Below are 52,561 nucleotides of genomic sequence, written 5' to 3' on the forward strand. Positions count from 1 at the left end.
AAGACAAGGCGACAATGGCAGAGTGGATGCCATTGATGATGCCTGGGCGCGACCCCGGCGAAACCCTTGCCGCCACCCGCGTGATCAATGGCACCGACGTCAACTTCGGCGCATTGACCAACCAGTTGCTCAAGCACCTGACCAGCGCACCCGATGCCCAGGTCAAATACTGCAAGCGCGTGACCGGCCTCAAGCGCAACAACGGTGGCTGGACCGTCAGCATCAAGGACGTCAACAGCGGCAACACCCGTGAAGTCGACGCCAAATTCGTCTTCCTCGGCGCTGGCGGCGCGGCACTGCCCCTGCTGCAAGCCTCGGGTATCGAAGAGAGCAAAGGCTTCGGCGGCTTCCCGATCAGCGGCCAGTGGCTGCGTTGCGATAACCCGGAAGTGGTCAAGCACCACCAGGCCAAGGTCTACAGCCAGGCTGCCGTGGGTTCGCCACCGATGTCGGTGCCGCACCTGGACACCCGCGTCGTCGACGGCAAGAAGTCCCTGCTGTTCGGACCTTATGCCGGTTTTACCACCAAGTTCCTCAAGCACGGCTCCTTCATGGACCTGCCGATGTCGGTTCGCGCCGGCAACATCGGCCCGATGCTGGCCGTGGCGAAAAACAACATGGACCTGACCAAGTACCTGGTCAGCGAAGTGATGCAGTCCATGGAACAGCGCCTGGAGTCCCTGCGTCGCTTCTACCCTGAAGCGAAAGCCGAAGACTGGCGCCTGGAAGTGGCCGGCCAACGGGTGCAGATCATCAAGAAAGACCCGAAAAAAGGCGGCATCCTGCAGTTCGGTACCGAACTGGTCGCGGCCAAGGACGGCTCCCTCGCCGCCCTGCTCGGCGCTTCGCCAGGTGCTTCGGTAACGGTTTCGATCATGCTGGAACTGATCGAAAAATGCTTCCCGAACCAGGCCAAAGGCGAATGGGCTGCCAAACTGGCGGAAATTTTCCCGGCCCGTGAAAAAGTCCTGGAAGCCGACGCTGCGCTGTATCGCAAGATCAACACGCAGAACAACGTTGCCCTGGAACTGGTTGAAGCCAGCAGCGAGACCGAAAGCTACGCTTGATTCGGCCCCATGAAAAACGCCCCGTCCTCTTTGAGAACGGGGCGTTTTTTTATGGGCGGTCAAACCTTCTTTGTGGCGAGGGAGCTTGCTCCCTCGCTACAGGGAAAAATTGATCAGCCGCGAGCCTTGTCGATCAGTTCAATGTACTCGGCCGCATTACGCTGATCCTTGATCAAGGCAATGAAGTCATTGCCGTGCTCGTCTTTGCCGTTGACGTCAAAACCGGCCTCGACGAAGAACGTCAGGAAGCGCTCGAAGTCATCAATGCGCAGGCCACGGTAGGCCTTGACCAGTTTGTGCAGGGACGGAGAAGTCGCGTCAACCGGTTCGAAATCGAGGAACAATTTGATCTGCTCATCGCCGATCTCGTCACCAATCACTTGTTTCTTATCTTTACGCATTGCCGACTCCAGCTCGCAGACATTTCACAGGGCAGGCAGTTTACCCCTGCGCGGGCGCCGGGCTCAACGCGGACGAACGGCGCCAGTGTGCAGATCGGCCCAAATGTGGCCATTGGCATAGCTCAAGAACTGGCAATACACCGTGTCATTGCGCAACAGATCGATCACCACCCGGTACTGCGCCAGCGGGTAATAGAGGGTCAGGGTCTTGGTTTTGTCGTCGTAGACCGGTTTCTTCAGGCTTTTGCTTTCGCCGTCGAAATTGACCAGCACCTGACTGATGGTTGCTCCCTTGTTCAAGGATTTGCCCTTGAGGCGAACCAACAGCGGCGAGGTTACCGGGATCGGCTGCTGATTGGACTGGCGCTGACTGCCGACCACCACCGAATATTCGGTGACTTGCAACAACTGCTGCTGCTCGGGCTCTGCGTCACGCAGAGTCAGGTCATCCGGAGGCAGGAACTGCCCGTGCATCGGTGCCGGGGCAGCGGCCAGGGGCAGACTGAGGGTCAGCAACAGAGCGGCGCAGCTGCGAAACAAAAGGCTCATGACAAGGCTCCGGAGGGCGGGGCCGAGCACTCTATCATGGCTTTAAAAGCAAAGATCGCAGCCTTCGGCAGCGACTACAGGGTGTACATCAGGCCCTTATGGGAGCTGCCGAAGGCTGCGATGTTTTGATCTGGCTTGGATCAATCGAACTGCGCACGCATCCAGGCGTGATATTCGGCAACACCAGGCTCGCCTTCGCGCGGCGCCCATACGGCAAGTTCACCTTCACCGACCGGGCGGTAAGGCCCTGCCTTGCATTCGAACATCAGGCTATCGTCTTCAAGCACCACCAGGCCGTGGAATACGCCTGTCGGCAGATCCACGCCAACACAGTCGCCACCGGCCTGAAGCACGGTCTTGCTGAGCACCGTACCGTTCTCGTCAAAGATCAACACACCCAGGCGTCCTTTGAGGACAAGCAGGGTTTCAGCCTTGTTGTCACCCAGATGCCGGTGAGGCGGAATGTACGTGGATGGCTGCAGCGCCACCGCCATGCGATGGCAAGCGTCTTCCATCTGATGGAAGTTGTAATGCTGGCGTCCACGAGGATTGGCCGCGGCTTTCCCGGCCAGTTCCGCGAACAACGTCTGATCGAGAAAGCGAGGCGTATCCATGTCTTACATTCCTTTAACGGCAAAAATCCCGTTGGCGTTGCGCCAGTAGCCCTTGTAGTCCATGCCGTAGCCGAAGATGTAACGGTCGATGCACGGCAGACCGACGAAATCGGCTTTCAGGTCCGGGCGAGCCTTGCGGTCGTGATCCTTGTCGATCAGCACGGCGGTGTGCACTTTGCGGGCACCGGCGTGTTTGCAGAAGTCGATGATCGCACCCAGGGTGTGACCTTCGTCGAGAATGTCGTCGATGATCAAAACGTCACGGTCGATGAACGACACTTCCGGCTTGGCCTTCCAGAACAGCTCGCCGCCGCTGGTTTCGTTGCGATAACGGGTGGCGTGCAGGTAGGACGCCTCCAGCGGGAATTGTAGATGGGTCAGCAGTTTGCCGGCAAAAATCAGCCCGCCGTTCATCACGCAGAACACCACCGGGTTGCTGTCCGCCAGTTCTTCATTGATGTGTGCACCCACGCGGGCGATGGCCGCCTCGACTTCAGCTTCGGTGTACAGGCAGTCAGCCTCTCGCATGATTTGACGGATATGCTCGAGATCAGCGGACATGGCGCTCTCCAGGGGATTGAGGGGGGTGGCGGTTCAGGAAAAGCGGGCAAAGGTACGCATCAAGCGAGGCCAGATCAAGCGTTTGTGGACTAACGTACTCTATGTCTATAGGACAACACCCTCGGATAGATTAATCTAGGCCGGTTTTTTTGCCCGCCGCCGGAGCCTTTCCCATGCCCATCCTCGAGATCCGCCACCCGCTGATCCGTCATAAACTTGGCCTGATGCGCCGCGCAGACATCAGCACCAAGAATTTCCGTGAGCTCGCTCAGGAAGTCGGTGCCCTGCTGACCTATGAAGCCACCAAAGACCTGCCGCTCGAAACCTACGATATCGAAGGTTGGTGCGGCACGGTGTCGGTCGAGAAAATCGCCGGCAAGAAAATTACTGTAGTACCGATTCTGCGTGCCGGTATCGGCATGCTCGAAGGTGTGTTGAGCCTGATCCCGGGCGCCAAAGTCAGCGCCGTGGGTGTGGCCCGCAATGAGGAAACCCTCGAAGCCCACACCTACCTGGAAAAACTGGTACCGGAAATCGACGAACGCCTGGCCATGATCATCGACCCGATGCTCGCCACCGGCGGCTCGATGGTCGCGACCATCGACTTGCTGAAAAAGGCCGGTTGCAGGGACATCCGCGCCATGGTGCTGGTTGCCGCGCCCGAAGGCATTGCGGTGGTCGAGAAAGCTCACCCGGACGTGACCATCTACACCGCGTCCATTGATCAAAAACTCAACGAACACGGTTACATCATCCCGGGCCTGGGCGATGCTGGCGACAAGATCTTCGGCACCAAGCAGAAGGACGCGTGAGCATGCAGCAAGAGTTCAACGATCCGCTCTGGCGCACGGTGCTGTCCGGCGCACAGATGCTGTTCGTGGCCTTCGGCGCCCTGGTGTTGATGCCGCTGATTACCGGCCTTGACCCGAACGTGGCGCTGTTTACCGCCGGCCTGGGAACCATCCTGTTTCAGGTGGTCACCGGACGTCAGGTGCCGGTGTTCCTGGCGTCGAGTTTTGCTTTCATCACCCCGATCATTCTCGCCAAGGGTCAATTCGGCCTCGCGGCGACCATGGGCGGTGTGATGGCGGCTGGCTTCGTCTACACCTTCCTCGGCCTGGCCGTGAAGATCAAAGGCACCGGTTTCATCGACCGCCTGTTGCCACCGGTGGTGATCGGCCCGGTCATCATCTCCATCGGCCTGGCCATGGCGCCGATTGCCGCCAACATGGCGATGGGCAAGGCGGGAGACGGCAGCGAGCTGATTCACTATCAGACCGCAATGCTGATCTCGATGCCGGCGCTGCTGACCACCCTGATCGTCGCCGTGTTCGGCAAAGGCATTTTCCGCCTGGTGCCGATCATTTCCGGCGTGCTGGTGGGTTTTGCCATGTCATTCTATTTCGGTGTGGTCGACACGGCGAAGATTGCCGCGGCGCCATGGTTCGCCATCCCGGCCTTCACCGCGCCGGAATTCAACTGGCAGGCGATCCTGTTCATCGTTCCGGTGGCCCTGGCCCCGGCTATCGAACACATCGGCGGTGTGATTGCCGTGGGTAGCGTGACCGGCCGCGATTACCTGAAGAAACCCGGTCTGCACCGCACGCTGCTCGGTGACGGCATTGCCACCACCGCGGCCGGCCTGTTCGGCGGCCCACCCAACACCACCTACGCCGAAGTCACCGGCGCGGTGATGCTGACCAAGAACTACAACCCGAAAATCATGACCTGGGCGGCGATATTCGCCATCAGCCTGGCATTCATCGGCAAATTCGGCGCACTGCTGCAAAGCATTCCGGTGCCGGTGATGGGCGGCATTCTGTGCCTGTTGTTCGGTTCGATTGCAGCGGTAGGCATGAACACGCTGATACGCCACAAGATCGATCTGGGCGAGGCGCGCAATCTGGTGATTGTGTCGGTGACCCTGGTGTTCGGGATCGGCGGTGTGCTGGTGGGTACCGGCACCGGCCCGGATGATTTCGGCCTCAAAGGCATTGCGCTGTGCGCGGTGGTGGCGATTGCGCTGAACCTGATCCTGCCGGGCAATGACAGCTGGAAGCACAAGAAGGCGAATGAGCCGCTGGTGTAACAGGCGATCCCTGTGGCGAGGGAGCTTGCTCCCGCTTGACCGGTCTGGCGTACCAGTGCGCAGCAGCCACAAAATCTTCATTTATTGCAAGATTTTGGGGCCGCTTCGCGACCCAGCGGGAGCAAGCTCCCTCGCCACAGGTTGGGTTCCTAGAGAGCCAAAGGCGCTCTTTCGCATAACTTGGTCAATGCCTGTGCCCAACGCGGGTCATCATTGAGACACGGCACCAACACCAATTCCTCGCCCCCCGCTTCGCGGAACTGCTCTTTACCGCGATCACCAATCTCCTCCAGCGTCTCGATGCAATCGGCAACGAACGCCGGGCACATGACCAATAGTTTCTTCACACCCGACTTGGCCAACTCATCAAGACGCGCTTCGGTGTAGGGCTCAATCCATTTGGCACGCCCCAGACGCGACTGGAACGACACCGACCATTTGCCGTCCGCAAGCCCCATGCGCTTGGCAAACTCCGCTGCGCTACGCAGGCATTGGGCGCGGTAACAGGTCGCCAGGGTCGCTGGCGAAGCGTTCTTGCAGCAGTCTTCATTCTTGAAGCAATGCTGGCCGGTCGGATCAAGCTTGGTCAGATGCCTCTCAGGCAAGCCGTGAAAGCTCAGCAACAGGTGGTCGTAATCCTGTTGCAGGTACGGTCCGGCCGTGGCCACCAGAGCATCAAGGTATTCCGGTTGATCGTAGAACGGCTGGAGTATCGACAGTTGCACATTGAGATTTTTCTCGCGCAATACACGCCGGACCTCTTCGATCACTGTTGTGGTGGTGCTGTCGGCAAATTGTGGATAGAGCGGCGCCACGGTTATCCGCTTATGCCCTTGGGCGATCAGTCGTGTAAGCGCCGACTCGATGGACGGTAGGCCATATCGCATGGCCAACTCAACCGGGCCGTGATGCCAGTGCGCAGTCATCGCCTGCTGCAAGCGACGACTGAGCACCACCAGCGGCGAGCCTTCGTCCCACCAGATCGAAGCATACGCGTGGGCCGACTGCTCGGGACGCTTGATCAGGATCAGTGACACCAGCAGACGCCGCACCGGCCAAGGCAGGTCGATCACGTAGGGGTCCATCAGAAACTGATTGAGGTAACGGCGCACGTCCGCCACCGAAGTGGAGGCCGGTGAGCCCAGGTTGACCAGAAGCAACGCGTGATCGGTCATGCAACGTCCTATTTCAGAGGCGGCTGGAAAGATCGTCCAGGGCCGCGCGCAAATCAGTGAACTGGAAGGTAAATCCTGCTTCGAGCAAACGCGCCGGCGTGGCCCGTTGACCACCCAGCAACAACAATGACATCTCGCCCAGGCCAACCTTCAACGCCAGCGCCGGCATCGGCATGAACGCCGGGCGATGCAACACGCTGCCCAGGGTTTTGGCAAACTCGCGATTACGCACCGGCTTCGGTGCGCAGGCATTATATGGACCGCTGGCTTCATTGCGATGCAGAAGAAAATCAATCAGGGCGATTTGATCGTTGATATGAATCCACGGCATCCACTGCCGACCGTTGCCGATCGGCCCGCCCAGCCCGAATTTGAACGGCAGCAGCAGGCGCGACAAAAAGCCGCCATCGGCAGACAACACCAGACCGGTGCGAATGAGGATCACCCGAATCCCCAAGGCCTCCGCACGCTGCGCGGTTTCTTCCCAGGCGATGCACAACTGGCTGGCGAAGTCGTCGATCACCGGCGGTGATTCTTCGGTCAACTCCCGCTCGCCGCCATCACCGTACCAACCCACGGCAGAGCCGGAGATCAGTACCCGGGGTTTCTGCTCGCGCTTTTCCAGCCAGGCCAGCAGGGTTTCGGTCAAGGTAATCCGGCTGCTCCATAACAGCGCTTTGCGTTTGGACGTCCATGGTCGATCGGCAATCGGCGCACCCGCCAGGTTGATAATGGCGTCAATCGGTTCTTGACCGAGGTCTTCCAACAGTGCGACACCACGCACTGCAGCGCCGCAAATTTTCGCAACTTTATCGGGCGTACGACTCAAGACCGTCAGGCGATGCCCCTGACTCAACCAGTGTCGACAAAGCTGACGTCCTATCAAACCAGTACCGCCGGTCAGCAATATGTGCATGACTTCTTCCTCGCGTGGCGTTTTACCTTGATCACTAGTCTATTTTTATAAGCAAGGGAACTTTGATATCGGGCAGGCTCTGTGTTTAACAATAGGCCAAGCTGTCAGAACGATAACGCTAAAAGTTATACCAAAAAACAATATTGTACAGGTTTCAACCCCGGCGTAGTCTGTACAGAAAGGTAAACGAGGCCCTTATGACTGTACCTATCGCAATCATCGGCACCGGCATCGCCGGACTCTCAGCCGCACAAGCCCTGACAGATGCAGGGCATGTCGTGCAACTTTTCGATAAAAGCCGCGGCAGTGGCGGACGCATGTCGAGCAAGCGCAGCGATGCGGGCGCTCTGGACATGGGTGCGCAATACTTTACTGCCCGCGACCGCCGCTTCGTCACTGAAGTGCAACGCTGGCAAGCCAACGGCTGGGTGGCCGAGTGGACGCCGCAGCTGTACACCTACCATGGCGGCCAGCTCAATCTGTCGCCGGATGAGCAGACCCGCTGGGTCGGCACGCCGCGCATGAGCGCCATCACGAGGGCGCTGCTCGGCGACCTCGAAGTGCATTTCGCCTGCCGGATCACCGAGGTCTATCGCGGCGAACAACACTGGCACCTGCAGGATGCCGAGGGTTTTACCCACGGCCCCTTCAGTCACGTAGTGATCGCTACGCCGGCACCGCAAGCGACGGCACTGCTGGCCTCTGCACCGAAGCTCGCGGGGGCTGCCGCCGGGGTCAAAATGGACCCCACCTGGGCCGTCGCCCTGGCTTTCGAAACGCCGCTGGAAACGCCGATGGAAGGCTGTTTCGTGCAAGACAGCCCGCTCGACTGGCTGGCCCGCAACCGCAGCAAGCCAGGGCGCGACAACACGCTCGACACGTGGGTGCTGCACGCCACCAGCACCTGGAGCCGCCAGCACATCGACTTGCCAAAGGAAGCAGTGATCGAACAATTGCACGGTGCGTTCGCCGAACTGCTACATGATTCGATGCCCGCGCCGAGCTTCAGCCTGGCCCACCGCTGGCTCTACGCTCGTCCAGCCAGCAGCCACGAATGGGGCACGCTGGCGGATGCCGATCTGGGTTTGTATGCCTGTGGCGACTGGTGCCTGTCCGGACGTGTCGAAGGTGCCTGGCTCAGCGGCCAGGAAGCTGCCCGTCGTCTGCATGAGCACTTGCAGTGAACCGCATCAATCCGAGCAAATTGCTGCTGTCGAAATGGACAGCAGCCCACCCGCAGAACCGCGAAAAACACTTTCTGGTCACCGAGCTGTTTCGTGACGACGAGGGAACGGTCCGGGAAATCGAACTGCAGGCCGTATTGACCCGACGCAGTGAACGCTGTGCATGGCAAACCTTGCAGGACAGCAGCACTTGGCGGTTGGGCTGGTCGTAAGAACCTCTGCAACAAGCGAGCATCGAGAAAAACTTATACAAAAAATTTGACTTGCACACCTTTGAATCTATGATGAACCCAAGTTGTACAGAATTTTTCATCTGTATAGGTTTTGATTCCGAGGTATTCCGATGCCCCTGCCCCCCAACAAACCGAAAATCGCCATCAGTGCCTGCCTGATGGGCGCCGAGGTGCGCTACAACGGCGGGCACAAGGAGTCGCGGCTGTGCAGCCGCACCCTCACCGATTACTTCGATTTCGTATCGGTGTGCCCGGAAGTTGCCATCGGCCTGGGCATTCCACGCGAGCCCATTCGGTTGGTGGGTGATCCGCTCCAGCCGCAGGCCGTTGGCACGGTCGATCGTGAGATCAACGTCACCCGGCCGCTGGCCGAGTACGGACGGAAAATGGCGGCGGAACTCGGCGACATTTGCGGCTACATTTTCATGCAAAAATCCCCGTCTTGCGGCCTGGAACGCGTAAAGGTCTATCACGCCAACGGTGCGCCGGTGGACGGCGGCGGCCAGGGGATTTATGCCCGGGCTTTTTGCGCGCAGCACCCGGACTTGCCAGTGGAAGAAGACGGGCGGCTCAACGACCCGGTATTGCGAGAGAATTTCCTTACCCGCGTATTTGCCTACAGCGCCTGGCAGCATTTACTCAAAGAAGGCCTGAGTCGCCGTGGCCTGACGGACTTTCATTCGCGCTACAAGTACCTGCTGATGGCTCACAACCCGGTGCAGTACAAAGCCTTGGGCAATCTGCTGGGCAACATGGGCAAGACCGATCCAGAAACACTCGGCCCGCAATATTTCAGCGAATTGATGGCTGCACTGAAAAAGTGTGCAACCCGCCGCACCCACACCAACGTGCTGCAACACCTCAGTGGCTACCTGAAAAAAACCCTCAGCGCCGACGACAAACAGGAAGTGCAACACGTGATCGGCCAATACCGCCACGGCATCGTGCCTCTGGTGGTGCCGCTGACATTGCTCAAGCATCACTTTCGGCAACACCCCGACCCGTACATCGCGCAGCAGGTCTACCTGCAACCGCACCCGGAAAATCTCAGCCTGCGAAACGCAATCTGATGAAAGACCTAGCTGACAGCAGCGCCAGCGAGGACTTGGGCGACGACTTCAAAAAGGCCCTGGATGAAGGCTGGTTGCCGATCCGCGAGGTAGCCCGGCAGACCGGCGTCAACGCCGTGACGCTACGCGCCTGGGAACGGCGCTACGGCCTGATCGTTCCGCAACGTACGCCCAAGGGGCATCGTCTGTTTTCCAGCGAACACATACAGCGCATCCACACGATCCTCACCTGGCTCAACCGTGGTGTTGCCGTCAGCCAGGTCAAACAACTGCTCGATACCCCACAGACTTTCAGCCAACCGGTGGAGAACGACTGGCAAAGGCTGCGTCATAGCTTGCTGGTGGCGGTCACGAAACTGACCGAACGCCCTCTGGACGACACCGTCAATCAGGCCATGGCGCTCTATCCACCGCGAACACTGTGTGAGCAATTGTTGTTGCCGCTGCTGGCGGAGCTGGAGCAACGCTGGCAAGGCCAGTTCGGCGCACAGATGGAACGGGTATTTTTTTATTCCTGGCTGCGCAGCAAATTCGGGGCGCGCATCTACCACAACAATCGTCAGTTGCACGCACCGCCATTGCTGTTGATCAACCACTCGGACCTGCCACTGGAACCTCACCTGTGGCTCACCGCCTGGCTGATCAGCAGCGCCGATTGCCCGGTGGAAGTGTTCGACTGGCCGCTGCCTGTTGGCGAACTGGCCGTCGCAGCGGATTATCTGCAAGCTCGCGGCGTACTGCTTTTTTCCAGCAAAGCCATAAACATTTCGCAATTGCCGAAACTTTTGAACAACGTCAGCTGCCCAAAATTGATCGTTGGACCAACGGTGTGCATTCACCACGCCGAGTTGTCCGCTAAAGCTTCAGAAATTGCCGATTTACACCTGGCCGAAGATCCATTGTTGGCACATCAGGTGCTGGTTCAGCGTGGGCTCATTTAGTAGCGTTTTTATAAGGTTTGGTACGGACATCACATGCAATTGATCTGGCTGCGCAGCGACTTGCGCTCACATGACAACACCGCCCTCTCGGCTGCCGCTGCGGTTGGCCCGTGCGTGGCGGTGTACCTGCTCAGCCCGGAGCAATGGCTGGAACACGACGATGCGCCGTGCAAAGTGGATTTCTGGTTACGCAATCTCGATCAGCTGAGCCAGGTGCTGAGCCAATTGAACATTCCGCTGCTGATTCGCGAGGCTGCGCGCTGGGATGACGCACCGAAGGTACTGCTCGATGTTTGCCGGCAACTGCGCATCGAAGCTGTACATGTAAACGAGGAATACGGCATTCACGAAACCCGCCGGGACGCTGCCGTTGCGAAAACACTGGCAGGCCAAGGCATCGAATTCCACAGTTACCTTGATCAATTGCTGTTCAAGCCGGGCAGTATCCTGACCAGAACCGGCACGTACTTTCAGGTTTTCAGTCAATTCCGCAAGGTCTGCTACGAACGCCTGCACCATGCGCTGCCGCGATTGGTCAGTACACCAATGGCCCAGGCGCCGCTTGGGATTCTCAGCGATCCGGTCCCCACCCGTGTCGAAGGATTCGAGACACCTGCCGCCAGCCTTCAAGCGCTGTGGCCCGCCGGAGAAACCGAAGCCCGCCAGCGGCTCGATACTTTCGCCGACATACAGATCGACTATTACCAGAGCGAGCGCGATTTCCCGGCCAAGCCCGGCACCAGCCAACTTTCGGCGTACCTCGCCGCCGGGGTGATTTCACCACGTCAATGCCTGCATGCCGCACTGCAAAGCAATCAGGGCGAGTTCGAAAGTGGCAAAGTCGGAGCAGTCACTTGGATCAATGAACTGCTATGGCGCGAGTTCTATAAGCACATTTTGGTGGGCTACCCGAGGGTTTCCCGTCATCGTGCCTTCCGCCCGGAAACCGAAGCCCTGGCCTGGCGCCACGCCCCCGAAGAGCTCGCAGCCTGGCAGGAGGGCCGTACTGGACTGCCGATCATTGATGCCGCCATGCGCCAGCTGCTGGAAACCGGTTGGATGCACAACCGTCTGCGCATGATCGTGGCGATGTTCCTGACCAAGAATCTGCTGATCGACTGGCGCGAGGGCGAGCGTTTTTTCATGCGCCACCTGATCGACGGCGACCTCGCCGCCAACAATGGCGGCTGGCAGTGGAGCTCGTCCACCGGCACTGATTCAGCGCCTTACTTTCGGATCTTCAATCCGTTGAGCCAGTCGGAAAAGTTCGACGCAGAAGGTGTATTCATCAAGCACTGGCTGCCGGAACTGTCGGGGCTGAACAAAAAAGAGCTGCACAACCCCGCTCACCTCGGTGGGTTGTTCGGCGTGGCCAACTATCCATCGCCGATTGTCGATCTGAGCGCATCGCGCGCGCGCGCCCTGGCTGCATTCAAAAACCTGCCGACACGGCAAAATGCCGGAGGCTTGCATGATTAGCTTCCTGCAACAGCACGACAACATCTTTTGCCACCAACATCACTTCGATGCCGGTGCTGCTCTCCAAAAACACAACCCCCTGTCGGGCCAGTTGATTACCAGGCTGAAAAGGAGAAAGGGATGATTCTGACACCGCCACGTCGATACTGGTTGACCGGTGCCAGCAACGGCATTGGTGCCGCGATGGCCGAAGAAATCCTCAAGACCGGTGCCCACGTGGCCGTCAGCTCACGCTCGCTGACGCAGCTCAAAGACATGTCCCAACGTTATCCGGGACAAGTTCTGGTGGTGGCAGGCAATCTGACCAACAGTCAGACCGTACGTGAAATCGGCGAACAGATCGCCGAGCAATGGGGTTCTCTGGATACGGTGATCCTCAATGCGGGCACCTGTGAATACGTGGATGCCAAGCAATTCGACACCTCGATCGTCGAGCATGTGGTGCGCACCAATCTGCTCGCCAGCAGCTATTGCATCGAAGCCGCCTTGCCGCTGCTGCGCAAAGGCATCGCCCCGCACCTGGTGGGGGTAGCCAGTTCGGTGACCTACCTGCCGCTGCCGCAGGCAGAAGCCCATGGCGCCTCGAAGGCCGGCTTGCGTTACTTGTTCGAATCCTCGCGTATCAACCTTGCCCCGCAAGGGATTGAAGTCACCGTGGTCAGTCCTGGTTTGGCCAATACACCGCTGACGGCGAAAAACGACTTTCCCATGCCCCAGAGCTGGCCTGCGGACAAAGCCGCACGGCACATCGTCAGCAAACTCAGGGATCGGCCGCTGGAGATAACGTTTCCAGGAATGTTCATGGCCGCCCTATGGCCAATGTCGAAAATGCCGGATCAGGTAAAACTGGAGATCGGTAAAAGAATGGTGCGCCGCAACCCGCCAATCAAGGACCAGCCCTGACACCGCGCCCGTCTGCACTTTCACACAGCACCGCGCCACTGCCTTACACTGCGTGCCATGAAAACCATCCCTCATACGCAAATCGCCATTCCCGCGGTGACCTGCTCGACTTGTGCCGCCTGCTGCTGCCAGCTCGAAGTCATGTTGATCACCGATACAGGCGTACCCGAACGCTATATCGATACCGATGACTGGGGTGGCGAGGTCATGTTGCGTCTGGATGACGGCTGGTGTGCCGCGCTGGATCGCAACACGATGATGTGCACCATCTACGAGAAACGCCCGTTGATCTGTCGTGAGTTCGAGATGGGTGCGCCGGAATGCATTGAGGAGCGCCAGGGGATTTCGACGGCGTATCGCTGATTACCCATGCAGCAGCGAGCCTGCTCGCTCCTGCATGGGATCTTGTATCAGCCTTACAAAGGCATCGTGTAATGCAACGCGTAGCTCTCTACCCCGTTATTGGGACTGCTGATCCCGGCATTGGAATAGTGAGTGGCCCGAACGCCGACTTCATGCCCGCCGGCAAAGCGCAGGCCAACGCCGAAACGGTCCTCGAACTGAAACGAGCTACCCAGATCGTTGTTTTCGATTTCAGTGTCGGAGAAAAGCGCCACGCCAACCCCAAGCTCGACGTAGGGTTTGACGTCCTGGCCGGCGAATTCGTAAACCAACACGGGCGAGAACGACAGACTGTTGTTACTCGAAGTCTTGTCACCTTCCCAATAGGTGTAAGCGCCGCTCCAGTAACCGGTCAGGCGACCGACGTCGGTTTGCCACCAGCTCTGGTCCCAATCGAACTGCATGCCCAGTCGATAAGTCATGGTTGACTCGCCGGTCTGGCCGACCGCAAATTCCACACCTGCGGCCTGTGCAGTGAAACTGTGCCCCATCAATGCAGCCGCAATCGCGGCCAAACAAAATAGACGCTTCATTAGAAACTTCCTTTTCCGAACGATTACGTTTGGTATTTTTGTTGCTCGACATTCACAGCTATAGAAGTCGGCGATTTATCAGAAGTTCACCCCGATTTTTTCAACGCCCCCCTAAGACTTGCCTACGCTTCAAAGCTTCGCACAACCCCAGCTTTATTCCACAAAACCGGCAATATATTTGCGAAATGGTCTGGATCGGCACTGCTCCAGAACTGTGCAGGACGCGCAGGTCCTTCAGCCAGCAATTGGCGATCAGCCAAAAGCCGCTGAAGTTGTCGGGCGACCGCCGCGCCGGTATCGATCAGGCTGATGTCGTCGGGGATCATCTGTCTGAGCAACGGTTTGAGAAAAGGGTAATGCGTGCACCCCAGGATGATGGTGTCAGCGCCTGCGCCAAGCAGCGGCCCGACGTAACCCTCGAGCATTTCACGCAAAGCCGTACTGTGCAGATCGCCGTTCTCGATCAGCTCCACCAACCCGGGGCAAGGCTGGGTGATCACCCGAACATCAGTGGCGAAACGGTCGAGCAGCGCGGCGAACTTGGCGCTCTGCAAGGTGCCGGTGGTGGCGAGTACTCCGACCACGCCACTGCGGGTGGCGGCGGCGGCCGGCTTGACGGCAGGTTCCATGCCGACGATGGGCCACTGCGGATAATCGCGACGCAAGTCAGCAACCCCTGCAACCGTCGCCGTATTGCAGGCCAGTACCAGGGCCTTGGCGCCCTGGTGCTCAAAGAACTCGGCCATGACGCTGCAGCGCTGGCGGATAAATTCCGGCGTCTTTTCGCCGTAAGGGATATTCCCGCAATCGGCGACGTACAAGAGTGATTCGTTGGGCAGCAAACGCTGGATTTCGGCCAGCACCGAAAGTCCACCGACGCCGGAGTCGAACACGCCGATCGGCGCTTCACGCATGCTTTGGCCCACAGACGCTGCAACCCGGATCGCGCTTGACCCGCAATTCACGGAAGCGCGAGCCCAAGGCATCGATCAACAACAGGCGCCCCACCAGTGGCTCGCCGAAAACGGCCAGCAACTTCAGCGCTTCGAGCGCCTGCAAGCTGCCCACCAAACCCACCAGCGGCCCCACCACTCCGGCCTCGCTGCAGGTCAATTCGGCTTCGCTGCCGTGCCCGTACAAACAGTGGTAGCACGGGCTTTCCGGGCGGCGTGGGTCGAACACCGACAATTGCCCCTCCAGACGAATCGCCGCGCCGCTGACCAGTGGCTTACCGGCAGCCACACACGCGGCATTCACCGCTTCACGGGTGGAAAAGTTGTCGCAACAGTCGAGCACCAGATCCACGCCGCCCACCGCCGCGGCCAGGGAGTCTTCATCCAATGCCGTGCGATGGGCAACCAGTTGAATCTCGGGGTTGATGGCCGTCAGGCGCTTGATCGCTGAATCGACCTTGCTCATGCCGACGCTGTCGGTGTCATGGATGATCTGGCGCTGCAGGTTGGTCAGGTCGACGGTGTCGAAGTCCGCCAGATGCATTTCACCCACCCCCGCCGCCGCCAGATACAGCGCCACCGGAGCACCCAGACCGCCGAGGCCGACGATCAGCACGCGACTGTCCTTCAAGCGCAATTGACCGTCGATGTCGATGTGCTGCAACAGGATCTGTCGGCTGTAGCGCAGCAATTCCTGATCATTCAGCATGGCAGGCGTCCCAGGCTGATGCGTTGATGCCCCCCCAGATCGGTGCGGCTATGGACCTGTTCAAAACCACGGGTCAAGAGCAAATCGCGCACCGCCTCGGCCTGATCGTAACCGTGTTCGAGCATCAGCCAGCCACCCGCTTCCAGATGATCCGGTGCCTGGGCGACGATCAAGCGCAAATCATCGAGCCCGTCGACACCCGCGACCAGGGCGCTGGCCGGTTCGAAGCGCACGTCGCCTTCCACCAGATGCGGATCGGCGGCGGCGATGTAAGGCGGATTACTGATGATCAACTCGAAACGTTGCCCTTGCAGCGCACTGAACCAGTGGCTGCACAGAACCGTGGCATTGTGCAGGTGCAGACGCTGGCGATTGCGCTCGGCCAGGGCAACGGCTTCCAGCACGCGGTCTACGGCCGTGACCTTCCAAGCAGGACGTTCGCTGGCCAGGGCCAGAGCGATTGCGCCACTGCCGGTGCCGAGGTCCAGTACTTTTGCCGGCGTGGCGGGCAGCAATTCAAGTGCGGCTTCGACCAGAAGTTCGGTATCCGGGCGCGGAATCAAAGTGTGTGGTGCCACTTCCAGATCAAGCTTCCAGAAACCTTGCTGGCCAAGAATGTAGGCCACCGGCTCACCGCCACGACGGCGTTGCAAAAACTCGGCGAAGGTCAGCGCCGCTTCGCTCGGCACGATACGTTCCGGCCAGGTGTGCAAAAAACTGCGGGACTTGCCCAACGCCGCCGCCAGCAACAGTTCGGCGTCCAGGCGCGCCGTGGGCGAGTCGGGCAAATCGGCGGCGCGCAACAAACTGGCAATGATCGTCATTTACTCACCTATCGCCGCGAGTTGATCAGCCTGGTATTCGGCCAGCAACGGCTCGATCACCGCATCGACGCCACCGGCGAGGATTTCATCGAGCGAATACAGCGTCAGGTTGACCCGATGGTCGGTGACCCGACCCTGGGCAAAGTTGTAGGTGCGAATGCGTTCGGAGCGGTCACCGGAACCGACCAGCAACTTGCGCTCGCTGGCAATGGCGTTGGCCGCGGCGCTGGTCTGCTGGTCGTTGAGTTTGGCCGACAACCAGGACATCGCACGGGCGCGGTTCTTGTGCTGCGAACGCTCCTCCTGGCATTCCACAACGATGCCGGATGGCAAGTGCGTGATACGAATGGCCGAATCGGTTTTGTTCACGTGCTGACCACCGGCCCCCGAGGAGCGGTAAGTGTCGATCCGCAAATCCGCCGGATTGATCTCGATGGCCTCTTGCTCGTCCGGCTCGGGCAACACCGCCACAGTACAGGCCGAAGTATGGATACGACCCTGGGACTCGGTAGCCGGTACCCGTTGCACGCGGTGCGCACCGGATTCGAACTTCAGCTTGCCGTAGACGTTGTCGCCTTCGACCCGGGCGATGACTTCTTTATAGCCGCCGTGCTCACCCTCGTTTTCCGAAAGGATCTCCACGCGCCAGCCGCGACGCTCGGCGTATCGCGAATACATGCGGAACAGGTCGCCGGAGAAAATCGCCGCCTCGTCGCCGCCGGTGCCGGCACGGATTTCGAGGAACACGTTGCGTCCGTCATTCGGGTCCTTGGGCAACAGCATGCGTTGCAGACTGGCTTCCAGTTCGACCAGGCGTTCCTTGGCTTCGCGGACTTCTTCCACGGCCATCTCGCGCATGTCCGGGTCGCTGTCCTTGAGCAGTGCCTGGGCACCTTCGAGGTCGCCTTGCACTTTGAGCAGCTGTTTATAGGTTTCGACGATCGGCTCGACTTCCGCGTATTCCTTGGAGTAGGTGCGGAATTTGTTCTGATCGGAAATGACCTCGCCATCGCCAAGCAAGGCGGTCAGTTCCTCGAAACGGTCCTGGAGGATGTCCAGCTTATTGAGCAGTGACGCTTTCATTGCGGTTTCTTATCCGAAAAGCTATCCGATGAGCCCTCATTGAGGGCAAAGAGTTCCTGGGCCATCGCCAGCGCATCGAGGCGACCTTCGGCAGAGAGCTTTTTCAACTGCACGCTGGGTGCGTGCAAGAGTTTGTTGGTCAGGCCCCGCGCCAGTTGCACCAGCACTTCTTCGGCGCTGCCGCCGTTGGCCAGCAGACGCTGGGCCTTTTGCAATTCTTCGTCGCGCAGACGTTCACTCTGTTGACGATAGGCCTTGAGCACGTCGACTGCCGCCAGTTCGCGCAAGCGGATCATGAAATCTTCGGCACCGACCGAGACCATCTCTTCCGCGGCCTGGGCGGCGCCCTGGCGGCTCTTGAGGTTCTCGGCGACAACTTCGTGGAGATCGTCGACGCTGTAGAGATAAACGTCGTCCAACTCGCCGACTTCCGGTTCGATATCCCGCGGTACGGCGATGTCCACCATGAAAATAGGTTTGTGCTTGCGCAGCTTCAGCGCGCTTTCCACAGCGCCCTTGCCGAGGATCGGCAACTGGCTGGCGGTTGAACTGATGACGATGTCGCTGCGCACCAGTTCAGCCGGAATATCCGACAGCAATACGGCATGCGCGCCAAACTGCTCGGCCAGAATGCTGGCGCGTTCCAGAGTGCGGTTGGCCACAACGATACGCTTGACCCCCAGATCATGCAGATGGCGGGCGACCAGGGTGATGGTCTCGCCCGCGCCGATCAACAGCGCCTGGCTGCGCTGCAAGTCGCTGAAAATCTGTTTCGCCAGGCTGACCGCGGCAAAGGCCACGGACACCGGGTTCTCACCGATGGCGGTGTCGGTGCGCACTTGCTTGGCGGCATTGAACGTGGCCTGGAACAAGCGCCCGAGCAGCGGCCCGATGGTGCCCGCCTCGCGAGCCACGGCATACGCCGATTTCATCTGCCCGAGAATCTGAGGCTCACCCAACACCAGCGAATCGAGCCCGGAAGCCACGCGCATCATGTGACGAACTGCCGCATCATCTTCGTGCACATAACTGCTCGCACGCAGTTCATCCAGGCTCAAATGATGATAATCGGCCAACCAGCGCAGCACGGTATCCGCCGACAGGTGATCCTGTTCTATATAGAGTTCACTGCGATTGCAGGTGGAGAGGATCGCAGCTTCGCGGCTGTCGGTGAGTCGGCAGAGCTGCTGCAAGGCCTCAACCAGCTGCTCAGGGGTAAAGGCCACGCGCTCGCGGACGTCTACTGAAGCAGTCTTGTGGTTAATACCGAGTGCAAGGAAGGCCATTCAAAGTCGCTGATGGTGACGTGAAGCCGGCAATTGTCCTACTTCGACAGATCGAGAACAACTACTCGATATCTATCGCCCCCACAGGAAGTACCGCGAGTTGCGAGCGCTTCTCGTTTACCCGGCGCGCGGGTAAATTGCCGGGCCGGTTATGTTTGGCCCAAGGCTTGTGTCATGATGATCCGACCGCAGGTTAGTCGTCCTTCTTCCTATATGAATAGATCTTCCGCGTTGCTCCTCGCTTTTGTCTTCCTCAGCGGCTGCCAGGCCTTGGCCCCCGTGTCGCCGGACAGTTCGTCCGCGGTGGAAGACAGCACTCCGGTGCCCGAAAAGCCCAAGGTTTACAGCTCATTCAGTGAAGACACGGTCTTCAGCCTGCTGAGTGCCGAACTCGCTGGTCAGCGCAATCGCTTCGACATTGCGCTGGATAACTACGTGACCCAGGCCATCAACACTCAGGATCCGGGCATTTCCGAGCGGGCATTTCGCATCGCCGAATACCTGGGTGCCGATCAAGCCGCCCTGGACACCGCGCTGATCTGGGCGAAAAACGCCCCGGACGACCTCGAGGCACAACGGGCGGCGGCCATTCAACTGGCACGCGCCGGGCGCTATGACGACTCCATGGTCTATATGGAGAAAGTCCTGCAAGGCAAGGGCGACACGCATTTCGATTTCCTTGCGCTGTCTGCGGCCGATACCGACCAGGACACGCGCAACGGCTTGATGCAGAGTTTCGACCGCTTGCTGCAACGCCACCCGAACAATGGCCAACTGATTTTCGGCAAGGCTCTGTTGCTGCAACAGGACGGCGACTCCAAAGGCGCACTGAACCTGCTGGAAGACAACCCGCCGGACGAAGGCGAAATCGCCCCGATTCTGCTGCGCGCGCGGCTGCTGCAAAGCCTCGACCGCGGCGACGAAGCATTGCCGCTGCTGCAAAAAAGCATCAAGAAGTACCCGGAGGACAAGCGCCTGCGCCTGACGTACGCACGCATGCTGGTCGAGCAGAACCGCATGGATGACGCCAAGGCCGAGTTCTCCAGCCTGGTCCAGCAATACCCGGATGACGACGAACTGCGTTATTCGCTGGCACTGGTCTGTCTCGAAGCCAAGGCCTGGGACGAGGCCAAGGGCTACCTGGAAGACCTGATCGCACGGGACAGCCACGTTGACTCGGCGCATTTGAACCTGGGCCGCATCGCCGAAGAACGCAATGACCCGCAAGGCGCGCTGATCGAGTACGGCCAGGTCGGCCCTGGCAACGACTACCTGCCGGCACAGTTGCGCCAGACCGACATCCTGATCAACAACGGCCGGACCGCCGAAGCCCAGCGCAAGCTCGCGGCCGAACGCGACGAACAGCCGGACTATGCGATTCAGCTTTACCTGATCGAAGCCGAAACCCTGTCCGCCAACAACCAGCCCGACAAGGCCTGGGCGGTACTGGAACAAGCACTGCAAAAATACCCGGACGACCTGAACCTGCTTTACACCCGGGCCATGCAGGCGGAAAAACGCAATGACCTGGCGCAGATGGAAAAAGACCTGCGCCAGATCATCAAGCGTGACCCGGACAATGCCATGGCGCTGAACGCGCTCGGTTATACCCTGTCCGATCGCACCACTCGCTATGTCGAAGCCAAGGCCTTGATCGAACAGGCACACCAGATCAACCCGGAAGACCCGGCCGTTCTCGACAGCCTCGGCTGGGTGAACTTCCGCATGGGCAACCTCGACGAAGCCGAGCGTTTGCTGCGTCAAGCCCTGGAGCGCTTCCCGGACCAGGAAGTCGCCGCGCATCTGGGCGAAGTCCTGTGGGCCAATGGCAAACAACGCGAAGCCAGGCAGATCTGGAGCAAATTCCTCAAGGAACAACCCGACAGCCCTATTCTGCGCAGTACCATCAAGCGCCTGACCGGATCAGAGACCCTTTAAGATTATGTTTTTGCGCCACATCATTGTTTTCAGCTTCATCGCCCTGCTCGCCGGCTGTGCGGGTTTCGGCGCTCGCGAATCGGTCGAAGGCCACGGCAACCCTGCCCAATGGCGCGAGCACAAACAGCAGTTGGCCAACCTCGATGGCTGGCAGATCGACGGCAAGATCGGCATCCGCGCACCGAAGGACTCAGGCAGCGGCACGCTGTTCTGGTTGCAGCGCCAGGATTACTACGACATCCGCCTCTCCGGCCCATTGGGTCGCGGAGCCGCTCGCCTGACCGGACGCCCGGGCAAGGTTTCGCTGGAAGTCGCCAACCAGGGGCGCTACGAAGCACCCTCTCCGGATGTGTTGCTGGAAGAACAATTGGGCTGGAAATTGCCGGTGTCCAATCTGGCGTGGTGGGTCCGCGGGCTTCCGGCTCCGGACAGTAAAAGCCGCCTGACGCTGGATGGCGACAGCCGCCTGGCCAATCTCGAACAGGATGGCTGGCAGGTGGAGTACACCGCCTATACCGAACAAAACGGCTACTGGTTGCCCGAGCGGATCAAACTCCACGGCACCGACCTTGATGTCACGTTGGTGATCAAGGCCTGGCAACCTCGCAAACTGGGGCAGTGACATGCCGGCCAATCGCCTGACCTTGCCCTCGCCAGCCAAACTCAATTTGATGCTGCACATCCTGGGTCGCCGCGAAGACGGTTACCACGAGTTGCAGACAATGTTTCAGTTTCTCGACTACGGCGATGAAATTACCTTCGCTGTTCGCGATGACGGTGTCATTTGCCTGCACACCGAGTTCGAGGGCGTGCCCCACGACAGTAACCTGATCGTCAAGGCCGCCAAAAAACTGCAAGAGCAATCTGGCAGCAAACTGGGCATCGATATCTGGATCGACAAGATCCTGCCCATGGGTGGCGGGATCGGCGGCGGCAGTTCGAACGCCGCGACCACTCTGCTCGGCCTGAATCATCTCTGGCATCTGGGCTGGGATGAGGATCGATTGGCTGCACTGGGCCTGACGCTGGGTGCCGACGTCCCGGTTTTCGTGCGCGGCCACGCAGCTTTCGCCGAGGGTGTCGGAGAGAAACTGACCCCTGTCGACCCGGAAGAACCGTGGTATGTGGTGCTCGTTCCGCAAGTCTCTGTAAGTACGGCAGAAATTTTTTCCGATCCGTTGTTGACACGTAACACGCCGCCCATTAAAGTGCGCCCCGTTCCCAAGGGAAACAGTCGTAATGACTGCTTGCCGGTGGTAACAAGGCGTTATCCAGAGGTACGTAACGCTTTGAATTTGTTAGGTAAATTTACCGAAGCAAAACTCACCGGAACTGGAAGTTGTGTGTTTGGGGGCTTCCCAAGCAAAGCTGAAGCTGATAAAGTCTCGGCCCTTCTTACAGAGACCCTTACAGGGTTTGTAGCAAAAGGAAGCAACGTGTCGATGTTGCATCGCAAGCTGCAAAGTCTGCTCTAAAAGAACCGATTACTGGGTAATCGTTGCAACAGATACAGGGGCGTCGCCAAGCGGTAAGGCAGCAGGTTTTGATCCTGCCATGCGTTGGTTCGAATCCAGCCGCCCCTGCCATTTTCTATACTCATCCAGGTTACCCTCAGCCTCTAGGTACTGCGCGTGTCCAAGATGATGGTCTTTACGGGGAATGCTAACCCCGATCTGGCTCGGCGTGTCGTACGTCAGCTGCATATCCCTCTCGGTGACATCTCTGTCGGCAAATTCTCCGACGGCGAAATCACAGCCGAGATCAATGAAAACGTTCGCGGTAAAGACGTCTTCATTATTCAGCCGACTTGCGCTCCGACCAACGATAACCTGATGGAACTGGTAGTGATGGCTGACGCCTTCCGCCGCTCCTCGGCTACTCGTATCACTGCTGTTATTCCTTACTTTGGTTATGCCCGTCAGGATCGCCGTCCGCGTTCCGCACGTGTGGCAATCAGCGCGAAAGTCGTGGCTGACATGCTTACCGTAGTCGGCATCGACCGTGTTCTCACGGTTGATCTGCATGCTGACCAAATCCAGGGTTTCTTCGATATTCCGGTAGATAACATCTACGGCTCCCCGGTTCTGGTGGATGACATTGAAGATCAGCGCTTCGAAAACCTGATGATCGTCTCCCCGGACATTGGTGGCGTCGTGCGTGCACGTGCCGTCGCCAAATCCCTGGGCGTGGATCTCGGGATCATCGACAAACGCCGTGAGAAAGCCAATCACTCTGAAGTGATGCATATCATCGGTGATGTCGAAGGGCGTACCTGTATTCTGGTCGATGACATGGTCGATACCGCCGGCACCCTGTGCCACGCGGCCAAGGCCTTGAAAGAGCATGGCGCAGCCAAGGTTTTCGCCTACTGCACGCACCCTGTGCTATCGGGTCGGGCAATCGAAAACATTGAAAATTCCGTGCTGGACGAGCTGGTGGTGACCAACACCATTCCGCTGTCCGCTGCAGCACAAGCCTGTGCGCGTATCCGTCAACTGGATATCGCACCGGTAGTTGCCGAGGCGGTCCGCCGCATCAGCAATGAAGAATCGATCAGCGCGATGTTCCGCTAAGGGCCCTGCCCTTTTCGAATGTCTCGTTGACGAAAAGCGCCCCGCCCCGGCATTCCTGTCGGGGCGGGGCTTTTTTGCCCATATCGCCTTTAGCGCTGGTCGCAAACGCTGGGGCGAGTGTGGTTATTTTGGAGATACAACATGAACGATTTTACTCTGAATGCTGAAGTGCGTTCCGACCTGGGGAAAGGTGCGAGCCGCCGCCTGCGTCGTCTCGCAAGCCTAGTTCCAGCTGTAGTTTACGGTGGCGACAAAGCCCCTGAATCCATCAGCATGCTGGCCAAAGAAGTTGCCAAACTGCTCGAAAACGAAGCGGCTTACAGCCACATCATCGAGCTGAACGTTGGTGGCACCAAGCAGAACGTCGTGATCAAAGCCCTGCAACGTCACCCGGCCAAAGGCCACGTGATGCACGCTGACTTCGTACGCGTAGTCGCTGGCCAGAAACTGACCGCTATCGTTCCAGTGCACTTCATCAACGAAGAAGCACCGACCAAGAAAGGCGGCGAAATCTCGCACGTTACTTCGGAAATCGAAGTTTCCTGCCTGCCGAAAGACCTGCCTGAATTCATCGAAGTCGATCTGGCTAACGCCGAAATCGGTTCGATCATTCACCTGTCGGACCTCAAAGCCCCTAAAGGCGTTGAGTTCGTGGCTCTGACACACGGCGATGACAAGGCTGTTGCCAACGTCCACGCTCCACGTGTTGCTCCAGAAGCTACCGAAGAAGGCGCAGCAGAGTAATTTCACTCTGTTCGCCGGAGTGACCGGAAACATCGCGGACTAGAGCATAGCGAGAAAGCGGGCGAGAACGCGGAGTTTACATCATGGTAAATGAGCAATTTTCGTCCACTTTCGCCGCTCTCCCTGATTGCGGCGATGTTATCCACCACTCCTAGGAAGGGCCCCTATCGTGACTGCCATCAAACTGATCGTTGGCCTGGGAAATCCAGGCGCTGAATACGAACAGACCCGGCATAACGCAGGGGCCCTTTTTGTTGAGCGCATCGCGAACGCACAAGGCGTAAACCTTGTGGCGGACCGCAAATATTTCGGCCTGACCGGTCGCTTTTCGCATCAGGGTCAGGATGTTCGTCTGCTGATTCCCACCACGTACATGAACCGCAGCGGCCAGGCCGTCGCGGCCCTTGCCGGTTTCTTCCGCATCAAGCCTGAAGAAATCCTCGTGGCGCATGACGAACTCGACCTGCCTCCGGGCGTCGCCAAGCTCAAACAGGGCGGCGGCCATGGCGGTCACAACGGGTTGCGCGACATCATTGCGCAATTGGGCAATCAGAATACCTTTCACCGCTTGCGGCTTGGCATTGGCCACCCGGGCGTTGCCAGTATGGTTTCAAACTTCGTCCTGGGTCGTGCGCCACGCGCCGAACAGGAAAAACTCGATGCCAGCATCGACTTTGCCCTCGGCGTGCTGCCGGATATCCTCGCCGGTGAATGGAACCGCGCGATGAAAAACCTGCACAGCCAGAAGGCCTGACTTTTTACCCGAGGGGAAACACCATGGGATTCAATTGCGGCATCGTCGGCCTGCCTAACGTCGGCAAGTCCACCCTGTTCAACGCCCTGACCAAATCCGGTATTGCGGCCGAGAACTTCCCCTTCTGCACCATCGAACCCAACAGCGGTATCGTGCCGATGCCGGACCCGCGCCTGGAGGCATTGGCGGCCATCGTCAATCCAAAGCGCATCCTGCCGACCACCATGGAATTCGTCGACATCGCGGGCCTGGTTGCCGGCGCGTCGAAGGGCGAAGGCCTGGGCAACAAGTTCCTGGCCAACATCCGTGAAACCGATGCCATCGCTCACGTGGTCCGCTGCTTCGAAGACGAGAACGTGATTCACGTCTCCAACAGCGTCGACCCGAAACGTGACATCGAAATCATCGACCTGGAACTGATCTTCGCCGACCTCGACAGCTGCGAGAAGCAACTGCAGAAAGTCGCGCGTAACGCCAAGGGCGGCGACAAGGATGCCGTGGTTCAGAAGGGCCTGCTGGAGCAATTGATTGCTCACTTCACCCTCGGCAAGCCTGCGCGCAGCCTGATGAAGACCATGAGCACCGATGAAAAAGCGGTGATCAAGGGCTTCCACCTGCTGACCACCAAGCCGGTCATGTATATCGCCAACGTCGCTGAAGACGGTTTCGAGAACAACCCGCACCTGGACGTGGTCAAGGCCATCGCCGAAGAAGAAGGTGCCATGGTCGTTCCGGTCTGCAACAAGATCGAAGCGGAAATCGCCGAACTCGACGACGGCGAAGAGAAAGACATGTTCCTCGAAGCCCTGGGCCTCGAAGAACCAGGTCTGAACCGAGTGATCCGGGCCGGCTACGAAATGCTGCACCTGCAGACCTACTTCACCGCCGGTGTCGAAGAAGTCCGCGCCTGGACCGTGCGCGTCGGTGCCACCGCACCGCAAGCCGCTGGCGTGATCCACACCGACTTCGAAAAAGGCTTCATCCGCGCCGAAGTGATCGCCTACAACGACTTCATCCAGTACAAAGGCGAAGCCGGTACCAAGGAAGCCGGTAAATGGCGCCTGGAAGGCAAGGACTACATCGTCAAAGACGGCGACGTGATGCACTTCCGCTTCAACGTGTAAAACCTCGACCCAAGAAAAAGCCGCGTTTGAAACGCGGCTTTTTTGTGCCTGAAATTCGGGCAACACCCCATACCCCGTAGGAGCGAGGCTTGCCCGCGAAGGCGTCACCATGCCGCTAAAAGCTTCGCGGGCAAGCCTCTCCCCTACAGGATAGGCTTGGGATCAGGCCTTTTTGGTGCGAGGCAAGAAAATCGCCAACACACCCAGCAACGGCAGGAACGAACACAGGAAGTACACGTACTCGATGCCGTGAATATCTGCCAAATGCCCCAGTAACGCCGCGCCGATCCCGCCGAAACCGAACATCAAACCGAAGAACACCCCGGCAATCATTCCGACATTGCCCGGCACCAGTTCCTGGGCATACACCACGATGGCCGAGAACGCCGAAGCCAGGATGAAGCCGATGACCACGCTGAGCACACTGGTCCAGAACAGGTCGACATGCGGCAGCAACAACGTGAACGGCGCCACGCCAAGGATCGAGAACCAGATCACGGCCTTACGCCCGATCTTGTCACCGATCGGCCCACCGAAAAACGTCCCCGCTGCAACCGCGCCGAGAAACAGGAACAGATGCAACTGCGAACTGGCCACTGAAAGGTCGAATTTTTCGATCAGGTAGAAGGTGAAATAACTGGTGAGGCTGGACATATAAAAGTACTTGGAGAACACCAGCAAACCGAGAACCACCAGCGCACTGATCACCCTTCCCTTGGACAGCCCGTGGGTTGCAGCCTGGCCTTGCTTGAGCTTGAACAGGTTCAGGTGATTGGCGTACCAGCGGCTGATCCGGTACAGCACGAACAACGCAAATACCGCGAACAACCCGAACCATGCCACGTTGCCCTGACCGTAGGGAATGATGATCGCCGCCGCCAGCAACGGACCGAACGCCGAACCCGCATTGCCGCCCACTTGAAAAGTCGACTGCGCCAGCCCGAAGCGTCCGCCCGAGGCCAGTCGTGCCACGCGAGAAGCTTCCGGGTGGAAGGTCGAGGAGCCAATGCCGATCAGCGCCGCCGCCAGCAGGATCATCGGGAAGCTGCCGACCACCGACATCATCACAATCCCCACCAACGTGCACACGGTGCCCGCTGGCAACAGCCACGGCTTGGGATGGCGGTCGGTGTGATACCCGACCCACGGCTGCAACAGCGAAGCCGTCAGTTGGAACGTCAGGGTGATCAACCCGACCTGGGTAAATGTCAGGCCATAGTTAGCCTTGAGCATCGGGTAAATCGACGGCAGTACCGACTGAATCAGGTCATTGATCAAGTGCGCCAGCGCCACTGCGCCGATGATGCGCATGACCAGAGGACTGCTTTGCGAAGGAGCGGAGGCCGGCACGGAACCGGTCTGGGCATTGCTGATAGCCATGGGGGTTTCCAGACAACGAAGGGTGCACACGAACAGTTGCGTCAATGTGCCATTTTTCGGTGCAGGAGCGCCATCCCCTTAGCCTGCTAACTACTTCAATTTTTCATCGCTAAAGAGGTGATAGCGCTGTGCCATGGTCTGAATCTTGCCTTCCTGTTCCGCTTCAACGCGGCCCTCTTACAAAGAGGGCCGAGAATGGGAAGTTTCGCCACAGAGTCGGCCTACAGAGCTGGCAATGGTGAACTTTCGAGGCCTTTTAAGGGGCACCGGTCGTGGTCTTACGAGTCACGACGCACGCCAATGGTGCGCGGTGTTCAAAGGAGTCACGGGGCATGCAGGCTTTTTTATCACCGGGGATCGGGCTGCTGGGGCGTTTCGGGTTTGCGCGCAAGTTTCAGCTGTTGTTTCTGCTGTTCATCCTGCCATTGGCCGGCAGCCTGTGGATGATCGGCCAGGATTATCGCGACAAACTGAATTTGATCTCAGGAGAACGTGCCGGGGTTCGTCAACTTCTCGCCCTTGATGCGCTGGACAACCTGCTTTCCGCCCAACGTGATCGTGCAGCCCGATGGCGCGCAACGGAAACCAATCGCCAACCGACGCCTGCAACGCTGGCCGCCATGGCAGCCTTCGACGCGGTCCAGCCCGCCGTCACTGAGGCCGCTTCTGACCTTGGTGCAACGCTGCAAAAAGACCAGGCCAAGGATGAAACCTTGACGCGTTTTCAAACCCTGCAGTCGGCTCTCAACGGCCTCGACTCGAAAAGCCTCAGCAGCGTCGGTTGGTGGCCGGACGGTTACGATCGCTTCACCAACGCCTTGAGTGCGCTGCAAGCGTTGCGCGAGCAAATCGCCATGGACAATCGCCTGACACTCGCACCCTGGCTGGAAACGTACCTGCTGACACAGATTTCCACCCAGCACGCACCAGACCTGATCGAACGTGTCGGTCGCCTGGCCGCCGTGGGCCAGGCATCCGTGGTGTCTGGGCAGTTCACCTTGCAAAGTCGCCTGCAATTACGTGATCTGCGCAGCCGCATTGGAGATGCCAGGGAGCAATTGGCAAAAACGGCGGGACTGCTCGAGGCCCGCTTGCCCAGCGCCCTGCAAACCTGGGCCGATCAGTACCATGACAGCCTCAAGCACCTCCATTCAGGGTTGAAAGTCCTCGATGACGGCGTGTTCGGCGGCAGCATCAACCTCAAGCCCGAAGACTTTGAGCGCAGCCTGGACGCCCTGCTCGCCAACCTCGCGGCGTTGCGCCAGCAATCGCTGGAATCGCTGGACCAGCGTCTTGATTACTACCACGACTCGGCGATCCGTCAGTTCATCGTGGTGGCGAGCGTGTTTGGCTGCCTCTTGCTGGCGGCTTTGTACCTGTTCATTTGTTTGCAGGCGTCGATCCGCCGTAGCGCCAGCGGTATCACCCTGCTCGCCGAAGCCCTGCGCGACGGCAACCTGAGCCTGCAAGCGCCGGTTCAAGGTCGGGACGAATTGGCGGCCATCAGCACCGCGCTGAATGTTGCCGTGGTGCAGTTGCGCACCAGTTTGCTCGGTGTGGATCACGAAACCCTGCAATTGAGCAACGCCGTGCAAACCCTCAACCACCATTCCAGCGATGCGCTGGGCGAGGTCGAAGCCCAACAGTTGCAGATCAGTCAGATAGCCGCTGCGGCCACGCAATTGGCCGCGACCTCTCAAGGGGTGGCCCACAGTTGCGAGCAGGCTTCTGGCAGCGCTCAGCAGACTCAGCGCATTGCTGCCGACAGCAGTCGGGACAGCCTGCGTACGACGGCAAGTATTCAGGCGCTCAATCAGCGTCTGAACGACACCGCTGCGGCGCTGGGTCGGGTCAGTGAACAAGGGCAGCAGATCCAGTTGGTGGTCGACACCATTCGCGGCGTCGCCGAGCAGACCAACCTGTTGGCGCTCAACGCCGCCATCGAGGCCGCCCGTGCCGGCGAGCAGGGCCGTGGTTTTGCAGTGGTGGCCGACGAAGTGCGCAGCCTGTCGCAACGCACGCAGTCCTCGACCGCGCAGATCGCCGGTACGGTCGACAGTTTGCGCAGCACGGTGAACGAAGCCGTCAGCCTGATGGAAGCGGCGTGTGGCCAGGCGCAATCCGATGCCCTGGCCGTCACGGGCCTGGGCGAGCGCCTGGGGGAAATTGCCAGTGCAGTACAGGGCGTCACCGACACCCTGGCGCAGATTGCGACAGCCGTAGAGGAACAGGCCAGCACCGCCGACGAGGTCAGCGGCAACATCCAACAAGTCGATCAGGCCGCGGTGCGTTTACTCGAAGGTGCCCGTGCGGTAAACCACGCAGCCGACACATTGAGCCATGGCAGCAAGGCATTGAGTGCCAATACCGGCAGGTTTCAGCTCAATTGATGCCCTCCCCCGAGTGTTTTTTTCGGCTCAGGAGGATAAGCGGTTGAAAGCGTAGAGAAATATTTTAGATTTGTGCTTGACGCATCCCCGTTACCGGTGAATAATGCGCGCCACTTGGCTACATAGCTCAGTTGGTTAGAGCATAGCATTCATAATGCTGGGGTCCGGGGTTCAAGTCCCTGTGTAGCCACCAAGTACTAAAAACGGCTTACCGCAAGGTAGGCCGTTTTTTTATGCCTCGAGAAAACTGCGCCGCGGTGACAGGAGATCCTCAACCGCTGCGCTCGTGGATCAGGTTCGAACCGTCGGTAATGCAGACAGCGCTCGCTCCCAGATCTGCCAGGTCCGCAACCAGACCATCGCCTGCCAATCGTTGTCGGCAGGATAAAACTGCTCCAGCAGATTCAGCTTGATCTCGCGCCCTGTCGCATCACCTGGATTGCCATGCAGATGCAGCCAATGATCATCACGCAGATGGCGATGCACGTCCGGGCCCGGATACGTCCCGCACTCAATGACAAACGGCATCAACCGCACCTGTGGCAGCGCATCGAGCAATGCCTGCGAGGTATAGCCGGTGGCCGTCGCGGCCACACCGGTTTCGCTCAAGGTGTCGGCGCCGGTTTGCAAACTGTAGAGCCACGGCCCATAGATCGCCTGCGCATCCGCCAGCGCCGGATAGGCAGACTCGGTTATGGTCAATAACATCGGATGCCCGTACTCACCGGCGCCGGTGTGCAGATCGAAACACATGGCAACCTCGGCATGGCTCATGTGCTTTTGCATGATCCGGTGCAACGTGCGATTCGACCAGCTCGGCACCAGCCCGCCATAAAACAGGCCATCGGGGTGAGCATGCTGTCCACCTTCGACGATCGACATCACCGCTGGCCAGCCGTGTCGCGCAATCTGTTCATCGAGCAACGCATCGGCCCGATCCCGCTCGGGGCCTCGCAACTGCGTGCAGGCATAGATGTCATGCAGCGCGTTGTAAGCCTGGTTGTCCGGCAGTGGGCGCTGGAAGTTCAGGTGATTGCGGTTCAGGTCGATATTGTCTTCGTTGACCCGCCGCAGCCACGCCATGCCCCAAGGGTTGATTACATGGATCATCACCACAGCCACATCCGCCGGCAATGAGCGCTTGCCAAGTTCCTGCAGCCACTTGATCTGGCAACTCGAACCGTAAAAGCCTTCCACGCCATGGGTGCCGCTCAACGCGATCAACAATCGCTTGGCACCTGGATCCCCCAGCACCGCCACGTCAGTCGCCAGCGGTTCACCGAACGGCCCTCTGAGCGGATGAGCGTACTCGCTCAGCGTCGCACCCGCCGCGCTGGCCGCTGCCAGAAACTGTTCGCGCTGAGCTCGGTAACTTGGCTGCGTTGGAAACTCGGTCTGCATGTCTGCCTCTAGTTGGTTTTCTGACCTGCCTGTTGGCAATGACCCTACAGAAAATCCGCCCGATGATGAAGCACAATGCAATCTTTGCAGCGAGAGCCGGTTTGCGTCACCGCAAGACGGTAGATAAAGTCGCCGGAACGTTTATCTCACGGATGGAGTGCCCCACGTGTTCTCAGCTTTGCACTTGAACCGTCATCGAGTGTCAGCCATTGCGCTGATCACCGCCGCGATAGCCCTCGGCGCCTGCAACAACGCATCGGTACCGACACTGCCGCTCGCACCGGAAAGCGCTTCCGGTTATCGCACCGATCTACAGACCCGCCACGCCTCGAAACACATGGCAGCCGCCGCCAATCCGCTGGCCGCCGAAGCCGGGTGCGAGATGCTGCGTCGCGGTGGTTCGGCCATCGATGCCGCGATTGCGATGCAAGCGGTATTGACGCTGGTCGAACCGCAATCGTCAGGCATCGGCGGTGGCGCCTTGATTGTGTTGTGGGATGGTAAAACCGTGCGCACCTACGACGGCCGCGAAACCGCACCGGCTGGCGCCACCGAGAAGCTTTTCCTGCAGGCCGATGGCCAACCCATGCCCTTCACCCAGGCACAGATTGGCGGCCGCTCGGTTGGCACGCCGGGCGTGTTGCGTGCGCTTGAACTGGCCCATCGCAAACACGGTCGCCTGCCATGGGCGCAACTGTTCGAACCGGCAATCGAATTGGCCGAGCAAGGTTTTGCCATCTCGCCACGGCTGCACGGGCTGATCGCCTCGGACTCGTCCATGGCTCGCTCCCCCGAGATGATGGCTTACTTTCGCAATGCCGACGGCAGCCCGAAAGCCAGTGGCACCCTGCTGAAAAATCCGCCGTTGGCAGCGTTGTTCCAACGTATCGCCAAGGAAGGGCCGGACGCGTTGTACAAAGGCCCTGTCGCGCAGGAAATCGTGGCCAAGGTCCAAGGTCATGCCAATCCCGGCAGCCTGTCACTGGTCGATCTGGCCAACTACAACGCCAAGGAGCGCGCGCCCCTGTGTAGCGATTACAAACGCTGGCAGGTGTGCGGCATGCCGCCGCCGTCATCGGGCGGAATTGCCGTGGCGCAGATCCTCGGCACGTTGCAAGCCCTGGAGGCTCGCGATCAGCGCTTCGCACTCGCTGCGATGAAACCGTTGAAAACCAGCGCCCCTGCCGGCATCGAACCGTCCCCTGAAGCCGTGCACCTGATCTCGGAAGCCGAGCGCCTGGCCTATGCCGACCGCGCGCAATACGTGGCCGATACGGACTTCGTGCCGGTGCCCGTCAAAGGCCTGATTGACCCGGCTTACCTGGCCAGCCGCGCCGCCATGATCGGCGATCGCAGCATGGGCACCGCCAAACCGGGCACACCGCCGGGCATTCAGGTCGCCTATGCGCCGGACCGTTCGCCTTTGCGCATTTCCACCTCGCAAATCGTCGCCGTCGATGATCAGGGCGGCGCGGTCTCGATGACCACCACCATCGAATCGGCATTCGGCTCGCATGTGATGGTTCAGGGCTTTCTGCTCAATAACGAAATGACCGACTTCTCATTCATCCCCGAGGAAAATGGGCAGAAGGTCGCCAACCGCGTCGAACCGGGCAAACGCCCCCGCTCCTCCATGGCCCCGACGTTGATCTTCGATCGTCAGAACGGCGAATTCCTCGCCAGCATCGGCTCCCCCGGTGGCTCGCAGATCATCGAATACGTCGCCAAATCCACTATCGGCCTGCTCGATTGGAACCTCGACCCGCAAACAGCCATCAACCTGCCCAACTTCGGCAGCCGCAACGGCCCGACCGAACTGGAACGCGGACAATTCAGCCCGATGCTGATCAAGGCGCTGAAGGACAAAGGCCACAACGTGAACGAGATAGACATGACCAGCGGCACTCAGGCCGTGGTTCGGGTCAAGGATGCGCAAGGCAAAGCATCATTGGCCGGCGGCGCAGACCCTCGGCGCGAGGGTGAAGCGTTGGGGGATTAAATGCGACGATGTGGCAATGGAAGAGGGCTTACCGGGTGGTAAGCCCTTTCCAAGAGTATTCAGACATCAGGCCGGCATAGCCAAAATGATGTGCGGGTGACGTTGTAGTCCAGGCGCTTTCAACGACTGATTTTCAACGCCCGTCGCGCCTGATGCTTTTCCATCGCCAGTTCAATCAGCCGCGTAACCAGTTCGCTGTAGGTCATGCCCGCGGCTTGCCAGAGTTTCGGGTACATGCTGATACGGGTGAAACCGGGCAGTGAGTTGATTTCGTTGATCAGCACTTCGCCGCTGTCGGTCAGGAATACATCTACCCGCGCCAGCCCGGAACATCCGAGCACATGAAAAGCCTCGACCGCCATGGCCCGAATGCGCTCGCTGGCCTCGACGCTGATATCGGCCGGGACCACCACTTGCGCGGCCGTGTCGTCGATGTATTTGCTGTCGTAGGAATAAAACCCGTCGCGCACCACGATCTCGCCACAACCGCTGGCGATTGCCTGTTCGTTGCCAAGCACCGCGCATTCGATTTCGCGACCGCTGACAGCCGACTCGACCAGCACCTTGTCGTCGAAGCCCAGCGCCAGCTCGACTGCCGCCACATACTCGGCTTCGCTGGTCACTTTGCTCACGCCTACGGAAGACCCCTGGTTCGCCGGTTTGACGAACAGCGGCAGACCCAGCTTTGTCGATACTTGCGCGAAACCGCTGCGGGCGGCAGTCGTGCGGGTCAGGGTCACGAACGGTGTGACCGCCAGGCCCGCATCACGCAGCAGGCGCTTGCTGATGTCCTTGTCCATGCACACCGCCGAACCGAGTACATCGGAACCCACAAACGGCAAATCAGCCATGCGCAGCAGGCCTTGCAGGCAACCGTCTTCACCGAGCGTGCCGTGGACGATCGGAAAGATCACGTCGACATGCCCCAGTAGTTCCTGACTGGAGGTTTCCACCAACTGCTGGCTGGCTTTGCCGGGCACCACCGCCAGCTCCCGGTTGGACTGATTGAGGGCAATCAGCGCCGGATTTTCCTGGTTCAGCAGAAAATTCGAAGGGTCGTTGAGATGCCAATGCCCTTGTTTGTCGATGCCGATGAGCACCGGTTCGAAGCGCGAACGGTCCAAGGCATCGACGATATTCTTCGCCGATTGCAGCGACACTTCATGCTCGGCCGAACGACCACCAAAAATAATCCCTACACGCAGTTTGCTCATTGCCTGGTCTCGAAGTGAATGTGCTTACGACTCGCGTTGCCGCACCTTACGACTGCAAAAGCTTGCCGTCCACTGGCTCGCCAATCGTCAAAAAGTGCCCACCGGCGACGTGGCGCAAGGTGCGCAACGCATCGTGGCCTTCAAAGTGCCAACGGCCGTCACTGAACACACGCTCGTCGGCCTGGGCGGCAATCACTTCAGCCCAAAGGGGCCGGACAGCGGTGGGAAGCGTTCATGGATGTCTGCTCCTGGGGAAAGAGCCGATTGTAGCGAGGTAAAATCCCGGAAATGAAAAGATCGCCGAAGCGATCTTTTCACATACGTCACATCGCGCAGATCTTATGACGACAGCTGATTGGCAAACTGCCCCACTGCATTGACCACCTTCTGCGCACCGTCCTGGATCTCGACAATCACCGTCCCCGCTTCCGCTGCCAGCGCCAGCCCCTGTTCGGCCTGCAGTTTGCTGTCGGTCATCAGCGCCACAGCGTTGCGCGCCATGTCCTGGTTCTGACGCACCACCAACACGATTTCATCGGTGGCCTGGCTGGTGCGCGAAGCCAATTGCCGGACTTCGTCCGCCACCACGGCAAACCCTCGTCCCTGTTCACCGGCGCGGGCGGCTTCGATAGCGGCGTTGAGCGCCAGCAGGTTGGTCTGTTCGGCAATACCGCTGATGGTTTTGACGATTGTGCCAATCACCAGCGACTGCTCGTTCAGGGCTTCGATGCCATCGCCAGCGGTTTGCATGTGTTTGGCGAGGTCGCGCATCACATCCACCGCCTGCGTCACCACGGCCGTGCCGCGTTGTGCACTCTGGTCGGTTTGCTGCGACGTGCTGTAAGCGATGTTCGCCGCTTCGGCGACCGCTTGCTCCTGATTGACCTGATCGGTGATGACCGTGGCGAACTTCACCACCTTGTAGAGCTTGTTGTTGGCATCGATCACTGGGTTGTAGGACGCTTCCAGCCAGACTGTACGACCATGGCTGTCGATACGCTTGAAACGACCTGTGACGTACTCACCTGCATTCAAGCGGCGCCAGAAGTTCTGGTATTCGGCGCTGTTGTACTCGTCCGGCAGGCAAAAAGTACGGTGATGTTTACCTTTGATCTGCGCCAGGCTGTAACCCATGCCCGAGAGAAACCGGTCATTGGCGGTCAATACGTTGCCATTGAGGTCGAACTCGATCACCGCCGTCGAGCGCACCAGCGCGCCGATCAGGTTTTCATGTTCGCGGGAGGCCTCGATGGTGCGGGTCAGGTCGCTGGAGAAAATCGAAAAGTGCCTGATCCGACCGTCAGCCGAGCGAACCGGCTGAAAGATCGAACGCAGCCACGCTTCCTGCCCGTTTCCACGCAACAAACGCACGGTGCCGGCGAAGTGTTCGCCGCGGGTCAGGGCGTTATTGAAACGCCGTTGGAATTCGTCGTTCTTCACATGCTCCGGGGCGATGTCGTCGATGTGCCGGCCGATCAGCTCGTTGCTTTTGTAGTGCATCTCGCTCAGGAAATTCTGATTGACCGACTGCACCCGGCCATCCGTATCAAGGGTCAGCACCAGCATCTCGCTTTCCAGACTTTCCTTCACTTGCTGAAGGCTGGAGAGTTCTTCACGAAGAGCCGACAGCTCCTGCTTCAAGCGTTTATTGAACATGGGGATGCACCGATGGACTGGATAGAAAGCGATATGCAGCCTAGCCATCGGCCTTGCAGGTCTTTTCTGAAGAGCGTTTGAGTTTTGTCCTACAAAAATAGTTGCCACACGTGGGCAAGCTTGTCAGTCAGGCAGTGCCGGGCGCCGGACAATGTCCAACGCTGGGTATACGCGCACCGAAGTACGCTGCGCTGCCCACCCCCACCGCGCCCATCACTGCACAGAAAATCACGCAGATCCATGGGCTCCACGGCATCAGACCGATCAACAACAATGGGGTGATACTTGCCCAGGCGGCGTAGGCAATGTTGTAGGTAAAGGAAATGCCCGAGACACGAACCCGCGCTGGAAACAGGCTGACCATGACCGAGGGCACCGCGCCGACCACCCCGCACCCGAGCCCCGCCACGGCGTAGGCCAGACCGATCCAATCACCACCGCTGATCAGGCAGCCATAGAGCACGCCGATGCCCAGCGGCAGCAGCAGGCTGTACAACATCACCGTACGCCAGGCGCCAATGCGGTCGACCAGCCAACCGGCAAGCACGCATCCGATGTTCAGAAAGACGATGCCCAATGCGCTCAAGGCGAACGTATGACTGGCGGTCATGCCGAAGGTTTTCTGCATCATGGTCGGGGTGATGACCACGAACACCACCACTGCCGAAGTCAGCACGCAGGTGAGGATCATCGCCGGCAGCATGGCCAGCCGATGTTCACGCAGGACCGCCCGCAACGGCAGCTCGACAGTCTCTTCGCGCCGAGTCTGCATAGCCATGAACACCGGGGTTTCGCTGAGCCAGCGACGCAACCAGACACCGATCACGCCGAATACGCCACCCAGCAGGAATGGGTAACGCCAGGCGAAGTCGAGGATCTCTGCCGGCGTAAACGCCTGCGCGAGGAACGTCGCCGTCAAAGCGCCAAGCAGATAGCCAAAGGTCAGCCCCGCCTGCAAAAAACCCAAGGCATAGCCGCGATGGCCGACCGGCGCGTGCTCGGCGACAAACACCCACGCGCTCGGCACCTCACCGCCCACCGCCGCGCCCTGGAGAACCCGCAGGGCCAACAGCAGCAGTGGTGCGAAGTAACCGATTTGCGCATAGGTCGGCATGATCCCGATCAGCAGGCACGGCAGCGCCATCATCAGGATGCTCAGGCTGAAGACCTTCTTGCGTCCCAACCGGTCGGCAAAATGCGCCATCAGGATGCCACCCAGCGGCCGCGCCAGATAACCGGTGACAAAGATGCCGAAACTTTGCAGCAGGCGCAGCCACTCAGGCATTTCCGGTGGAAAGAACAGCTGACTCAACGTCAGCGCGAAAAATACGAAAATGATGAAGTCGTAGATTTCCAGCGCCCCGCCGAGCGCTGCGAGCCCCAGGGTCTTGTAGTCCGAGCGGCTGAACGGCGCCGGGCGTGAATCAGTGTTGGCAGTCATGAAAAGAACTCTGGCACAGGCATAAATCAAGGCGCCCATGGTCTACGCAAACGCGCCAGCGGACAACCCGTTAGACCAAAGTCCCATAGCCACAAAACAGCGCCGCAAAAAAACAGTGGTTGAATTAATGTTGAGGTCTGTCCAGACGGGCGTCTGACGCCCTGAAGACCACTACAAACATAAAAATTCGAGGTATTCCCGTGGCCGCTGATATCGAAGATACCCGCTCCGCCCGCTTCGCCCTGCGCTGTTCAAGTTTTGCCGAACGCTGGTTCCCCGACTCCTGGGTGTTTGCCGCCCTGGCGGTGATTATCGTGGCGGTGGCCACCATGGCCATGGGTGCCAAACCTACGGACGCCGCCATGGCCTTCGGTGACGGTTTCTGGAGTCTGATCCCGTTCACCATGCAGATGGCTTTCGTGGTGATCGGCGGTTATGTGGTCGCCAGCTCGCCACCGGCCGTGAAGTTGATCGACCGCCTGGCGAAGTTGCCGAAAAACGGCCGCTCCGCGGTGGCATGGGTGGCGCTGATCTCTATGGTCGCGTCGCTGTTGAACTGGGGGTTGTCGCTGGTTTTTGGCGGTTTGCTGGTACGCGCCCTCGCCCGTCGCACCGATCTGAAAATGGACTATCGCGCTGCAGGTGCCGCCGCGTATCTGGGGCTTGGCGCGGTGTGGGCCTTGGGCCTGTCGTCGTCCGCAGCACAATTGCAGGCCAACCCGGCGAGCCTGCCACCGTCGATTCTGTCGATCACCGGAGTGATTCCGTTCACCCAGACCATCTTCCTGTGGCAGTCAGGCGTGATGCTGCTGGCGCTGATCGTTATTTCGCTGATCATTGCCTACGCCACCGCGCCGGGTCCGAACACCGCTCGCGACGCCGAGGCCTGCGGCGTCGACCCGAGTTTCAATTTGCCACCGCTGCAACCACGCACGCGTCCTGGCGAATGGCTGGAGCACAGCCCATTGCTGACCATTTTGCTGGTGCTCCTGGCCGCTGGATGGCTGTTCCATGAGTTCTCGACCAAACCGGCGATCAGTGCGATTTCCGGGCTGAACACCTACAACTTCCTGTTCATCATGCTCGGTGCATTGCTGCACTGGCGCCCGCGCAGCTTCCTCGACGCCGTGTCCCGTGCGGTTCCGACCACCACTGGCGTGCTGATCCAATTCCCGCTGTACGGTTCGATTGCCGCGCTGATGACCACGGTCAAGGGTGCCGATGCGCAGACACTGGCCCATCACATCTCGACCTTCTTCGTCAGCATCGCGTCCCATGACACTTATGCGCTGCTGATGGGTGTGTATTCGGCGATTCTCGGCTTCTTCATTCCATCCGGCGGCGGCAAGTGGATCATTGAAGCGCCGTACGTGATGCAAGTGGCCAACGACCTCAACTACCACCTGGGCTGGGCGGTGCAGATCTACAACGCCGCCGAAGCCCTGCCGAACCTGATCAACCCGTTCTACATGCTGCCGTTGCTGGGTGTACTCGGGTTGAAGGCGCGGGATCTGATCGGTTTCTCCTTCGTGCAATTGCTGGTGCACACACCACTCGTTCTGTTACTGCTCTGGGCGCTGGGCACGACACTGGCGTATACGCCGCCGGTGATGCCGTAAAAAGCTTTTTTCTGCCTGGTCCCGCATGAGCACGCGGGGATCAGGCAGAAAGCCTGTCGATTAGTGAGTCGAACGAGCCCCACAGACTGAAAGCCGCCTTCCTACAAAAGCTGTGGCGATATCACACTCATTACAGGCGCAAGTCCTGACTCTTGCTGCCAGCAGTGTTGAATTAACCTGTCTCGGAGAATCAAACCCCAAAACTCAAGGAAGAAGCGATGACACCAATATCCAAAACACTGGAAGCGTTGATCAATGAAATCTACCAGGATGGCAACGTCTCGGTAGTTGAGTACAGGACACTGCGAGACGATGCAGATCGCCGTATGGATGCGGTCATTCGCGAGTTTGGCCAGCACAACAATGTGACGGCCTTTCAGAAAGCAATGGATGTCGCCATGCAGCTATTGCAAACCGCCGTTATCGATGCAAAAAAAGCCGCACTGACCGACACCGGAGAGGCGATCGTCAAGGACGCGGTCGTCGCACAAGTCGAATACCTGCGTGCCGGCAGCCAATTGGCGCTGCGCCTTCTGTGATTGGCTGATCCGGAACCAGCCCGCAAATACAAGTTGCGGGCTGAACTGTATTTCTTCGAAAAAATGCTCGAGGCCTACTTTTCTGAGGCATTGCGTTGCTCCAGTATGCGTGTATCCGTAACGGGACCACGCTGAAAAGGATCTGAGCATGATGAAACTCGCAAGCCTCACTCTTGCAGCCCTCACCTTGAGTGCCACAGCCCATGCCGATATCAACCTGAAGCTGGGCAGTACCGAACGCGTTACCCGCCTATTCGCCTACCCCAACAACTGCAACGTGATCTGCTTTCGCAACTGGACGCTTGAGCAAACCGTCGAGCACTATCTGACTCAAAGCGTACAACGCGATGGCTACAGCGATGCGAAGGTGTTGGTCAAAACAGACAACGCTCAGCTTTACGCCGAAATCACTGGCGTACCCAAACGTTATGAAAAGCCCCTGGCCGCGCTGCTTGACGCGGGTGACCTGGCCTACAACGGCGCCAGCAAACTGAATGCCGACGGCAAGTGGGCGTATAACTGGTATCTGTTCCTGCCGCTGGGCATGGCGCTGGAAAACCGCAGAAGCGTCGAGCTGCTGCACTTTCCGCCGGACTATTCGCTGACCCAGGCTCAGGATTACCTGCGGTCTGCCACCACTGATCGCTGGGCGACGCTGCTGACAGTCAACGGCGTTCCTGCCGAACAAACGCCGGGTTACCAGACAATCATCGATATCGCCCCGATTGCCGCACCGTCCAACGCCGGCAAGGACCTTGAGGGGGTCTATGGCTACTTCAAGGATTACCAGGCCACGATGGTCAAACAGATCAGCCTGAACGCCAGCGGCGAGCCCCTGCCAATGGTCGCCTTCGGCACACCGGTGCGAAACTGGGTCAAGGAGCAATACGGTCCGACGGTGAATGTGTTGAGCCTGGTCTACATCAGCCCGAACGATGGAGTGAAAGTCCCCGTTCTAGGCGCTAATCACCCGAGCTACATTTGGTACGCCGCGGACCCGGCGAATTACACGGGCACCGATGCCAAGGCCAAGGCCGATGCGGCGGGGCTCAAAGTCATGGGCCAGGATCTGAGTGCTTCGTGTTGGCAAGCGACTATGGGCCGTGAGTCGGACACCAATGCTGATGTCGAGCTGAAAAGCTGCACACAAATGTGGCAAGTGGCCCAGAAAGATAAAACCTGTGAGCTGTTCTACACCTCGATTCGCAACCTGACGCCTCAACAAGCCGTGGCCAAATGCGCGTCGGCAACGATCCAGGCCCAGCTCAAACAACTCAAGGCGCCAGCACCGGCAACGGCAATACCCGCGCCAGCGCTGTAAGTGGAAGTCAGCGCACGGGCGGCGCCGACGACCAGATGTTTGCCACACTGGCGTCGGCAACGCCACCGCTGATCGGTTTACAGCGGTTCGAACGGGCGCAGGCGGTACTGCGGCGGCAGCTGCTCGAAACCACTGATGGTGGTGTTCAGGCTTTTCCAGCGGCCGTCCTTGATCCCATAGATGCAACCGTGAATCGACAGGCTCTGCCCGCGATGCCAGGCATTTTGCACAATGCTGGTGTGCCCGACGTTGGCCACTTGCTGGATCACGTTCAGCTCGCAGAGACGGTCGACCCGCTCTTCCTCAGTCGCCAACGCAGCCAGTTCTTCACGCTTTTCGTAGTACAGATCACGAATCGAGCGCAGCCAGCCGTCGATCAGGCCGAACTGACGGTCCTGCATCGAGGCGCGCACGCCACCGCAGCCATAGTGGCCGGTCACCAGGATGTGTTTGACCTTGAGTACATCGACCGCGTACTGAATCACCGACAGACAGTTGAGGTCGGTGTGCAGCACCACGTTGGCCACATTGCGGTGGACGAATAGATCGCCCGGCAGCATGCCGACGATTTCGTTGGCCGGCACCCGTGCGTCGGAACAGCCGATCCACAGGAACTCGGGAGTCTGTTGGCGAGCCAGCTTGGCGAAGAAGTCAGGATCCTTTTTAGTGATCGCGTCAGCCCAGCGCTCGTTGTTATCAATCAGATCTTGTAATTCGTTCATGCTTTGAAGCCTCAAGAATGGTGCGCAGTTTTGACTGACAACCGTCCGTCGGGGTCACGCGCAAAATGCAGTTGTTCTCCAGTTACCTGCTGCAGGGCTCCATGCCGGTGGAATTCTCGGTAACCCAATGGGTCCACCCTAGTAAGGCCCACAGTATGAGGAATTACCATGACTGAATCACGCCGTCCTTACGATGCGGTGCAACCGGAACCCATCGATGACAACGAAGACCGCATGGGTTCGATGAGCGAACTGGACTTCGATGATGACGAACCCAGCGCAAAAATCGGCGACGAGTTGCCGGACAAGGAGCGCGAGCAACTGATGCCACGCCAGCGCGTGCGCGAAGCCGGCATGACTGGCGCCTCGACGGGCGACCACGAACCCACTGACGACGACATGAGCCCGGAAACCCTGATCCGCGAAGACGGTGCCAGGGATGCCAATGAAGCCGGCAACGGCAATCAGGCTGATTGGGACTTGAGCATTGTCGGTGAAGACGACATTGGCGGTGGCGACGGGCTGGATGAAGCGGAGATGGCGCAGCGCGATCCACTGGACCGCAGGCGCTGATTTTTTGTGGCGAGGGAGCTTGCTCCCGTTCGGCTGCGCAGCAGTCGCCAGATGCCCGCCCGCCTCACAAGGGAGCGCCTTGCGGCCCGGCGCGAGCAAGCTCCCTCGCCACAATGGTGATTCAGTCCACCAGCGTACAGGCCATCACCACTGCATCTTCACGCCCGCCCACCGCCGGGTAGTAATCCCGCCGACGGCCGATTTCGTTGAAGCCATAGCGTTCGTACAATTTGAACGCGGCGGTATTGCTGTCGCGCACCTCTAGAAAACATTCTCGAGCGTCAGCCTTGTAGGCAATCGACATCAGATGCTCCAGCAACGTCAAACCCAGGCCACGGCCCTGATTTTCCGGTTTGACGGTGATGTTCAGCAAATGCGCCTCGTCGAGGATGATCTGCACCACACCGTGGCCGACCTGCTGCTGACCTTCAAACATCAGCCAGATCTGGTACTTGCCCAGCCCGTCGAGAAAAATTCCGCGGGTCCAGGGATGGCTGTAGGCCGCGTATTCAATCTTCAGAACAGATTCCAGGTCCGCCTCGATCATCGGGCGGAACGATACCGCGTCACTCATTCGATTCTTTCCAACGCGCCATCAGCCGACGCATGGCTTGCCAGACATCAGCCTTACGCTGTGGCTCTTCCATTAATAATTCCAGGCCCGGCACCGCCCAGGCGCAGCCCAGGCCTTCGATCTGCAGTTCCCGGTTGAAGGACTCGGCATCCGCCTCACCGGCGAAACGCACCGCGGGCAGGCCGATCAGCCACACACAGACGCACGGTGCATCTTCCAGCCGGGCCGAGAGAAAACCCTGAACAAAATCGCGGGCAGCTTCCGGACCTTGATCCATCGTGCCGCGCACCAGTAATGGCCAGCGTACTGGCTCACCGACAATCTGCGGGCTGTCCGGCAGACCGGCGGCGCGCAGCATGTCCTTGAGCAGCAGATAAGCGGGGTCGCGGGCCTGAAACGCCTCGCCTGTGGGTAACTCGACCAGCAGCAGGCAACGCCCGGCGCGCAGCAACTGCAAGGCGAAGCGCGGTGGCGGCACAATCGGTGCCTTGACCACGAGCGGCGCTTCTACAGCCTCTTCCACCGCTACGGCACCGGTACGCGTGCTCGCAAGCGATGGCCGTGGCACCTCGACCTTGACCCGTTCAGCCGGTTTGACCACTGGTGCCACGGGCACTTCAGCCACGGCAGCCGGTGCCACAGGCGCGACGACCATCGGCTCGGGCATTTCCAGCAGTTCGGGCCGCGACGGGGCGGCAAAGGGTAATTCGGTGCGCGGCAGCCAGTTGACCACCTGCATGGCGTTCAAATAAGCGCGACGGCGGGACTCGATAAGCAAAGGTCGGCCACTTGTGGATAACTAAAGTTGAGGGATTCTACCGCCCTTCGCCCAAGATCGCCCGCAGTTGATCGACAGACTGCACCGATAGTCTTTGCACCAGTGAAAAAAGGCGACAGCCTGTCCCGAGAGTGAATCGCATCGCGCCCAATGCAGTACAATCGCGGCTTTTAATCGCCAACAGCCGGCCATTCCGATGATCGAACCCAAGCGCGTCTTGCGCGCCCTCGCTGAACACTGGGCACTTCTGGAGCCACTGTGCGAGCACTTCGACCAAGGCACACTGAGCCTCAACGAATTGCGTTCACAGTTGGCCGCCCAGCAACTCGACAGTACGCCGCAGGACATCACCAGCCTGCTGGATGTGTGGATTCGCCTCGATATTCTGGTTCCCGTGGCGAAAAGCCCGAACCGTTTCGAACTCAACGCGCAGATTCACGACTTCCTCGCCTATCTGCGCCGTGAACACCGTCTGGGCCTTTGCCTGGAGATCGAAGCCTATCTGCGCCACCTCGAGCGTCTGGCCGGTTACATCCAGGATGCATTCGATATCCGTGACGGCAATGACCTCGCCCGTCAGTTGCGTCTGCTCGACATGCGCGTCCGTGACGTACTGAAAAAGCTCGATAACGACGAACAGGCACTGGTGGCTGTCGCCGAACGGGCGAAAACCAGCGACCGACAGATTCCGCTGCGCCAGCGTTACGCTGAAGTGCTGGCGACCTGGGACGAATACGTCGAACCGATGATCGATCTGGTGAACGCCGACGGCGCCTTCGAACAAGGCGTGCGCAAGGTCGAGACCGTCCTGCTGAAGATGCTCAGCGAACAGCAGCGGCTCGGCCACCTGGTCGATGACGACATGCTGCTGCGCACCCACGCGCGCATCCTCGAAATGCAGACCAGCGCCCAATTGACCCTGCGTCACGCCCGCGAACTGCTGCTGCCGCTGCGCGAAGAAGCACGTCGACATAACGCGGTGACCCGTGGCGCCGCGCTGGCGCTGTCGATGATCCGCCGCAAAGGCATCGACGCCGTACCGCAAGCGGCCATGCCGATGTTCACCCGCCCGCAAAGCACCTTTCTCGGCAGCGCCAGTCAGGTCGAGGCCTACGTGTACGCTTTGGCCCGTTTCGAACCGAAACCGGCGCGCTTTCCCAAGGCGCACAAAACCCACAAGGGCGGCGATGCCCCGCGTGCGCCACGCACGGTCCGGGAAATGCTCGAGCGCTGCGAGGACGCCTTGCCGATGCCGGATCTGATGACCTGGCTGCTGGAACAGGAACCGGACGGCGCCACCGACGAATTGCTGTACTGGTTCTCGCGCCTGTCGAGGGAAAAACGCTTCAAGCGCGAACGCCTGGAACGTCGCGACTACTTCACACATGAGCACCAGGTCAGCCTGCGCTCCTTCGCCCTGCTCTCGGCCGGCCCTGACGCTACCGAGGATTCTGCGAGCACCCCTTATGCATCTTGATCTATCCGAACTGTCCCAACTGGCGCCGATCTTCCGCGAGCTGTTCAAGGGTTACCATGTCAGCCGCCGCGATCCGGAGCTGTACGCTCAGCTGTCGAACTTTCAGGACCAGTACCGCACACTCTTCAAGGCACTGGGTTTTGAACTGGTCTGCGACACCCGTGGTTTCTACTATTTCGTACCGGACCTCGCCGCTGCCGCGGTAAACAAGACGGCCCAGCGCCTGGCGCTGTTCACCTTCATCCTCGTCGAGCATCTGGCCGATCAGGGGCGCGATCCGATCGCCGTGCTCGACGGTGGGAGCCTCGGTCGCGACGAACTGCCATCGTTGCTGGAAAAGTACCGCGACCTGTTCATTCAGGCCGAAGTGCAGACCCAGGACGAACTCGAAGAAAAGATCATGCGCCGCATGACCCAACTCGGTTTCGCCAGCGAAGAAAACGGCGTTTACCGCTTTCTGCCGCCGATGCACCGCTTCCTCGACGTCTGCCTGTCGGTCCAGCAAGACCGAGACCTGGCCGCCAGCCTGCACAGCGTCTTGCCACTGCCCGTGCCGGTGCTGATCGACGAAGACAGCGACGAAAAACTGCTGCAGACCGACGACCCGCTGGACCTGAGCGAATTCGAAAGTGAAAGCGAAGAAGACGCCCTGGCCCGCGCCATTGCCGAAGAACAGGAGCTCGACGCATGAGCAAGGAACGTTACGGCATCCGCCGCTTTGCCCTTCTGAACACCGCCGGCTACAGCCTCGGCCTGTTTCCGCTGGAAGAACCGTTGTCGGTCTACGGCGCGAACAACCTCGGTAAATCCGCTTCGATCAACGCCTTGCAGTTCCCGATTCTGGCGCGCATGTCGGACATGAGTTTCGGCAAGTACAGCCTGGAACAATCCCGGCGTTTCTACTTCGCCTCGGACACCAGTTACATTCTGGTGGAAGTGAACCTGCCCCACGGCCCACACGTGATCGGCGTGGTCGGGCGCGGCCCGGGCGGTGGTTTCGGTCACCAGTTCTTCGCCTACGCCGGTAAGCTCGATCTGGCTCATTACCAGAAAAACGACACCTGCCTGCGTCAGAAAGAACTGTTCACCAACCTCGAGCGCGAAGGCCTGAAAGCCTATGAACTCAAGCCTGATGAACTGCGTCGTCTGCTGGTCGGTGGTCACACATCGATTCCGCTGGACCTGACACTGATTCCGCTGCGCTCCACCAGCGAACAGAGCCTGAAGACGTTCCGCGCGTTGTTCATCAACCTGCTGCACATGCGTGAAATTACCGCGGCCAAGCTCAAGCAATTGTTCCTCGATGCGTTCGAGCACAGCCTGCGTTCCGGTAGCGTCGATTACATTGCCGCGTGCGAAGAAGCCTTCCGCGATGTACGACGGATGGAGCAGGACTACAACTCGCTGGTCGCCGCCGGCCCACTCGTCGAAGCGTTGGCCAATGGCGTGAAGCAGCGCGACATCCTGCGCGGCAAGCTGCACCGGATTTCGCCACTGCTCGATTCCCTGCTGGGCACCTGGTCGGACTACGCCAGTGCGCGCAAGGAAGAGCTGACCATTCAGGCCGAGCATTACCGCAACGAGCAGGACGCCCTGCAAAACGATCAGCGTGGCGGCACCCAGGAATTGATGCGTCTGGAGCGGGAAATCACCGGCATCCAGCGCTGGCTCGGCGAACTGGCGGTGCTCAAGCACCGCTTTGCCCTGGTCGATGACGTCAAAGTGCTGGAGCAGCAATTGCTCGCGGCCAAAGACGCTCACGATGAACTGGCCGGTGCTCTGGCTCAGTCGCGCCAGTTCAGCGCCGAAGATCTGGAAGAGCGCCTGCGGGAGCTGGAAAAACGCCTGAAGTCGGTCAAGCAGCAACTCGACCATGCCGACAACAACAGTTATGCGCGCCTGCGCGAAGAGTTCTCGCAGCAGGACGTCGAGCGCCTGATGCGCCTGTTCAACAGCGCATTGTTCAGCCTGCCATTGGGCGAGCACGGCATCACCCTCGACGAGAACGGCGACTGGGTGAAATCCGTGGAACTGATCCTCGACGGTTTCAAAGGCGAGCGCTTCGAAGTGCCGGGCCTGTCCATCGACATCTCGCACATCGAGCCGCCAGCCTTGCAGGCGCTGGCCGACCGTGCAGCGTTGCGCGATCAGAAAGAGCGTCTGGACAAAGAACTCAAGCAACTGAAAACCCAGCAAGCCGTGGCTGCCGACCGCGCCGCGAGCAAGACCCAGACCGAAGCGCTGTACCAGCAAGTGCTGGACGCGCAGAAAGCCCTGGAAGATTTCCGTCGCGCCCAGACCTTGAGCGCTGAAGAAGGCGACAAACTGGAACAACTCGCGCAAATGGAAGCGGCGCAGGACGAGCTGAAGCGCTCCAGCGATGCGTTCACCGAGCGCGTCCAGCAACTGTCAGCCAAGCTGCAACTGGTCGGCCGCCAGATCGGCGACATGGAAGCCAAGCAACGCACCCTCGACGACGCATTGCGCCGCCGCCAGTTGCTGCCGGCGGACTTGCCCTTCGGCACGCCGTTCATGGACCCGATCGACGACTCCATGGACAACCTGCTGCCACTGCTCAATGACTATCAGGACAGCTGGCAAGGCCTGTTGCGCGCTGATGGCCAGATCGAAGCGCTGTACGCGCAGGTCCGCCTCAAGGGCGTGGCCAAGTTCGACAGCGAAGACGATATGGAGCGTCGCCTGTCACTGCTGATCAACGCCTACGCGCACCGTACCGATGAAGCCCTGACCCTGGGCAAGGCCCGTCGTGCCGCTGTGACTGACATCGCCCGCACCTTGCGCAACATCCGCAGCGACTACGACAGCCTCGAGCATCAACTGGCGCTGTTCAACCGCGAGATCAACAAACGCCAGGTGTCCAACCTGCAGAGCTTCCGCATCGTGCTCGCGCCGAACAAGGAAGCGCTCAAGCACATCGACCAGATCATCCACAGCGCCGGTCAGTACGAAGAAGGCGAAACCCTGTCGGTGTTCGACCTCAGCCAAAGCGCGGAACAGGACAACAAGAACGAAGAGGCCAAGGAATATCTGGCTCGACTGGTAGCGGCCAACCACAACCAGCTCGGCCTCAAGGACTTGTTCGAACTGGCGTTCGAGATCACCAAGGTCAACGGTCAACCGGTGATCCACACCGACATCGATGGCGCGGCCTCCAACGGCACCACCATGACCATCAAGGCGCTGACCAACATGTACTTGTTGCTGCACTTGATGGACCGCGACCTGGCCGGGCGTGTGCGCTTGCCGTACTACCTCGACGAAGCCGCGGACATCGATGAGAAGAACCAGGCTGCATTGCTGGAAACCAGCCTGCAACTGGGCTTCGTGCCGATCCTCGCGAGTGTGAAACCGCAGGTTTGCGCCAGTGTCGCGATCGACCTGGAAGGCGGCAGCGGTCCGGCGGGCATCTACATCGACGAGGCGGACTGGAAGTACATCCGTCGTCACGATCAAGTGAAGGCAACGCTCAACGTTGCAGCGGATGAGCCGGAACTGGATGCGGTTTGATCCGGTTTAGTCGAAGGCATTAAAAAGGCCGCGATCCAATGGATCGCGGCCTTTTTCATTCTTGCCGGCTTACTTGCCGAGGGAAATTTTCGGTGCCCAGGTCAGCCATTCCTCTTCGAACTTGTCGAACAACGGGAACGTCTGTTCCGGCCGCACGGCGCTGCCCATCCGCTCACCGTCCGGCGTGGCAAACGCAACGCCGCCCTGAATCATGGTTTCCAGCGACTCGGTTCTCACCGTTGCGCCTTTGAAAAGACCGACATCGAAATCAAACCCGCTGGTATTCCAGAAGCGCGTACCGCTACGCACCAACGGTGCGTATTTAGGCTCGATCAGGATGTGGATCAGCACGCGGTCCGCCGTCTGGCCCAGCTCATACCCCGTCACCTTACCCACGGTGATTTCGCGATAGGTCACCGGCACCCCGGCTTTCAACGAACCTCGGCGGGCAGCGCTCAGTACCAGGCTTAATCCGGCTTCAGCCTTGGCGGTTTCGGGTGGACTGGACAGAGCCACAAAGCTTTTCTGCGGGCCGAGGTTCTTCGCGGCTGGCTGCACTTCGATGTATTGCCCAGTCACCAACGTTTCGAGGTTGGATGTCTTGATCAGCCCCAACTCAGGCTTGACCACCCAGAACTCGCTGCCAACTCGCGCGATGCGCTCGGGTACTTCGGTGATGCGTGCCGTCAGCAGTACCGATTGAAGATCATCACTGAGGTCAACGTTCTCGATCTTGCCGACATCCAGACCCTTGAAGCGAATGGGAGTCCCTGCTCGCAACCCATCGGCGCGATCGACCTTGATCGTGATCACCGCGCCTTTCTGATTGGCTTCCTCATGGCTGGCGAACAGGCGGAACCGCGGAATCCGTTTCTGCAATGGCGCATTGGCCTGCGGTGTTTCAAAGGCAATGCCGCCAGCCATCAGGCTTTGCAGCGACTCACTCTTGACTTGAATACCGCCGGTCAACCCGCCCGTCAGCGTGATACCGCTGGCATTCCAGAACCGCGTCGAGGCGTTGACCAGGTTTTCGTACTCCTTCTCGATGTGGACGCCGATCACCAACTGGTTTCTTTTACGCGAGAACTGGTAGCTCTGTACCGACCCGACTTTCACCTGTTTGTAGAGAATCGGGCTGCCGACTTCCAGCGAACCAAGGTTCTCGGTGAACAACACCAGGTGCAGACCCGGCGAGCGCAGATCCAGCGGCGGCGCCTTGGGCCGCGCGACGAACTCACGTTGCGGCGCTGCACCTTTGTCACCGGGGCGCACAGCAATGTAATTACCTTTGACCAATGCCTCCAGGCCGGTAATGCCGGCCAACGAAATGGACGGCTTGACCACCCAGAACTGCGTGCCGTCGACCAGGTAATCCTCGGCCAGCGGGTCCAGCGTCAATTCGGCGCTGGCGGCGGAGAGATCCGGATCAACCTTGAGCGCCTTGAGCGTGCCGACCTGAATACCTTTGTACATGACCGGCGTACGACCAGCCTGTAAGCCTTCGAAGTCACTGAGCTTGACCTTGACCTTGATACCCGCTGCCGCTGCATCGAAATCCTCATACAGACGGAACGGCAAGCTCGGATCAGTAGGCGGACTGTCCTTGCGGTTTTCCGGCGTTGCAAAGGCAATACCGCCGGCGACGATACTGGCCAGAGATTCGCTGCGTACCTTCACGCCTGACAGATTGGCATCGATGCTGATGCCGCTGGCGTTCCAGAAACGCGTGTGTTTACGCACCAGCTTGGCGTAAGTCGGCTCTATAAACACCTTGAGTTCAACGGTGCTCTGATCCTCGGAGAGCACGTAACTCTTGATCTGTCCCACTTTGATCTGCTTGTAGAACACCGGACTGCCACGGTTCAAAGAGCCCAGTCGATCGGCTTTGATCGTGAGGTGCAGGCCGGGTTGAGCATCGGAAAGCGGCGGCTCTTCGGCCAGTGCCTTGAACTTGCGAGTGGGCTCGCCTTCACCGGGGCTGATCGCCACATAGTTACCCGAAACCAGCGTTTCCAGGCCGGTGATACCAGCGAGCGTCACACTCGGTTTGACCAACCAGAAACGCGTGCTGGTCCGAAGATATTGCTCGACATCCTTGTTCATTTCGACGGTGGCGATGACGCCCTTGGAACTCCCTTCATCATCGAGCTTGAGGGTTTTCACCTTACCTACCGACATGCCCTTGTAAACCACTTCGGTCTTGTTGGCCTGGATACCTTCGCCGCTCTCGAAACGCACCTGTATCTCGATGCCGTTCTCGTTATAGGCACGCCAGCCGAGCCAACCGCCAATAATCAGGGCGATCAGAGGTAACACCCAAATGGCTGACCAGTTCGAGGCCGGTCGGGTTTTCGCTACAGGCAAATCAGTCATGGTCGTCGTCCGACTCCGTGTTATCCCAAATCAGTCGGGGATCGAAAGTTACTGCGGCAAGCATCGTCAGAATTACCACGCTGGCAAAAGCGACCGCACCAGGATTGGCTTCAATGCTGGCAAGCCGCCCAAAATTAACGACCGCCACCAGGATGGCGATCACAAAGATATCGAGCATCGACCATCGCCCGATGAATTCAATAAAGCGGTACATCCAGATGCGTTGACGGGCCGACAAGGGTTGACGGCGCTGCACCGAAAACAGCAGCAGGCCAATACCCACGAGTTTGAACGTGGGGACCACGATACTGGCGATAAACACCACGGCCGCAATGGGGAACATTCCGTAGTGAACCAGTTCGATCACACCGGCCATGATCGTGCTGGGCGCACCTTTGCCAAGGGAATTGACGGTCATGATCGGCAACATATTGGCCGGTATGTAAAGAATGGCAGCCGTAATCAGCAAGGCCCAGGTCCGAACCAGACTATTCGGGCGGCGGGCGTGAACCAACGCTCCGCAGCGTGTACAGACTTGCTCATCGGTATCAGCTTCCTGCCTGTTCAACTCATGACATTCCGCACAAATCAGAATGCCTGCATCAATCGCCCGCATGGGCATCTTCTCCTGACAAAGCCTGCCAGATCTGGTGAGGTGACATGACGACCTCCAACCAGACCTGAATCAGCAACAAACCAATAAAGCACGCCAGACCAAGTCCTACGGTGATTGCTGCCATATCGGCCAGTTTGACGATCGCCACCAATACGCCCATGAGGTACACCTCAAGCATTCCCCAGTCGCGCAAGTGGTGATAAATGCGGTAGAGCAGCAAGCCGTAACTGCGCCCGATATTGAAACGGATGCTCAGTAATACGATCAGTTGACACAGCAGCTTGAGCAGCGGAATGGCCATGCTGCACAGAAACACGATCACTGAAACGCTTTGCATGCCTGTGTCAAAAAGCGCGACCACACCACTCCAGACAGTGTCGTGAGCCGATTGCCCGAGTAGATTGAGTTGCATGATGGGTAAAAAGTTCGCCGGGATGTACAACAGCAGCGCCGCTATGACCAGGGCAAGACTTCGCTGCACGACGTTGTGACGGTGGGCATAGAGTTCATAGCCACAGCGCGGGCACAGGGCTTTCTCGCCATGAGCGAGCTTGGGCTTGCGCATCAGCAAATCGCACTCATGGCACGCAACCAGATTTTCTAGTGGTAATTCTGACAGCCCTGGGGTGTCAACCGGCTCTGGCATAAGCCCTCTGAATCTGAAAAAGTTGGACCTATTCTAGTGTCCTGGGTGGAAAATAACTGTGCAAATTTGTGTCGCGCATGACACGTTTTTCTTGCGCACAAAAACAAAACCCCAACTGCTTTCGCAATTGGGGTTTCGGAATTTAATCTTGACGATGACCTACTCTCACATGGGGAAACCCCACACTACCATCGGCGATGCATCGTTTC

49 protein-coding genes, 2 tRNA genes and 2 pseudogenes (1 of these 53 only partly in view) are annotated in these 52,561 nt (G+C 59.2%); 28 read left to right on the forward strand and 25 right to left on the reverse strand.

The genetic code is table 11. The annotated features are described in order from the left end of the window. Positions 1-1,067, forward strand: partial view of a malate dehydrogenase (quinone) gene (gene mqo, locus ASD60_RS06740; RefSeq protein WP_056853253.1) — the 3' portion only. It extends 442 nt beyond the left edge of the window; only the last 1,067 of its 1,509 coding nucleotides appear in the window; its start codon lies beyond the left edge, outside the window; it ends in the stop codon at positions 1,065-1,067. A 113-nt stretch (positions 1,068-1,180) separates the two neighbouring features. On the opposite strand, the gene ASD60_RS06745 is transcribed toward mqo, so the two are convergent. The 4 genes from ASD60_RS06745 to ASD60_RS06760 all read right to left on the reverse strand — a co-directional run bounded on the left by ASD60_RS06745 (position 1,181) and on the right by ASD60_RS06760 (position 3,192). Then, positions 1,181-1,468, reverse strand: coding sequence for a PA4642 family protein (locus ASD60_RS06745; RefSeq protein ID WP_056853254.1), 288 nt, complete (start codon positions 1,466-1,468; stop codon positions 1,181-1,183). Positions 1,469-1,531: 63 nt separating this feature from the next. Beyond that, on the reverse strand, positions 1,532-2,017 hold the full coding sequence (locus ASD60_RS06750; RefSeq protein WP_056853255.1) for a hypothetical protein: 486 nt from the start codon (positions 2,015-2,017) through the stop codon (positions 1,532-1,534). A gap of 140 nt (positions 2,018-2,157) precedes the next feature. Next, positions 2,158-2,631: a WbuC family cupin fold metalloprotein gene (locus ASD60_RS06755; RefSeq protein WP_056853256.1), complete on the reverse strand. Its 474-nt coding sequence runs from the start codon at positions 2,629-2,631 to the stop codon at positions 2,158-2,160. A 3-nt stretch (positions 2,632-2,634) separates the two neighbouring features. Then, positions 2,635-3,192 carry a hypoxanthine-guanine phosphoribosyltransferase gene (locus ASD60_RS06760; RefSeq protein ID WP_056853257.1) on the reverse strand — a complete coding sequence of 186 codons (558 nt, stop codon included), beginning with the start codon at positions 3,190-3,192 and terminating at the stop codon, positions 2,635-2,637. A 173-nt stretch (positions 3,193-3,365) separates the two neighbouring features. Here ASD60_RS06760 and upp point away from each other — a divergent pair, with 173 nt between their 5' ends. Together upp and ASD60_RS06770 are read left to right on the forward strand one after the other, a co-directional pair. Beyond that, positions 3,366-4,004 (forward strand): uracil phosphoribosyltransferase, encoded by a 639-nt coding sequence (gene upp, locus ASD60_RS06765; RefSeq protein WP_056853258.1) that lies wholly within the window; start codon positions 3,366-3,368, stop codon positions 4,002-4,004. A 2-nt stretch (positions 4,005-4,006) separates the two neighbouring features. Beyond that, positions 4,007-5,281 carry a uracil-xanthine permease family protein gene (locus ASD60_RS06770; RefSeq protein ID WP_056853259.1) on the forward strand — a complete coding sequence of 425 codons (1,275 nt, stop codon included), beginning with the start codon at positions 4,007-4,009 and terminating at the stop codon, positions 5,279-5,281. A gap of 149 nt (positions 5,282-5,430) precedes the next feature. Here the strand turns inward: ASD60_RS06770 and hemH are convergent, their stop codons facing one another. Together hemH and ASD60_RS06780 are read right to left on the reverse strand one after the other, a co-directional pair. Then, positions 5,431-6,456 carry a ferrochelatase gene (gene hemH / locus ASD60_RS06775; RefSeq protein ID WP_056853260.1) on the reverse strand — a complete coding sequence of 342 codons (1,026 nt, stop codon included), beginning with the start codon at positions 6,454-6,456 and terminating at the stop codon, positions 5,431-5,433. Between the two features lie 13 nt (positions 6,457-6,469). Next, entirely contained in the window at positions 6,470-7,372 is a 903-nt protein-coding gene (locus tag ASD60_RS06780) for a TIGR01777 family oxidoreductase (RefSeq protein WP_056853261.1), read from the reverse strand. Between the two features lie 197 nt (positions 7,373-7,569). Here ASD60_RS06780 and ASD60_RS06785 point away from each other — a divergent pair, with 197 nt between their 5' ends. The 7 genes from ASD60_RS06785 to ASD60_RS06815 all read left to right on the forward strand — a co-directional run bounded on the left by ASD60_RS06785 (position 7,570) and on the right by ASD60_RS06815 (position 13,545). Next, positions 7,570-8,556: an NAD(P)/FAD-dependent oxidoreductase gene (locus ASD60_RS06785; RefSeq protein ID WP_056853262.1), complete on the forward strand. Its 987-nt coding sequence runs from the start codon at positions 7,570-7,572 to the stop codon at positions 8,554-8,556. Next, positions 8,553-8,768 carry a TIGR02450 family Trp-rich protein gene (locus ASD60_RS06790; RefSeq protein ID WP_056853263.1) on the forward strand — a complete coding sequence of 72 codons (216 nt, stop codon included), beginning with the start codon at positions 8,553-8,555 and terminating at the stop codon, positions 8,766-8,768. The genes ASD60_RS06785 and ASD60_RS06790 overlap by 4 nt, the downstream gene beginning before the upstream one ends. Positions 8,769-8,899: 131 nt before the next feature. Further along, the gene (locus ASD60_RS06795) at positions 8,900-9,859 is read left to right on the forward strand and encodes a YbgA family protein (RefSeq protein ID WP_056853264.1); all 960 of its coding nucleotides are present in this window, start codon (positions 8,900-8,902) and stop codon (positions 9,857-9,859) included. Beyond that, positions 9,859-10,800 carry a MerR family transcriptional regulator gene (locus ASD60_RS06800; RefSeq protein ID WP_056853265.1) on the forward strand — a complete coding sequence of 314 codons (942 nt, stop codon included), beginning with the start codon at positions 9,859-9,861 and terminating at the stop codon, positions 10,798-10,800. Before ASD60_RS06795 ends, ASD60_RS06800 begins: the two co-directional genes overlap by 1 nt. Positions 10,801-10,833: 33 nt before the next feature. After that, a complete protein-coding gene (gene phrB / locus ASD60_RS06805) occupies positions 10,834-12,279 on the forward strand; it encodes a deoxyribodipyrimidine photo-lyase (RefSeq protein WP_056853266.1) in 1,446 nt (481 codons plus the stop codon). A 120-nt stretch (positions 12,280-12,399) separates the two neighbouring features. Further along, a complete protein-coding gene (locus ASD60_RS06810) occupies positions 12,400-13,182 on the forward strand; it encodes an SDR family NAD(P)-dependent oxidoreductase (RefSeq protein WP_056853267.1) in 783 nt (260 codons plus the stop codon). Positions 13,183-13,239: 57 nt separating this feature from the next. Then, entirely contained in the window at positions 13,240-13,545 is a 306-nt protein-coding gene (locus ASD60_RS06815; RefSeq protein ID WP_056853268.1) for a YkgJ family cysteine cluster protein, read from the forward strand. Between the two features lie 53 nt (positions 13,546-13,598). On the opposite strand, the gene ASD60_RS06820 is transcribed toward ASD60_RS06815, so the two are convergent. From ASD60_RS06820 to hemA, 6 genes are all read right to left on the reverse strand, one after another. After that, a complete protein-coding gene (locus ASD60_RS06820) occupies positions 13,599-14,117 on the reverse strand; it encodes an acyloxyacyl hydrolase (RefSeq protein WP_056853269.1) in 519 nt (172 codons plus the stop codon). Between the two features lie 122 nt (positions 14,118-14,239). Beyond that, positions 14,240-15,031, reverse strand: coding sequence for a glutamate racemase (gene murI / locus ASD60_RS06825; RefSeq protein ID WP_056853270.1), 792 nt, complete (start codon positions 15,029-15,031; stop codon positions 14,240-14,242). Then, complete coding sequence (locus ASD60_RS06830) at positions 15,024-15,779, reverse strand: molybdopterin-synthase adenylyltransferase MoeB (protein WP_056853271.1); 756 nt, start codon at positions 15,777-15,779, stop codon at positions 15,024-15,026. The genes murI and ASD60_RS06830 overlap by 8 nt, the downstream gene beginning before the upstream one ends. Beyond that, a complete protein-coding gene (gene prmC, locus ASD60_RS06835; RefSeq protein ID WP_056853272.1) occupies positions 15,773-16,603 on the reverse strand; it encodes a peptide chain release factor N(5)-glutamine methyltransferase in 831 nt (276 codons plus the stop codon). Before prmC ends, ASD60_RS06830 begins: the two co-directional genes overlap by 7 nt. Beyond that, positions 16,604-17,686: a peptide chain release factor 1 gene (prfA, locus tag ASD60_RS06840; RefSeq protein WP_047533169.1), complete on the reverse strand. Its 1,083-nt coding sequence runs from the start codon at positions 17,684-17,686 to the stop codon at positions 16,604-16,606. It lies immediately after the preceding gene. Next, on the reverse strand, positions 17,683-18,972 hold the full coding sequence (gene hemA / locus ASD60_RS06845) for a glutamyl-tRNA reductase (protein WP_056853273.1): 1,290 nt from the start codon (positions 18,970-18,972) through the stop codon (positions 17,683-17,685). The genes prfA and hemA overlap by 4 nt, the downstream gene beginning before the upstream one ends. A gap of 213 nt (positions 18,973-19,185) precedes the next feature. On the opposite strand from hemA, the gene ASD60_RS06850 reads away from it, so the two are divergent. From ASD60_RS06850 to ychF, 8 genes are all read left to right on the forward strand, one after another. Beyond that, on the forward strand, positions 19,186-20,910 hold the full coding sequence (locus ASD60_RS06850) for a tetratricopeptide repeat protein (RefSeq protein ID WP_056853274.1): 1,725 nt from the start codon (positions 19,186-19,188) through the stop codon (positions 20,908-20,910). Between the two features lie 4 nt (positions 20,911-20,914). Beyond that, positions 20,915-21,532, forward strand: coding sequence for a lipoprotein insertase outer membrane protein LolB (gene lolB / locus ASD60_RS06855; protein WP_056853275.1), 618 nt, complete (start codon positions 20,915-20,917; stop codon positions 21,530-21,532). A gap of 1 nt (position 21,533) precedes the next feature. After that, on the forward strand, positions 21,534-22,385 hold the full coding sequence (ispE, locus tag ASD60_RS06860) for a 4-(cytidine 5'-diphospho)-2-C-methyl-D-erythritol kinase (RefSeq protein WP_056853276.1): 852 nt from the start codon (positions 21,534-21,536) through the stop codon (positions 22,383-22,385). Positions 22,386-22,421: 36 nt separating this feature from the next. Next, positions 22,422-22,496: transfer RNA gene (locus ASD60_RS06865), tRNA-Gln, on the forward strand. A gap of 45 nt (positions 22,497-22,541) precedes the next feature. Continuing rightward, entirely contained in the window at positions 22,542-23,483 is a 942-nt protein-coding gene (locus ASD60_RS06870) for a ribose-phosphate pyrophosphokinase (protein WP_003171603.1), read from the forward strand. 141 nt (positions 23,484-23,624) lie between these two features. Continuing rightward, positions 23,625-24,227, forward strand: coding sequence for a 50S ribosomal protein L25/general stress protein Ctc (locus ASD60_RS06875; protein WP_056853277.1), 603 nt, complete (start codon positions 23,625-23,627; stop codon positions 24,225-24,227). 169 nt (positions 24,228-24,396) lie between these two features. Beyond that, positions 24,397-24,981, forward strand: a complete 585-nt coding sequence (gene pth / locus ASD60_RS06880) for an aminoacyl-tRNA hydrolase (protein ID WP_056853278.1) — start codon at positions 24,397-24,399, stop codon at positions 24,979-24,981. Positions 24,982-25,004: 23 nt separating this feature from the next. Beyond that, on the forward strand, positions 25,005-26,105 hold the full coding sequence (ychF, locus tag ASD60_RS06885) for a redox-regulated ATPase YchF (RefSeq protein ID WP_015096822.1): 1,101 nt from the start codon (positions 25,005-25,007) through the stop codon (positions 26,103-26,105). Between the two features lie 162 nt (positions 26,106-26,267). Here the strand turns inward: ychF and ASD60_RS06890 are convergent, their stop codons facing one another. Next, positions 26,268-27,485 (reverse strand): MFS transporter, encoded by a 1,218-nt coding sequence (locus ASD60_RS06890; protein WP_056853279.1) that lies wholly within the window; start codon positions 27,483-27,485, stop codon positions 26,268-26,270. Positions 27,486-27,817: 332 nt separating this feature from the next. Between ASD60_RS06890 and ASD60_RS06895 the strand changes: the two genes are divergently transcribed. Both ASD60_RS06895 and ASD60_RS06900 read left to right on the forward strand, forming a co-directional pair. Beyond that, positions 27,818-29,875 (forward strand): methyl-accepting chemotaxis protein, encoded by a 2,058-nt coding sequence (locus ASD60_RS06895; RefSeq protein WP_056853280.1) that lies wholly within the window; start codon positions 27,818-27,820, stop codon positions 29,873-29,875. A gap of 116 nt (positions 29,876-29,991) precedes the next feature. Beyond that, a tRNA-Met gene (locus ASD60_RS06900) sits at positions 29,992-30,068 on the forward strand. Positions 30,069-30,166: 98 nt separating this feature from the next. Here the strand turns inward: ASD60_RS06900 and ASD60_RS06905 are convergent. Continuing rightward, the gene (locus tag ASD60_RS06905; RefSeq protein WP_056853281.1) at positions 30,167-31,276 is read right to left on the reverse strand and encodes a DUF2817 domain-containing protein; all 1,110 of its coding nucleotides are present in this window, start codon (positions 31,274-31,276) and stop codon (positions 30,167-30,169) included. 166 nt (positions 31,277-31,442) lie between these two features. On the opposite strand from ASD60_RS06905, the gene ggt reads away from it, so the two are divergent. After that, positions 31,443-33,275: a gamma-glutamyltransferase gene (gene ggt / locus ASD60_RS06910; RefSeq protein WP_056853282.1), complete on the forward strand. Its 1,833-nt coding sequence runs from the start codon at positions 31,443-31,445 to the stop codon at positions 33,273-33,275. Between the two features lie 119 nt (positions 33,276-33,394). Here ggt and ddlA read toward each other — a convergent pair whose 3' ends face one another. The 5 genes and pseudogenes from ddlA to ASD60_RS06925 form a co-directional block, all read right to left on the reverse strand. Further along, the gene (gene ddlA, locus ASD60_RS06915; RefSeq protein ID WP_056853283.1) at positions 33,395-34,489 is read right to left on the reverse strand and encodes a D-alanine--D-alanine ligase; all 1,095 of its coding nucleotides are present in this window, start codon (positions 34,487-34,489) and stop codon (positions 33,395-33,397) included. Between the two features lie 46 nt (positions 34,490-34,535). After that, positions 34,536-34,691, reverse strand: a pseudogene (locus ASD60_RS28040) (flavin reductase); the annotation flags it as partial. A gap of 137 nt (positions 34,692-34,828) precedes the next feature. Continuing rightward, the gene (locus ASD60_RS29805) at positions 34,829-35,284 is read right to left on the reverse strand and encodes a methyl-accepting chemotaxis protein (RefSeq protein ID WP_442965983.1); all 456 of its coding nucleotides are present in this window, start codon (positions 35,282-35,284) and stop codon (positions 34,829-34,831) included. 84 nt (positions 35,285-35,368) lie between these two features. Continuing rightward, positions 35,369-36,193 (reverse strand): annotated as a pseudogene (locus ASD60_RS29810) (PAS domain-containing protein); the annotation flags it as partial. A gap of 79 nt (positions 36,194-36,272) precedes the next feature. Beyond that, a complete protein-coding gene (locus ASD60_RS06925; protein ID WP_056853285.1) occupies positions 36,273-37,586 on the reverse strand; it encodes an MFS transporter in 1,314 nt (437 codons plus the stop codon). 200 nt (positions 37,587-37,786) lie between these two features. Here ASD60_RS06925 and ASD60_RS06930 point away from each other — a divergent pair, with 200 nt between their 5' ends. The 3 genes from ASD60_RS06930 (at position 37,787) to ASD60_RS06940 (ending at position 41,065) form a co-directional block, all read left to right on the forward strand. After that, on the forward strand, positions 37,787-39,205 hold the full coding sequence (locus ASD60_RS06930; protein ID WP_056853286.1) for a short-chain fatty acid transporter: 1,419 nt from the start codon (positions 37,787-37,789) through the stop codon (positions 39,203-39,205). A gap of 218 nt (positions 39,206-39,423) precedes the next feature. Next, a complete protein-coding gene (locus ASD60_RS06935) occupies positions 39,424-39,744 on the forward strand; it encodes a hypothetical protein (RefSeq protein WP_056853287.1) in 321 nt (106 codons plus the stop codon). Positions 39,745-39,892: 148 nt separating this feature from the next. Continuing rightward, on the forward strand, positions 39,893-41,065 hold the full coding sequence (locus ASD60_RS06940; protein ID WP_056853288.1) for a hypothetical protein: 1,173 nt from the start codon (positions 39,893-39,895) through the stop codon (positions 41,063-41,065). A gap of 77 nt (positions 41,066-41,142) precedes the next feature. On the opposite strand, the gene can is transcribed toward ASD60_RS06940, so the two are convergent. Continuing rightward, positions 41,143-41,787, reverse strand: a complete 645-nt coding sequence (gene can / locus ASD60_RS06945; RefSeq protein WP_056853289.1) for a carbonate dehydratase — start codon at positions 41,785-41,787, stop codon at positions 41,143-41,145. A gap of 168 nt (positions 41,788-41,955) precedes the next feature. On the opposite strand from can, the gene ASD60_RS06950 reads away from it, so the two are divergent. After that, positions 41,956-42,360, forward strand: coding sequence for a hypothetical protein (locus tag ASD60_RS06950; RefSeq protein ID WP_056853290.1), 405 nt, complete (start codon positions 41,956-41,958; stop codon positions 42,358-42,360). 121 nt (positions 42,361-42,481) lie between these two features. Here the strand turns inward: ASD60_RS06950 and rimI are convergent, their stop codons facing one another. Next, on the reverse strand, positions 42,482-42,934 hold the full coding sequence (gene rimI / locus ASD60_RS06955; protein ID WP_056853291.1) for a ribosomal protein S18-alanine N-acetyltransferase: 453 nt from the start codon (positions 42,932-42,934) through the stop codon (positions 42,482-42,484). Further along, on the reverse strand, positions 42,927-43,673 hold the full coding sequence (locus ASD60_RS06960) for a hypothetical protein (protein WP_056853292.1): 747 nt from the start codon (positions 43,671-43,673) through the stop codon (positions 42,927-42,929). The genes rimI and ASD60_RS06960 overlap by 8 nt, the downstream gene beginning before the upstream one ends. Before the next feature lie 235 nt (positions 43,674-43,908). Between ASD60_RS06960 and mksB the strand changes: the two genes are divergently transcribed. The 3 genes from mksB to mksF are packed head-to-tail and all read left to right on the forward strand — an operon-like array spanning position 43,909 to position 48,717. After that, a complete protein-coding gene (mksB, locus tag ASD60_RS06965) occupies positions 43,909-45,189 on the forward strand; it encodes an Mks condensin complex protein MksB (RefSeq protein WP_056853293.1) in 1,281 nt (426 codons plus the stop codon). Continuing rightward, positions 45,179-45,880 carry an Mks condensin complex protein MksE gene (gene mksE / locus ASD60_RS06970; protein WP_056853294.1) on the forward strand — a complete coding sequence of 234 codons (702 nt, stop codon included), beginning with the start codon at positions 45,179-45,181 and terminating at the stop codon, positions 45,878-45,880. The genes mksB and mksE overlap by 11 nt, the downstream gene beginning before the upstream one ends. Continuing rightward, on the forward strand, positions 45,877-48,717 hold the full coding sequence (gene mksF, locus ASD60_RS06975; protein ID WP_056853295.1) for an Mks condensin complex protein MksF: 2,841 nt from the start codon (positions 45,877-45,879) through the stop codon (positions 48,715-48,717). The genes mksE and mksF overlap by 4 nt, the downstream gene beginning before the upstream one ends. 69 nt (positions 48,718-48,786) lie before the next feature. Here mksF and ASD60_RS06980 read toward each other — a convergent pair whose 3' ends face one another. From ASD60_RS06980 to ASD60_RS06990, 3 genes are read right to left on the reverse strand one after another with little or no spacing between them, the layout of a single operon-like run. After that, positions 48,787-51,090, reverse strand: a complete 2,304-nt coding sequence (locus ASD60_RS06980) for a PqiB family protein (protein WP_056853296.1) — start codon at positions 51,088-51,090, stop codon at positions 48,787-48,789. After that, a complete protein-coding gene (locus ASD60_RS06985) occupies positions 51,083-51,706 on the reverse strand; it encodes a paraquat-inducible protein A (RefSeq protein ID WP_056853297.1) in 624 nt (207 codons plus the stop codon). Before ASD60_RS06985 ends, ASD60_RS06980 begins: the two co-directional genes overlap by 8 nt. Then, positions 51,693-52,352, reverse strand: a complete 660-nt coding sequence (locus tag ASD60_RS06990; protein ID WP_056853298.1) for a paraquat-inducible protein A — start codon at positions 52,350-52,352, stop codon at positions 51,693-51,695. The genes ASD60_RS06985 and ASD60_RS06990 overlap by 14 nt, the downstream gene beginning before the upstream one ends. Positions 52,353-52,561 lie beyond the last annotated feature (209 nt).

Source organism: Pseudomonas sp. Root562 (assembly GCF_001427125.1).
Classification (GTDB): domain Bacteria; phylum Pseudomonadota; class Gammaproteobacteria; order Pseudomonadales; family Pseudomonadaceae; genus Aquipseudomonas.

What these genes read in the sequence shown, in the direction of transcription:
- ASD60_RS06895 (WP_056853280.1), top strand. Translation starts at nt 27,818, where the DNA reads ATGCAGGCTTTTTTATCACCGGGGATCGGGCTGCTGGGGCGTTTCGGG.
- ASD60_RS06985 (WP_056853297.1), bottom strand. Translation starts at nt 51,706, where the DNA reads ATGCGGGCGATTGATGCAGGCATTCTGATTTGTGCGGAATGTCATGAG.
- ASD60_RS06750 (WP_056853255.1), bottom strand. Translation starts at nt 2,017, where the DNA reads ATGAGCCTTTTGTTTCGCAGCTGCGCCGCTCTGTTGCTGACCCTCAGT.
- mksB (WP_056853293.1), top strand. Translation starts at nt 43,909, where the DNA reads ATGATCGAACCCAAGCGCGTCTTGCGCGCCCTCGCTGAACACTGGGCA.
- ASD60_RS06875 (WP_056853277.1), top strand. Translation starts at nt 23,625, where the DNA reads ATGAACGATTTTACTCTGAATGCTGAAGTGCGTTCCGACCTGGGGAAA.
- ychF (WP_015096822.1), top strand. Translation starts at nt 25,005, where the DNA reads ATGGGATTCAATTGCGGCATCGTCGGCCTGCCTAACGTCGGCAAGTCC.
- phrB (WP_056853266.1), top strand. Translation starts at nt 10,834, where the DNA reads ATGCAATTGATCTGGCTGCGCAGCGACTTGCGCTCACATGACAACACC.
- hemH (WP_056853260.1), bottom strand. Translation starts at nt 6,456, where the DNA reads ATGACCGATCACGCGTTGCTTCTGGTCAACCTGGGCTCACCGGCCTCC.
- ASD60_RS06745 (WP_056853254.1), bottom strand. Translation starts at nt 1,468, where the DNA reads ATGCGTAAAGATAAGAAACAAGTGATTGGTGACGAGATCGGCGATGAG.
- ASD60_RS06810 (WP_056853267.1), top strand. Translation starts at nt 12,400, where the DNA reads ATGATTCTGACACCGCCACGTCGATACTGGTTGACCGGTGCCAGCAAC.
- ASD60_RS06935 (WP_056853287.1), top strand. Translation starts at nt 39,424, where the DNA reads ATGACACCAATATCCAAAACACTGGAAGCGTTGATCAATGAAATCTAC.
- ddlA (WP_056853283.1), bottom strand. Translation starts at nt 34,489, where the DNA reads ATGAGCAAACTGCGTGTAGGGATTATTTTTGGTGGTCGTTCGGCCGAG.
- ASD60_RS06785 (WP_056853262.1), top strand. Translation starts at nt 7,570, where the DNA reads ATGACTGTACCTATCGCAATCATCGGCACCGGCATCGCCGGACTCTCA.
- rimI (WP_056853291.1), bottom strand. Translation starts at nt 42,934, where the DNA reads ATGAGTGACGCGGTATCGTTCCGCCCGATGATCGAGGCGGACCTGGAA.
- ASD60_RS06820 (WP_056853269.1), bottom strand. Translation starts at nt 14,117, where the DNA reads ATGAAGCGTCTATTTTGTTTGGCCGCGATTGCGGCTGCATTGATGGGG.
- ASD60_RS06800 (WP_056853265.1), top strand. Translation starts at nt 9,859, where the DNA reads ATGAAAGACCTAGCTGACAGCAGCGCCAGCGAGGACTTGGGCGACGAC.
- ASD60_RS06940 (WP_056853288.1), top strand. Translation starts at nt 39,893, where the DNA reads ATGATGAAACTCGCAAGCCTCACTCTTGCAGCCCTCACCTTGAGTGCC.
- ASD60_RS06760 (WP_056853257.1), bottom strand. Translation starts at nt 3,192, where the DNA reads ATGTCCGCTGATCTCGAGCATATCCGTCAAATCATGCGAGAGGCTGAC.
- can (WP_056853289.1), bottom strand. Translation starts at nt 41,787, where the DNA reads ATGAACGAATTACAAGATCTGATTGATAACAACGAGCGCTGGGCTGAC.
- ASD60_RS06830 (WP_056853271.1), bottom strand. Translation starts at nt 15,779, where the DNA reads ATGCTGAATGATCAGGAATTGCTGCGCTACAGCCGACAGATCCTGTTG.
- ASD60_RS06990 (WP_056853298.1), bottom strand. Translation starts at nt 52,352, where the DNA reads ATGCCAGAGCCGGTTGACACCCCAGGGCTGTCAGAATTACCACTAGAA.
- ASD60_RS06770 (WP_056853259.1), top strand. Translation starts at nt 4,007, where the DNA reads ATGCAGCAAGAGTTCAACGATCCGCTCTGGCGCACGGTGCTGTCCGGC.
- lolB (WP_056853275.1), top strand. Translation starts at nt 20,915, where the DNA reads ATGTTTTTGCGCCACATCATTGTTTTCAGCTTCATCGCCCTGCTCGCC.
- ASD60_RS06950 (WP_056853290.1), top strand. Translation starts at nt 41,956, where the DNA reads ATGACTGAATCACGCCGTCCTTACGATGCGGTGCAACCGGAACCCATC.
- mksF (WP_056853295.1), top strand. Translation starts at nt 45,877, where the DNA reads ATGAGCAAGGAACGTTACGGCATCCGCCGCTTTGCCCTTCTGAACACC.
- ASD60_RS06815 (WP_056853268.1), top strand. Translation starts at nt 13,240, where the DNA reads ATGAAAACCATCCCTCATACGCAAATCGCCATTCCCGCGGTGACCTGC.
- ASD60_RS06960 (WP_056853292.1), bottom strand. Translation starts at nt 43,673, where the DNA reads ATGCAGGTGGTCAACTGGCTGCCGCGCACCGAATTACCCTTTGCCGCC.
- upp (WP_056853258.1), top strand. Translation starts at nt 3,366, where the DNA reads ATGCCCATCCTCGAGATCCGCCACCCGCTGATCCGTCATAAACTTGGC.
- mksE (WP_056853294.1), top strand. Translation starts at nt 45,179, where the DNA reads ATGCATCTTGATCTATCCGAACTGTCCCAACTGGCGCCGATCTTCCGC.
- ASD60_RS06780 (WP_056853261.1), bottom strand. Translation starts at nt 7,372, where the DNA reads ATGCACATATTGCTGACCGGCGGTACTGGTTTGATAGGACGTCAGCTT.
- murI (WP_056853270.1), bottom strand. Translation starts at nt 15,031, where the DNA reads ATGCGTGAAGCGCCGATCGGCGTGTTCGACTCCGGCGTCGGTGGACTT.
- ASD60_RS06890 (WP_056853279.1), bottom strand. Translation starts at nt 27,485, where the DNA reads ATGGCTATCAGCAATGCCCAGACCGGTTCCGTGCCGGCCTCCGCTCCT.
- prfA (WP_047533169.1), bottom strand. Translation starts at nt 17,686, where the DNA reads ATGAAAGCGTCACTGCTCAATAAGCTGGACATCCTCCAGGACCGTTTC.
- ispE (WP_056853276.1), top strand. Translation starts at nt 21,534, where the DNA reads ATGCCGGCCAATCGCCTGACCTTGCCCTCGCCAGCCAAACTCAATTTG.
- hemA (WP_056853273.1), bottom strand. Translation starts at nt 18,972, where the DNA reads ATGGCCTTCCTTGCACTCGGTATTAACCACAAGACTGCTTCAGTAGAC.
- ASD60_RS06980 (WP_056853296.1), bottom strand. Translation starts at nt 51,090, where the DNA reads ATGACTGATTTGCCTGTAGCGAAAACCCGACCGGCCTCGAACTGGTCA.
- ASD60_RS06850 (WP_056853274.1), top strand. Translation starts at nt 19,186, where the DNA reads ATGAATAGATCTTCCGCGTTGCTCCTCGCTTTTGTCTTCCTCAGCGGC.
- ASD60_RS06905 (WP_056853281.1), bottom strand. Translation starts at nt 31,276, where the DNA reads ATGCAGACCGAGTTTCCAACGCAGCCAAGTTACCGAGCTCAGCGCGAA.
- ASD60_RS06795 (WP_056853264.1), top strand. Translation starts at nt 8,900, where the DNA reads ATGCCCCTGCCCCCCAACAAACCGAAAATCGCCATCAGTGCCTGCCTG.
- ASD60_RS06925 (WP_056853285.1), bottom strand. Translation starts at nt 37,586, where the DNA reads ATGACTGCCAACACTGATTCACGCCCGGCGCCGTTCAGCCGCTCGGAC.
- prmC (WP_056853272.1), bottom strand. Translation starts at nt 16,603, where the DNA reads ATGACGATCATTGCCAGTTTGTTGCGCGCCGCCGATTTGCCCGACTCG.
- ASD60_RS06755 (WP_056853256.1), bottom strand. Translation starts at nt 2,631, where the DNA reads ATGGATACGCCTCGCTTTCTCGATCAGACGTTGTTCGCGGAACTGGCC.